Here is a 57,671-nt window from a genome sequence, read left to right as displayed (position 1 = left end):
TCACGCGGAAATGGTCGGCTGGCTCACGCGCAGCGTGCTGCTACTGCTCGCGCGGTTGCATGCGCATCACGATTCGGCCACGCGCACGGGCCGCACCGAACTGGATCTGTTCGCCCGCTTCCGTGCGCTGGTGGAAACGCATTACACCGAAGCGTGGGCTGTCCCGGCCTATGCCGAGCGGCTGCATGTGACGGAGAGCAAGCTCAATCGTCTGTGTCGGCGCATCGCGGGAAAATCGGCGTTCGATCTCGTGCAGGACCGGCTGATGCTCGAAGCGCGGCGCAAGCTCATTTACATTCCCGCGCCGGTGTCCCATGTGGCCTACGAGCTGGGTTTTCAGGACCCGGCCTACTTTTGCCGTGTGTTCAAACGGCATGTGGGCGTCACACCGTCCGCCTTCCGGCGAACGGCGCAACACGCACATCTGGGCGACGACCCCGTGAAGGCCGACGCCCTCGCGTTGGCAAGCGACGTGGACGCGTGACGTCCTGAGGTCCTGACGTCCTGGCTCCCTGACGCGTCAGGACGCCTTCAGGAAACTCAGCAACGCTTCGGTCACCGCGGGCGCACACTCGATGTTCGACAGGTGCGCGCCGGGCACGATAACCTGCTTCGCGCCCGCAATACGCTCGACGATGGCCGTCGACATGGCGGGCGGCGTCGCCAGATCGCCTGATCCCGTAATGACCAGCGTCGGCGCGGTGATTGCGGCGATCTCGTCGAGCTGATTCATATCGCGCACGGCGGCACACGCGGCCGCGTAGCCGGCTGGGGCGAGCGAGCGGAACATTGCCTTCATGCGCTCGACACCGGCACTTTCACGCTCGGCATACGCCGGCGTGAACCAGCGCGACACCACCGCGTCGGTCACGGCGCCCATGCCCTCGGCGAGCACGGTACGAATCCGCGCGTTCCACACATCTTCCGCACCGATGTGCGCCGACGAGCAGACGATGGCGAGACGATTCAGGCGCTGCGGCGCATGAATGCCCAGCCACATCCCGGTCATGCCGCCCATCGAGACGCCTGCGAGGCTCGCACGCTCGACGTCGAGCGCATCGAGCAGCGCGACCACGTCGCGGCCGAGCTGGTCGATGACGTATGGTCCGGGTGTCACGGACGATCCGCCGTGACCACGCGTGTCGTAGCGAATCACACGGAATTCGCGCGAAAGCGCAGGCACTTGCGGCGCCCACATGTCGAGCGTCGTGCCCAGCGAGTTCGACAGCACGAGCGCCGGCGCGCGGTCGTCGCCATCGATGGCCACACGCAGTTGGGCATCGCCCACGTCGATCAGACGTTCTACGGTCATTCGTCTCGTCTCCTCAATCCTGGGCATCGCCAGGCCGGTTCGGTCGGTCCGCCGGCGTGCGTGTCGTCGAGCCGGGATCGGCGGCCTCCATCTCGGCAAACACCTTCTCGGCGTCGTGAATCGCCTGATTGGCGGCCGGCAGACCGGCGTACAACGCGGCGTGCATGAACAGTTCCTTCATCTCGTCACGCGTCACGCCGTTGTTGAACGCCGCTCGCACGTGCATGCGGAATTCGTCGCCGCGATTGAGCGCGATCAGCAGCGACAGCGTGATCATGCTGCGCGTGTGACGGGTAAGCCCCGGGCGGGTCCAGATGTCGCCCCACGCGAAACGTGTGATGAAGTTCTGGAAGTCGTCGTTGAATTCGTTGCGGCGCGTGAGCGTGCGGTCGACGTGTGCGTCGCCGAGCACGCTGCGTCTGACCTGCATGCCGTTGTCGTAGCGTTCCTGATCGTTCATTGGGGTGTCCTGCCAGTTGGGGAGGGCGGCACTGCGGTGTCGGCGAGCGCGAGCACACGGCTCACGAACGTGTCGGCAGCGCCAAGGTAGTGTTGGGGGTCCATCAGACGCGCCAGCGCATCGGCGCCGAGCACTCGGGTGATGTCGGTGTCTTCACGCAGAACGTCGAGCAGATGGCGATGCTGCGCAATGGCATCGCGGCAATGCGCTTCGACACGCCGATGTGCCTCCAGACGGCCCATCGATTCGCCGAGAGCCATCGTCACGGCTTCGGCCATGATGAGGCCGTGCGTCACATCGAGGTTCGCACGCATGCGCGCCGTGTCCACGGTCCAGTCCTCCACCAGCGCGCATGCGGTGGTGAGTGCGCCGCCGCACAGCATGAGCAGCTCGGGCAAGGTCTCCCATTCGGCGTGCCAGGTGCCCAGCCCGCGCTCGTGGTCCTGTTGCATGGCGCCGAACAGGGTCGCGACGAGTTGCGGCGTGCGCGCCGCAGCGGCAAGTATCGCCGCGCAGCCGACCGGATTGCGCTTGTGCGGCATGGTCGACGACCCGCCGCGCCCCGCCCCGGATGCTTCCGCAATTTCGCCCACTTCCGTTTGCGTGAGCAATGCCGTGTCGCGCGCGAACTTGCCGAGCGTACCGGTGAGCGAAGCTGCCCAACTGCCCACGCGCACGACGCGATCGCGCTGGCCGTGCCACGGTGTGCCGGCATCCGAGAGTCCAAGGCGACGCGCAAGCGCCGCCGCCACGGTGGGGCCCTTATCGCCGAGCGATGCGAGCGTGCCCGCCGCACCGCCGAACTGCACGTACAGCACCTGTTCGCGCACGTTGGCGAGATCGGCGCGCGCGCGCAGCAAGGCGTCGAGCGTGCCCGCCAGTTTCAGGCCGAACGTAATCGGCAGCGCGTGTTGAAGCCAGGTCCGGCCGATCATTACGGTGGCGCGATGCTCGCGGACTTGCGCGGCAAGTCGACGAATCAGCGTGTCGAGATCGGCGCCGAGGTCGTCGAGCGCGCCGCGAACTTGCAGGATCAGACCGGTATCGATGGCGTCCTGACTCGTCGCGCCCCAATGGACGAAACGCGCTGCGTCGGCATCGAGCGTCTTCACGCGGGCGGTAAGTTGCTTGACCAGAGGAATGGCGAGATTACCCGCACGGGCGGCGTCGTCGCGCAGGGCGGTCCAGTCGAGTTCGCCAGCGCGTGCGGCAGTGGTAATCGGGGCGACGGCGGCAGCGGGGATCAGACCGGCTTCGGCTTCGGCGGCAGCGAGCGCCACCTCGAAGTCGAGCATGCCCTGGAGCGTGGCGTCGCGAGAAAAACGCGCCGTCACGGCAGCGCCGCGCAGCAAGGAGTCAAGCAGTTCCGTCATCGGAGAATCGATGGTTGGTGCGTTGCAAAAATGCAGATACGGCGACGGGCCACCCGCATTCGCATGCCGGCAGCCCGCAGCCGCGCCAGTTACAGCCTTACATGACCGGTATCAGAGGTCCAGGAATACCGTCTCCTCGTCGCCCTGCATGCGGATGTCGAACCGGTACGTCACACGCCCGCCATCCACCTCACGGCGAGCCACCAGCGTGTGGCGACGCTCGGCGGGCACTTGTTGCAGCACGGGGTCGGCCGCATTGGCCGCTGCCTCGTCTTCGAAATAGATACGCGTAAACAGATGATTGAGCAAGCCCCGCATCGTCAGAATGACGTCGATGCGCGGTGCTTCGCCCGGCACGGCCACCCCCGGCTTGACCGTCTCGATGACGAAGCGGTTTTCGGCGTCGGTGCCGGTGCCGCAGCGAGCGGCGCCGGCAAACCCGGTGCGCTCGATGTCCTCAGCCGTCTCGACATAGCGGCCATTGGCATCGGCCTGCACGATTTCGATGAGGGCATCGTTGATCGGGTTGCCCGCGCCATCGAGCACCTGCCCCACCAGGCGGATGCGCTCGCCTTCGGCGCGATCGGACGCGACCACCGGCGTGAATGCGCTCTTGAAGTCGTAGAGGTACTGCTCCGGCGACAGGCCATAAGCGAAGTACGGGCCGACGGTCTGCGACGGCGTTTGCTTGTAATCTGACATGGCTCAGGACTCCATCGGCGTTTGGTCGGCACCGCGCAGCACGATGTCGAATTCGTAACCCAGTGCGTACTCCGGCTCGGTAATGTCCATCGAGAAGCGCGCGATCAGGCGCTCACGCGCTTGCGCGGGGGTCGCCTGGAAGATCGGATCGTAAGCGAGGAGCGGATCGCCCGGGAAGTACATCTGCGTGACCAGTCGGGTCGCGAAGTAATGACCGAACACCGAGAAGTGCAGATGCTGCGGACGCCACGCATTGTGGTGATTCTTCCACGGGTACGCGCCCGGCTTGATCGTCAGGAATTTGTAGCGACCTTCGGCATCGGTGAGCGCACGGCCCGCCCCAAGGAAGTTGGGATCGAGCGGCGCATCATGCTGATCGACCTTGTGAACGTAACGCCCGCAGGCGTTCGCCTGCCAGAGCTCGACGAGCGTGTTCGGTACCGGACGACCGCCTTCGTCGAGCACGCGGCCCGTCACGATCATGCGCTCGCCAAGCGGCTCGCCGTTGCGAACGGCATTGCGCGTGAGGTCGCCGTCCAGAGCGCCGATGATGCCGTTGCCATACACCGGCGAGCGCAGATCCGCGAGGTTCTGCTTCACTGGCACGAGCAATTGTTTGGGGCCGCGCAGCGCCGTGGACTTGTACCCGCTGTCGATGAGCTTGGGATGCGAATCCCAATCGCGGGGGCGCAGGACGGTTGTCGTCTTCGACATGGTCTCACTCCATTTTGTGTTGACTGATCTGGCAGGCGCGATGGCCGGTCGCCAGCTTGTTTTCGACACTATATCCATAATCAACGGATATATTTATTGACATTTTCTTAGGCTTTTCATAACTTCCCGGCATGGAAAGACACCTACTCGACGGACGCATCAAGCTGCGCCATTTGCAGTGCCTGCTGGCGGTTGCCCAGCACGGCAGCCTGCAGCGCGCCGCGGAAGCGCTGTCCATTACGCAGCCGGCCGTGAGCAAGACCATTGCCGAACTCGAAGGCCTGCTGGGCGTGCGACTGTTCGACCGGGGTCGCAACGGCGCGCGTCCCACAGCGCAGGCCGAACTCTTCCTGCGGCATGCCGGGGCGAGCGTGAGCGCACTGCGCCAGGGTATCGACGTGCTCTCGCGGGCCGTCGGGCAGACCGGCGGCGTCATCGAGATCGCCGTGCTGCCAACACTGGCCGCCGCGATGATGCCCGGCGTACTCGAAGCCTTCCGACGCGAATGGCCCGGCATCGTGGTGCAGGTGCATACCGGCGCGAACCAGCAATTGCTCGCGCAGTTGAAGTCTGGCCAGGTCGCGCTGGCGCTGGGCCGCATGTCCGATCCGCAGGGCATGGCGGGCCTCACGTTCGAGCATCTGTGCGCCACGCCGTTGTGCGTGGTGGTGCGACCCGGGCATCCCCTCGTGCAGCAGCGCAGCGTGTCGATGGCCGACATCGCCAACTTCCATGTGGTGTTGCCGCCGCACGGCACGATCCTGCGCCATACGGCGGACAGCTTTCTTCGTGCACATGGCGTGGGCACGCTCGACGACTATTCCGAACTGCTCTCGATGTCGCTCGCGCGCGCCATGACGCTGCGCGACGACGTCGTGTGGATCGCCTCCGAGATCACCGTGCAGGACGACCTCGCCGACGGGGCGCTGTGTGCGCTGCCGTTCGCCACGCAGGGCACCGAAGAATCGATCGGCATTCTGTGGCGCAACGACACGGTCCCCACACCGCCGGAACAGACGCTCATCAGCGCCATGCGCGAAGCCGCGCGGGTGCGCTACGGCACCCCCGGTCTGCGATGAACGCCATGACCGTGCCGGCCACGATGACAGCCATGACAACGCTGCCGGCATCGCGCGTCAGGCCGCTGCCGCGTCGGCCTTCGCCGGCGCCAGTCCCAACATGCGCACCGCGTTGTCCTTGAGCAGCAGCGGTTTGACTTCGTCGCGAAATCCCGCGGTCTCGAAATCCTTCAGCCAGCGATCCGGCGCGATGAGCGGGAAGTCCGAGCCGAACAGCATCTTCTCTCGCAACAGCGAGTTGGCATACTGAATCAGCTCCGGCGAGAAATACTTCGGCGACCAGCCCGACAGATCGATGTAGACGTTTGGCTTGTGCAACGCAATGGACAACGCCTGCGATTGCCAAGGCCACGATGGGTGCGCAATCACAATGTTCATATCGGGAAAGTCGGTCGCCACATCGTCCAGATGAATCGGCTCCGAGTACTTCAGGCGCAGACCTCCCCCGCCCGGCATGCCCGAGCCGATGCCCGAATGGCCGCTGTGAAACACCGCCGTGAGCTTGTACTCCGCGATGAGTTCGTACATCGGATACGCCATGCGGTCGTTGGCGAAGAAGCCCTGCATCGTGGGATGGAACTTGAAGCCGCGTACCCCGAACTCCTCGACGAGCCGACGTGCCTCGCGCACCCCCATGCGTCCTTTGTGCGGGTCGATGCTCGCGAACGCGATCATGATGTCGGCGTTTTCCTGTGCAAAGCCTGCAATTTCTTCGTTGGGGATGCGCCGACGACCGATGTTCGCTTCGCAATCGACGGTAAACATCACGAAACCGATGTTGCGTTCGCGGTAATGCGCGATGGTCTCGGGAATCGTGGGGCGACGGTTCTGCTTGAGCACCGTGCCGAAGTACTTGTCGGCGGCGTCGTCGAACGCCTTGCCGAACAGATCGGGCGGCTGGCAGCACGATACCTCGGCATGCACGTGGGTATCGATGGCGACGAGTTTGTCGAGATTCATTGTGCCGTCTCCGGATCCTTGATTTGTGCAGCGACGATCGCCATGGCGCGGCGCGTCTCCGGCAACGCGAACTTGAGCCAGAAGCGCGCCGCGCGCTGCTTGTTGCCGCTGTTGCCGCCCCCCGCGTCGGCCACGGCCGCTTGCGCCCAGAGGCCTGCCATGGACAAGCCGTGCACCGCTCGCATCGCTTCGCCCGCGACGCACAGCGCGGCGCGCGGTGACGTGCGTGCGAGCGAGACGAGCGACGGCATCAATGCCATCCAGTCGTCGAGGCACGCGAGTGCGTCGCCAAACCCACTTAGCGTGTCGAGCGCTTTCGCTTCGTTCATGCGCGCCCTGCCCCACGCCAGCCATTGGCCGAGTGCAGCGCCCTCGTCCCTGACGATCTTTCGCATCAAAAGATCGATGGCCTGAATCTCGTTCGTCCCCTCGTAGATCATGGGAATGCGCGCATCGCGCACGAACTGCGAGATCCCCGTCTCTTCCACGTAACCGTAGCCACCGAACACTTGCAAAGCGTCGCTCGCGCCCAGAAACGCCTGCTCCGTGAGCATCGCTTTGACGACGGGGGTGAGCAGCGCCGCCAACGCGTCGGCTTGCGCGCGCGCCTCGGCCGTGTCGGCGTGATGCGCTTCATCGATAGCGAGCGCGGCGCGATACAGCAGCAGGCGTGCGCCTTCGAGCGCGACACGCTGGCCTTCGAGCAAACGCCAGACCGCCGGATGCTGTGCGATCGGCGCGTGTGCATCGGCCCCCGGCACGCGCGACTGCACCCGCTCCTGCGCATGGCGCACGGCCATCTCGCAGGCGCTTTGCGCCAGACCCACGGCGGATGCACCGACATGCAACCGCGCCGAGTTCATCATGGCGAACATCGCTTCCAGACCGCGATGCGGCGCGCCGACGAGATAGCCCGTCGCCCCTTCGAAGGCCATCGAGCACGTTGCGCTGCCGCGAATGCCCATCTTGTGTTCGATGCCGGTGCAATACGCGGCATTGCGTTCGCCATTGGCGAGCCACTTGGGGACGAGGAAAAGCGATAAACCGCCGCTGCCCGCCGGCGCATCGGGCGTGCGCGCGAGCACGAGATGCAGGATGTTCGGGGTGAGGTCCTGATCGCCGCCGGAGATGAAAATCTTCTCGCCAGTCACGCGGGCGACGCCATCTCCCGCGTCGATCCACTCGGCGCGCGTGCGAATCTGGCCCAGATCGCTCCCCGCGCCGGGTTCGGTCAGACACATCGTGGCGAGCGATTCCCCAGTGACCAACGGGCCGAGCCATGCGTCGCGCAGCGCCTGGCTGCCGAAACGGTGGAGGCACTCATACGCGCCGTGAAGAATGCCGGGATACATCGTCCATGCGAGATTCGCACCGGCGCTCAGTTCCTGCACGGCGATCTGCGCCACGACCGGCAAGCCCTGCCCGCCGAGCGACGGATCGCAAGGCAGCGACGGCCAGCCGGAGTCTCTGTACTGACGGTAGGCATCGGCGAACCCTGCGGGGGTTGTGACGTTTCCGTCGTGAAACGTGCAGCCTTCGCGATCGCCCACGGCATTTAACGGCGCAATCACTTCACGCGAGAACTTCGCCGCTTCGTCGATCACCTGCACCAATGTCGCGGTGTCGAAATCCCGATAGGGAGCGAGGCGTGTCAACGCCTCTCCCACCCCGAGCCGATCCAGCACGAACGCGATATCCTCGGCCGCGCTGCGCAGTTCCGAATGTCCCATGTCAGCGCTTCGCCGCAGCGAGAATCACGCGCGCGTCGCCCGCCTTCGCGGCATGCAGCATGTCGACGATGTCGGCGCGATGGTCCTGCACCGCGCGTTGATTGATCGACCCCTTGTCGGTCACTTCGCCACGATCGAGCGAGGGCGGCGTATCGAGCAGCAGCAGACGTGCCACCGTCGTGGCGCTGCCGCTGGCGTTCGCGTTGAGCTTCGCCAGCAGCGAGGCGAATACGTCGCGCACCGGCGCAGAGGCCAGCACGTCGGACAGCGGCGCCTCTCTGGGCAGCCCGCTCAGGCGCCGGCAATCCTCGACACGCGGGAAGATCATCAGTCCGATGTCATCGCGATTGATCCCGGTGATAACGGCGTCCTGAACATACGGCGCCCCCTCCGAAATCACGCGGGCGCGCAACGGCCCCACGCTCACGAACGTTCCCGAGCTCAGCTTGAAGTCCTCGGTGATACGGCCGTCGAACTGGAGCCCCGCTTCGGGGTCGTTCTTGTCGACGAACGTGGCAGCGTCACCCGTGCAGTAATAGCCCTCCTCGTCGAACACCGCCTCCGAAGATTCGTGCCGCCAATATCCGGCCATGACGTTCGGGCCGCGAAAACGCACTTCGAGCTTGCCGCCGACCGGTGCGAGCTTCACCTCGCAACCGGGCGCAGGCAGGCCGATATACCCTGCGCGCATGACCGGCCCCGTCGTGAACATGCAGCTCGGCGCCGTCTCCGTCATGCCCAGGCCGGACATGATGCGAATGCGCTCGCCGCAATGGGTTTCCGTCACACGCTCCAGCCGGTCCCAGGCCGCCTGAGACAGCCCGGCGCCGCCGAAGAAATAGAGGTTCACCTTCGCGAAGAAGCGCTCGCGCAGCACGGCGTCGCTCTCGAGCGCGATGGCGAGGTCTTCCCAGCCCTTCGGCACGTTGAAGTACACCGTGGGCGAAATCTCGCGCAGATTGCGCAGCGTCTCTTCGAACTTCCCGGCAACAGGCTTGCCGTCGTCGATGTAGAGCGTGCCGCCGTTATACAGCGCGATGCCCACATTGTGACTGCCGCCGTACGTGTGATTCCATGGCAGCCAGTCGACCAGCACCGGCGGGGTTTCGCCAAACGTCGGGAAAGTTTGCAGCAGCATCTGCTGGTTGCTGCACAGCATGCGCTGTGTGGTCGGCACCGCTTTGGGAAGACGTGTCGAGCCCGAAGTGAAAAGCACCTTCGCGATCGTGTCTCCGGTCACTTGCGCATGCGTTGCGTCGATATCGCGCGGCACGGCGTCGAGCAGTGCGTCGAATGCCAGCGTGTTGTTATCGCCGTTTTCGGTCACGCGAATCACGTCGGCGTCGAGCACGGCATCCATGGCGCGGGCGTAGGCGTTCGCGTCGCTCGCGTACACGAGGCCCGGGCGCAGCAAGCCGAGCGTGTGGCGCAGTTTGCCGTAGTCCGTCGACACGATGGAATAGGCCGGTGAAATCGGCGCGAACGGCACCCCTGCGTACATCGCGCCGAGTGCGAGCTGGAAGTGTTCGAGATCGTTGCCCGACAGGATCGCAATCGGGCGTTGCGCCGACAGGCCACGGTCGCGCAATGCCTGCCCGATGGCGCGCACGCGCAGCAGCATTTGCCCATAGGTAATGCCGATCCACTCGCCATCCTTGCCGCGACGCGCCACCAGCAAGCGCTCAGGGTGCTTCGCCGCCCCCGAGACGAGGCGGTCCGTCAGTCGCTCCGGATAGTCGCCCAGTGTCTCGCGCGAGCGCAGATACCAGAACTCGCCTTCGCGCAGGATTTCGACACCGGGATTGCCGATGGCGACCTGACGATAGCGATGTCCGGCCATGTTATTGCCTTGGTTCACAAACTGTCTCCTGCTTTGGGCCGTCGCGACGCTCTCTCGGTAGCGCTCGCGCGGCCCCCTCCTCATCCCTTCGGGATGGGATCAGATCGGGTAATGGCGCGGCGTTGTCTGCACGGTAATCCAGCGCAGTTCGGTGAATTCGCCGATGGACGCCTTGCTGCCGAAACGCCCATAGCCGCTGGCCTTCACGCCGCCGAACGGCATCTGCGCTTCGTCGTGCACCGTGGGACCGTTGATGTGGCAAATGCCCGATTCGATGCGTTTGGCCAGTTGCAGCGCACGCGACACATCGCGACTGAAGATCGCCGCCGACAGACCGAACTCGCTGTCGTTTGCGACGCGCACCGCCTCATCGTCGCCGTTCACACGCTGGATCGTGACCACCGGGCCGAACGACTCTTCGCGATACAGTCGCATCGCCGTCGTCACGCCGTCGACGATCGTCGCCTGCATGATGGCGCCCTCGACGCGGCAGCCCAGCGGCAGGCGTGCACCATGCTCGCGAGCGTCCTCGACCAGTGCGGCCACGCGCGACGCTGCCTGCGCGCTCACCATCGCCCCGAGCACGCTGTCGGGCGAGGTCGGCGATCCGGCGTGCAGCTTGGCGGCTTTGGCCGTCAGCTTTTCGACGAAGGCGTCGGCCACACGCGCATCGACGATCACGCGCTCGGTCGACATGCAGATCTGTCCCTGATTGAAGAACGCGCCGAAGGCAACGCCATCGACAGCCGCATCGAGATCCGCGTCGTCGAGTACCAGCACCGGAGCCTTGCCGCCGAGTTCGAGCAGCGCGGGCTTCAGATGTTCGGCCGCGACTCGCGCGATGATGCGCCCGACATGCGTGGAGCCCGTGAAGTTCACGCGACGCACCGCCGGATGCGCGATCAGTCGCGCCACGATATCACCGGCGTCCTGCGGCGCGTTGGTGACGACGTTGACCACGCCGTCGCCCAGACCCGCTTCGTGCAGACACGCCCCGATCAGCGCATGCACGCCGGGACATTGCTCCGACGCCTTGAGCACCACCGTGTTGCCGCACGCAAGCGGCATGGCGAGGGCGCGCGTGGCGAGAATCACCGGCGCGTTCCACGGCGCAATGCCGAGCACCACGCCGACCGGCGCGCGCACGGCCATCGCGAGACTGCCGGGCACATCGCTCGGAATCACGCTGCCGTCGATCTGCGTGGTCATCGCCGCCGCTTCGCGCAGCATGTTCGCCGCGAGCATGACGTTGAAGCCATACCAGTTCGCCATTGCCCCGGTCTCTGCGGCGCCGATGGCGATGAACTCCGCCGCACGCGCATCCATGCGCTCGGCCGCCGCGAGCAAACGCTGACGACGCGCCGTCGGCGAGAGCGCCGCCCAGGCGGGAAACGCGGCCTGCGCGGCGTCGACCGCCGCATCGGCGTCGGCCAGCGTGGCAGCCGGCGCACGCGTCGCCACTTCGCCCGTCACCGGGTCGATGCGCTCGAACGTCGCGCCCCCTTGTGCGCCACGCCACTGGCCGCCGATCAGCATCTGCACTTCATGCATTGCGCTACTCCTCACTCATTCGGTCACGGTACGACGGCGCGTATCAGCGCTTGTAGGCTTGCAGGCCCGGCTTGATCGACTTGTCGTCGAGGAACTGCTTGAGACCCTGCTCGCGGCCATGCTCCGGATCGCGCAGTTGTGCCTGATCGAGCTTGGCATACAGGTAATCTTCGCACTGCTCCCAGGTGAGTTCACGCGAACGCTTGAAGCCATGCTTGGCGGCGCGCAGCACCACCGGGTTCTTTTCGAGCAGCTTGGCGGCCAGCGCCAGCGTCGCCTCGCGAAGCTGCGCGAGCGGCACGCTCTGGTTCACGAGGCCCATGTCGGCCGCTTCACGGCCGGTGAACGTGTCACCCGTCATGATGTAGTGCAGCGCGCGACGGTGACCGACCGTGTCTGCCATGGCCTTGCTCACCAGGTTGCCCGGCGGAATGCCCCAGTTGATTTCCGACAGACCGAAGACGGCGTCGTCGGCCGCAATTGCCAGATCGCAGGCCACCAGCGGCGAGAAGCCACCGCCGAAGCACCAGCCGTTGACCATTGCGATGGTCGGCTTGCTGTACATGCGCAGACGGCGCCACTGCCAGTCGGACGCATCGCGACGCACACGCTCCTGCACGATTTCCGGACCGCCGTCGATCTCACGGAAGTACTCCTTCAGGTCCATACCGGCGGTCCATGCCGCGCCCGCACCGGTGAGCACGACGACCCGCGCGTCGGCATCGAGTTCGAGCGCGTCGAGCACCTGATTCATCTCGGTGTTGAGCGTCGGGCTCATGGCGTTGCGCTTCTCCGGACGATTGAAGGTAATCCAGCCAATGCCACCTTCCACCTTCACGTCGATCGTCTTCCAGCGTCCTTCGTATGCATTCATTTTGCGTCATTCCCAAGTGTTCAGGGCAACCTGCCGACGCGCCGGGAGTGGCGCGCGGCGTTGCCGACAGACACAATTTAATATCAGGTTACCTTACATTGCAAGCGCGACGTTTTCAGGGGAAACCCTGAAGCCGTCGCGCATCTCGCGTCAGAACGTGTGACGCATGCCCAGCATCACGCCTGCCTGGCCTTCGCCTGCGGGCGGCGTGGTGCCGCCACCGCCGCCGCTGACCGAGTAGGCGGCACGGGCGCTGTTGAACAGGTAGGCGGCTTGTGCGTAGACAGCCGTGCGCACGGAGAGCGAATACGTGGCGCGCAGCGTCGTCATGGTGCCGCGCGTGTCGTGGTCGCTGTTGATGATGCGATAGACCTCGCCGTCGATCAGCCATGCCGGCGTGACGTTGTACGCGGCGCCGAGGTAGAACAGGTTCGAGTGCGTGTTGACGGCCGACGTCGATACGCGACGACCCAGCCAGCCGCCGCCGACCTTGAACGCGCCGTACTTGTAGTACGCGCCCAGCGTCGTGCGCGTGTCCTTGTCGCCGCTGCTGGTGAAGGCCGACGTTGCCTGACCGTCGAAGAAGTTGGCCGCCGCGTTGGTACCGCCGCGCTGCTCTTCATACGATGCGGCCACGCCGAAGTTGCTCGCGTCGTATTTGAGCATGACCGACCAGTCGCGGCATTGCACCGACTGGCCCGGCACCTGCCCCGCACAGGTGCCCTGCCCCGGCGAGTTGCCGGTGCCGGCCGAGTCGCGCCCGAACGAGTAGCCCGCGCCGAACGTCAGGCCTTGCCAGCCCACCTGATACGTCACCGAGTTGTCGGTACGCGCATTGGGAATGTAGGCGTCGAACGAGCCCATGCCGTAGATGTCCGGGCCGAGCACGTCGGAGCCGAGCAACGCGTAGTACGTCATCGTGTACTGGCGACCGAACGACAGCGTGCCGTACGGCCCCTTCACGCCCACGAATGCCTGACGGCCGAACAGGCGTCCGCCCTGTCCGAGATCGCCGCCACGAATGTTGAAGCCGCTCTCCAGTTGGAAGATGGCCGCCAGTCCGCCGCCGAGATCTTCCGAACCACGCAGCCCCCAGCGCGAGGGCAGCTCGCCGGTCACGCCGGGCATGCGTACGACGGCGCCGTTCACGCTCGCATGCGAGACGTATTCGATACCGGTGTCGACGATACCGTACAGCGTGACGTTCGATTGCGCGCCGGCAAGGCCAGGTGCGGCCAGTGCGGCGGTCGTCGCGAGCGCGAGCGGCAGGTGGCGAGAAAGACGAAATGCCATGAGTGTCTCCAGTTTATTGATGTCGTTATGTGCTAAGTGACGCGTGTGAAACCAGAAAAAACGCGACGGCGGCAGTGCTATGCCATCCGTCGCGTGCAAGCGAAGCCGACTGTGCCGGTGTCGGGAATGACACCGGCGGTACCGGTGACAGCGCTGATGAAGGCGCCGGTTCAGTCAGCCGCGCGGGGACGACGGATCAGCATGAGCGCGGCGAGTGCCGCCACGATGGTGACGGGGATGCTCGCGCCGATCACCACGGCTGCGCTGCTGCCCACGGCGAGCAGCATGCCGGCGGCCAGCGGTCCGACGACCGAGCCGATACGCCCGACCGCCACCGCCGCACCGACGCCGGTGCCACGCATGGCCGTCGGATAGTAAGCGGCAGCAAGCGCGTAGAGCACCGACTGGCCGCCGATGATGAACATGCCGGCAAAGAAGGCGGCCGCAGCCAGCACGCTGAAGCCCTGTGCGGCAGCCAGCCCGATGAGCGATGCGATCATGCCGAGATACATCCCGCCGATCACGAGCGACATGCGAGCGCGATCCATCAGATAGCCCAGGCACAGAACCCCAACGGCACTGCCGACGTTGAACAGAATTTGCACCCAGCCGATCTCACCGCGCGCCAGGCCTCGCGAGCCCATGAGCGACGGCAGCCAGTTCAGCAGGAAATACAGCACGATCAGCGTGCAGAAGTACGACAGCCAGAGCTGGACCGTGGACATGCCGCGGCCTTCCGAGAACAGCACGGACGTCATCGGCGCCGGCGTGGCGTTCTGGCCTTGCGACGTTGCCGCCGCGAAGGCGCGCGACTCCGGCAGGAACCAGGCGAGCAACGGCAGGAGCACCAACGGTCCGACGCCGCCCACGTAGAAGATGTGACGCCAGTCGGCGTCGCTCACGGCCAGCATGCCGATGGTTGCCGCAATACCGCCCCCCAGCGGAATGCCGCAGTACATGATGCTCACCGCCGTGCCGCGCGAGCGCGGGGCGACCGCTTCGGACGACAGCGCGATCAGGTTCGGCATGGCGCCGCCCAGCCCGATGCCCGTGAGCACGCGCACGATCACCAGCATCCAGAAGTCCGACACGAACGCCGTGGCGATCGACAGCAGACCGAAGATCGCCGCCGAGAGCATGAGCACGCGCTTGCGGCCGATGCTGTCGGCGAGACGCCCGCCGATCATCGCCCCCGGCAACAGGCCGAACGTGCCTGCCGAGAACGCGATACCCATTTGCGCAACGCTCAGCCCGAACTCCTTGGCCATGCCTCGCGCCGCCACGCCGACCGATTGCAGATCGAGGCCTTCGAGCAGTGCCACGGCGAAACACAGCGCCAGCGTGAGCGCGACCGGACTGGCCGCCCCCCGAGCGTTGTCCGCCCCCAACGGCAACGCCTGAACGTTGCCCTCCCGATTCGATTCCATGGTGTCTCCTGTTATCGTCTTTATGAACTTCGGTCGCCACCCTGCGCGCCCGGCAAACGCCGGAAACGACGTGTCAGCGCCCCCACACAACATCAGGAAACCTGATATTCAACACGAACTTGTGTCGGGCGTGACAACGCTGCGAGAGCGTTGTATCGCTTTCGTCTTACCGGGTCACTGGGATTCGGTCACGCGTTTCTCGTGCACCTGCGCGCAGCAGGCGACGGGGCGCGATCCGGATAGCCGCCGACCGGCATCGAAAGATGCCGAGCGCGGTGACGGACTCCATTTAATATCAAGCAACCTGACAATACAAGCGATCGGCAGGTCGGGACAAACCCGGAGTCAGTCGCGCAGATTGCGCACGAACATTTCGAGATGGCGTTGGACGGCGGCGGCGTCCTCGCGCGACACACCGGCACGCATGCGAGTGTCGATGTCCCTGGCGACGGCCTCGCATTGCGCCAGAACGCGCCGACCCTCATCGGTCAGTTGCAGCAGCACGATACGACCATGGTTCGGATCGGGCTCGCGGGTGATCCACTGGCGCGAGGCCATGACGCTCACGACTTCGTTGGCCGACTGAGGCGTGATGAACGAGCGCTGCGCGAGTTGCGCGTTGGAGAGCTTGCCGCGGGCGTCGAGCACCGAGAGCGCCGTGAACTGCGCCAGCGTGAGACCGAGCGGCGCGAGCGCTTCCGACATATGGCGACGCAGCAGACGATCGAGACTGGCGACGACGTACGTCACGCGCAGCTTCGAGCGGCGCGGACGGGTCTCCGCTACGGTGTCCGCAGTGGCGGAAGTCCCCGAAGTCCCCTGCACCGCCTGAACCGTATCGGCTCCGGCTTCCCGTACGACGTCTTCGGACATGGCGGAGGCATTGGCGGAGGCATTGACGGAAGCCGCGGCGGCAGACTTCCTTTTCTGGGGAACGACGCTCATGATGGGTTGGCGAGAATGCAGATTTTCGCGTAATGCGGGAAAGTCAGCAGTGTAACGCCGCCGTCGCACGGTGGCGACGGTCTGCCCTGCATTCACCCTAACGATGAGCCGCGCTCGCCGAGAGTGCGCCGCCCCTCTCGCATCGGGCGCCAGGATCCGGCGCCCGGCGGCGCCGGTTTCAGCTGGCGAGCTTGCGGAACGTCTCGAGCACGGCGTCGCCCTTGAACGGCTTGACGATCCAGCCCTTCACGCCTGCGGCCTTGCCGCGTTCCTTCATGGCGGGGCTGCTCTCCGTGGTGAGCATCACGACGTTGACGGATGCGTTCGCCAGTTCGCCGCGAATCTTCTCGACCATCGTCAGGCCGTCCATGTTCGGCATGTTCACGTCACTGATGACCAGACGCACCCCGGGGCTGGCCTTGATCTTGGCCAGACCGTCCTTGCCATCGACGGCTGTGTCCACGTCCAGGCCGTTCTTGCGCAGAAAGCCCGCGACTTCGTCGCGCACGGTGCTCGAATCATCGACCACGAGAATCTTCGACATGGTGTTGTCCTTGTGTGTAAGTGAGAGTGTGTGGATGAGCCGGGATCTCAGAACAATTCCAGTGCCCCGGTCTCGACGGGCTCGGCCGCGCCCTGTGCCGCCTCGCGAAATGCCTCGGGCGACCAGTTCAGGCTGAAGACGAAATGCTGATGCAGCGTGACGATCCGGCCATTCACCGGATCGGTCAGGCGGTAGACAAAGCACAACTGCGGATTGTCGGTGCCGAACGTGATGTACTTCTGCTTGTGGTTGATTAGCAGCGGCACCTGCACCTGCGTGCGGTCGACGGCGAGCGGATCGCCCATGTAACGGTTCTTGAACGCACCCCACACGAGATTCGTCAACTCGCCCAGCATGCCGTTGAGTTCGCGAAAACCCGCCTGCCCTTCGCAGCGACCGGTGTGTTCGAGCAACTGCATGAACGGCACCTGTTCGGCCTGCATCATCATGTAGCCCCGGCACCAGGCGCTCTCCAGCGGGATCAGGCTGAACACTTCGCCGAAGATGATGCGCTCGCGGACCACGCTGGGCGAATCGCAGGTCACTTCGATGTCACCGAACAGACCGCGGAACACGCCGTCGGTAATGTCGATCATGCCCCGCACGAGGGCGTCCGGATACTCGTGCTCAACGCTGTCTTCGAGGATCAGGAACTGGCTGACCGACTCGCGGGAGGTGCTTCGGTTCATTGTCGTAATTTTCCTAGGACGTGAGTCTTGCAAGTCTTGTAAGTCTTGGAAAGCAATCGGCGCCGGCGAATGTGGCGCGACGCTCAGAACAGTTCGAGTTCGCCGCCGCTATCGTGCGCGTCGCTCACCTCGGCATGGAAGTCCAGCGGTGCATGCGCGCATACGCACAGCGTGGCGGCGAGCCGCACCGAGCCATCGAGCGTGATATCCCACGACGCCAGATGATTCGGCCGGAGTTGCATGAGGTGCGGCACGCAGCGCGCGCTCAGCACGTACGGCGTCGACATGCCGAGGTCGGGAAAATAGCCCAGCAGTTCCTGATTGATCGCGCCGCAACACAGGTTGCTGATTTCGAGGAAGGCTTCGCGAAACGATTTGTCGGGATCGTCTCCCACGAAGTACGCCTTCGTCGCGTCGTCCTCGTCGAAATGCAGCACGAGCAGCATGCGAAAGTCGATGCCCGAGATCGTGAGCACGACCACATGAGCGTGGCGCGCGGCCAGATCGACGCCGCTCTCGGGTAGCACGGCGTCGTCCGGCGTGCCCTGAGTGCCTGGAGTGCCGTAGCGCACGCCAAGCGGCGCGATGTCGCACGGCGCGTCGGCCGCACGGGCGAGCCGCGTGCGGGCGGCCTTATGGAGAATGCGTTCGAAACTGTCGCGTGCGTGAGCGCTGATCACAACGAATCCTGTCGGCTGATTGCGGCCTGCTGGGGCCTAGTGCAGACGCGAATGCAACTGCTGCGCCAGCGCTTCGACGCTGGACAGCGACGCCGCAATCATCTTGCCGCCTGCCTGGATGTCCTGGAACGTGGCGGTCGTGGTCACATCGTTGCGGTGCAGACTGTCGCGATAGCTCTTCGACAATTCCTCCGAACGTGTGGCGAGCGCACGCACTTCGCTCGCCACGATGCCGAAACCGCGACCGGCAGTGCCCGCGCGCGCGGCCTCGATGGAGGCGTTGAGCGACACGATCAGCACGTGACGCACGATCGAGGCCAGCTCGTGGTTCTTCGCGTGCATGTCCTGGTTCTGCGTCATCAACGAAATCATCTGCTCGTGCCACCGCTCGAAGGTCGCAGCCAGACCGCGCAGTCGCGCAGCCTCTCCCGCAATGCGCTGTGCCTCGCCCTGCCACATCGCCTTGGCTTCAAGTACCGAGGCCTCCGATTTGAGCGCGGCCTGCAAGTCCTGTTCCGCCTGCGTCAACCGTGCCTGCAATGCCGCCGTCGCCTCATCGTGGGTCTGCACGAGTGCCTCGTTGCCCGCAACGGCCACGCGTTCGCGCTCCAGCGCCTGCTCAAGCGCTTCGTCATGCGTCTTCGCGAGCGCACGCCAGTGCGCGGTGGCCTGCGCCATGCGCCAGCGATGCGCGACAAACCCGGCGACACCGGCACCGACCACGCCAACGAGCGCGCCGATGAGTAACCATTGAACTGCTTCCATACATCCGTCTCCGAAAGCGGCGCGGCGGCCGCAGACCGCACGGGTCTGCGCCGCCTCACCCATCGTGCTTGCCTGAGGATTCGTGCGTCAGACCGTCCCGGTTTGCGACTGACCGTCGTGGGGCTGGCTCGCCGTATCCGGCGCGTTGTCCCGCGCCACATGCGTCTCACCAGCGCCGATACGCGGCACCACGGCCTCCAGTGCGGGCAGGTCGATGGCATCGGCCGCCACGCTGTTGAGGTCGAAGCCGTCGACGACGAGGTTGTCGGGCAGGCACACTACCGTCTGAAACTGACGGAACTCCGCGCCCTTGCGCTCGTCCGTGAAGCGCAATTCGATGCGACCGTGCTCGCGACGCACGAAGTCCTGCACCGCGTCCATGCCCACACCCCGACCGGAGACTTCGGTGACTTCCGATGCGGTCGAGAAGCCTGGGCGGAAGATGAACTGCGCGATCTGTTCGTCCGTCACGTAGGTCTCAGGCGTAATCCAGCCGCGCTGCACGGCAATGCCGCGAATGCGATGCAGGGCGAGGCCACGACCGTCGTCGGTGAGCGTGACCTGCAGCATGTTGTGATCGAGGCCGACTTCGATGTCGATGGTGCCGGCCACGGGCTTGCCCTTGGCGCGGCGCTCATCCGCACCTTCCAGACCGTGGTCCATCGAGTTGCGCAGCAAGTGCATGAATACGTCGCGCAGAATGCGCACGGCCGGCGCCCGCAGGCGATAGCCGTTGTCGTCGATGCGCACGACCGGCGCCGGTTTGCCGAGTTCGCTCGCGAGCGACGGCAGCGAATCCAGCACGCCGCCCAAGGCTTCGCCAACGCCCTCGGTACCGAGCAGACGCAGCGTCTGGTGCACGGCGTCGCGCATGGCGACCAGTTGGTGCAGATCGTTCGGGTCGGCCGCCTCCAGCATGCGCAGGCTGGCGCGGATGTGCGCGCGGTCGACGACCATCGACTGCTCGTCGGCAGCGCGACCCGGGCCCTTGCGACCGAGGCTGATTTCATTGATTTGCGCGTAGGCGTCCACGGCCTGACGCACGCGTTCGAGTTCACGCATCATGCCGTCCTGATCCCACAGCCGCGCGACATCCGGTTGACGCAACTCGTGATAGCGCTGCTCCGTCTCATGCACCACGTTCGTCAGGTATTGCAGGTTATACGTGCGTGCGTTGCCCTTGATCGTGTGCATGTTGCGGAACAGTTCCGCAATGGCCGCACTGTCGGCCTGCGAATGCTTGCGGATGATGCGCTCGTTCTCGCGAATGAAGTCCGACGAGCTTTCGATGAAGTGATGGAACTTCTCCTGGCTGACCGCGAGAATTTCGCCAATCATCTCGAGACGTTGCTTTTGTTCGTTGGCTTCGGCAGCGAGTTCGCGCAGCTCGGTCACGTCGCGCACGCACAGCATAAGGCGCAGGATGGTGTCGCTCTCGTCCGTGATCGCCGACCACGTCAGGTCGAGCTGTTTGATGCGACCGTCCGGCATGCGCTTGCCGATCTCCCCGACAAGCAAATGTTCGTTGAACGCGAAGTTGATGGCGTCCTGTCCGATGCAGGCGTCGATGGCAGCTTCGACCTGCGACAGTGCGTCCGAGCCGAGATCGCTGTCGCCGAACACCAGTTCCATGACACCGCGCCCCGCAATGTCCTGCGTCTCGAAGATCGCTTCGAGATAGGCGGAGTATTCGCCGTGCACCTTCGAGCCGTCGACCACGGTCAGAATGCCCTGCTGCATGTTCTGCAACATCGCCTGAATGTCGGCCGTCTTCTGCTTGAGTTGCGCCGAGCGCTCCTGAATCTTCTCGATCATGCCGTTGAAGGCCACGATGGAGTGCCCGATTTCGTCCATGCGGCCGACCGGCACGCGACGCGTGAAGTCCTGACTACTGGCAATCTCGCTCATCATCGCCTGCATGCGCGAGAGCGGGCGCGTGATCTGGCGGTACAGCAGCGCGCCAATGGCGGTGAGCAGGACGATCGCAAGACCGGTCACGATGCCGATGGCGGTCGTGGTGGTCGAGAGCGTGTCGTTGAGCGTGGTGATGGCCGAGTCCTTCTGACGGTTCTTCTCGACGCGAAGCGTATTGACCACGCCTTCGAGTTCGTCGCGGTACTGCGCGACCATTGCGAAAAGGAACGCCTGCGCCATCTCGGTCTTGCCGGCCTGCTTGAGTTTGGCGGTGTCGTTGATGGCGTTGAAGTAATTCTCGACGCTCTCGCGGGCCTGCGTCACCAGTCCCTTCTGCGCATCGCTGGCCGCGCCTTCGGCCTGACGTGCGAGCGACTGGTCGATCTCGCCACGCAGCTTTTTGAGCGTGCCGAGCGCCTGTTCGACGACGGTTTCGTCCGGCGCGTACACCAGTGTCATCGTGGCAATCTGCACTGACTTGACTTGCGACACCAGATCGGCGGATGCAAGCGCGCTGGGCACCACGCCCTCCGTCACCTGACGAACCTTCTGCGCGCTGGCGCGTGTCTGATAGACGGCGTAGCCACCGATGATCGAGAGCGCCACGAACGTCAGGATCACCAATAGCGTAATTCGATGACGGATGGTCATTGCGTCATTTCCCCGGGTCGCACCGGCGCCCGGTGCCACGCGTGAGTTGACGCAGTAGATCGGCCGCCGAATTAGTTTGTAGATTCCTCGTGCGCCGTGATTATTGCGGGTGAAGTGTGACGATTCGATGAACCAACGGAAGCTTCACGCTTCCCCGATGGCTGTGCGCCGTGTAGGAATCCAAGATGAGTGAGCGCATACCGACGGCGCTACGAACGGTGGCCGGCGCACGCTTCGGTCCTCCCACCGTCCCATAGGCGGGGAGCCCCAGTCAGTACTAACTTCCGCGCTCGTCGGCCAATGCATCGATACGTTGCAGCGAGGACGCGGCCAATTCGGTGAACTGGCGCCATAGCTCCGGCTTCGCGCGCCCACGCTTGACGATGCGATGAAACCCGAGCGTGACTTCGGGGTGAGTGAGCACCTCCCAACGCACGGCGCGATGGCGGCAGGCGGGCATGGCGAACGTTGGCATGATGGCCGTGCCGATGCCCGCCTCCGCCATGCCGATGAGTGTCTCGAAGCGGCGAAACACGGCGCGCGTGTCGAGCGCGTGCCCGGCGCGATCCATGCCTTCGATACGCGCGAGATGGGTCTCGATCAGTTGCTGGATGGGGTTGTCTGGCGGCAAACCGATCAGGGTGTCGTCGCGCAGCGCATCCCAGGTTGCGCTTCCTTTCGGTGGCTTGCCTGACTTGCGAGGCAGCCGCCTGGGCACCGCGGTGACCTTCATCAGGCGAAACGATTGCAGCAGCGTACGTTCGATACCGTGCGACGCCTTGGTGAAGAAGCCGAAGCCCATGTCGGCTTCGCCCTGCTCGACGAGCGCGTGCACCTGCGCGATTTCCGCTTCGTGCAGTCGGAGATCGACTTCAGGGTGAGCGCTTGCAAACGTGCCGAACCATTCGGGCATGAGATGCGACGACACGAGCGGTGTCGCGGCGATGCGCAGCGTCTTGCGCGAGACCTGCCCGAACGCCGCGATCCGACTCGCCACAGCGTCCAATTGCCCGACGGCTGCACTCGCGACCGGCAGCAGCGCATGGCCCGCTTCGGTCAGCGTGACGCTGCGCGTCGTGCGGTCGAACAATCGGCTGCCGAGCTGCGTTTCCATCTCTCGCATCATGACCGACAGGCCCGCCTGCGTAATGTGCAAACGCTCGGCCGCCCGCGTGAAATTGCCCAGCGTTGCCACAAGCACGAAGGCCTTCAATTGTCGTAGTGAGAGGTTCATTGCCGGTTCGCAAACGTTTCATAAGTGATTCATATCAATTCATATGATAGTCAAAATTCCCTCATGACCGTCGACGCGCTTTAATGGCAGCCATTCCAGAACCCAAAGCGCATCGCCGCTCAGGAGACACCCCATGTCCTCATCGATCGATGTGGCTATCGTCGGCGCCGGTATCGGCGGACTAACGCTGGCCCTTAGCCTGCATGAAGCCGGTATTGCCTGCCGCGTCTACGAAGCCGTCCCTGAAATCCGTCCACTGGGCGTGGGCGTGAACATCCTGCCGCACGCGACGCGCGTGCTCGCTGGCCTCGGTCTGAGCGCCGCGCTGCGCGACGTCGCCGTCACCACGCGCGAGTCGGCGTTCTTCAACCGCTTCGGCCAGTTTGTCTACAGCGAACCGGCCGGGGAATTTGCCGGGTATGCCTGGCCGCAGTTCTCGATCCATCGCGGCGATCTTCAGGGCGTGCTGCTGGCGGCGGTGCGCGAGCGTCTGGGGCAGGACGCCGTCGTCGAAGGTCACCGTTGCACCGGCTTCCTGCAAGACGACGACGCTGTCGCGATTTCGTTCGAATCGCCCGAGGGCGACGCGCTGCCGCCGGTCACCGCGCGTCTGCTCGTCGCGGCGGACGGCATTCACTCGGTCGTGCGCAAGCAGTTCTATCCGGCCGAGGGCGCGCCTCGCTATTCGGGCGTGAACATGTGGCGCGGCAGCGTCGTGTTGCCGCCGTTCCTGAGCGGCGCGTCGATGGTGCGCGCCGGGTGGCTGTCCGTCGGGAAGATGGTGATCTATCCGATTCGCGACAATGTCGACGGCAGTGGCAATCAACTGGTGAACTGGGTGGCGGAGATCGAAGCGCCACAGCCCGCGCGTCGCGACTGGAACGGGATCGGGCGTCTCGAAGACTTCTTCCCGACCTTCGCCGACTGGCATTTCGACTGGCTGGATGTGGCAGGCATGATCGAAGCCACGCAGATGATTCTCGAATATCCGATGGTCGATCAGGACCCGTTGCCACGCTGGAGTTTCGGACGTGTCACACTGCTCGGCGACGCCGCCCATCCGATGGTGCCACGTGGCTCGAACGGCGCCGGTCAGGCGATCCTCGACGCCCCATGTCTTGCCGCGCAGCTGCGCGAACACGGCCTGACGCCCGACGCGCTCACCGCTTACGAACGCATCCGTTGCAAAGCGACCGCCGACGTCGTGCTCATGAATCGAACGGCGCCGCCCGACGCGATCTTGCAGACCGTGCATGAACTCAGCGGGGACAGGCCTTTCGCGCACATCGACGACGTCATCAGCGCCGCCGAGCTCGCGCAGATTTCGAACCGCTACAAGCAGGTCGCGGGGCTGAGCCGGTAGCACGCGTTTGCCTTTGATTTGCCCATTGAAGCAGTCCCACAGAGCCTCGCGCACGAGGCCGACCCAGGAGACAGTGCCATGCCCAACCCGAGCATCGATCTGCGCACACTCATCGATGAGCGGCCCTTCGGCCGCTATCAGATTTTCGTCACGGCGCTTTGCGCGCTGATCGTGTTCCTCGACGGATTCGACACGCAGGCCATCGGCTATGTCGCGCCGGCCATCGTGCATGCCCTGGGCATCGAGCGCGCTGCGCTCAGCCCGGTGTTCTCGGCGAGCCTCGTCGGCCTCACCCTCGGTGCGCTCATCGGCGGGCCGGTCTCCGACCGCTTCGGACGTCGACCGGTGCTGATCGCGGGCATGCTGATCTTCGGAGCGATGTCGCTGGCCACGGCGCTCGCCACGTCCGTCACGTCGTTGCTGGTGCTACGGCTCGCGACCGGCGTCGGACTGGGCTGCGTGATGCCCAATGCCATCGCGCTGACCGGTGAGTTCGCGCCCGAGCGCGTGCGCTCGACCGCCATCATGGTGATGTTCTGCGGCTTCTCGCTCGGTGCCGCACTCGGCGGGCTGGCGGCGGCCGGGCTGATTCGCGATTTCGGCTGGCAGTCCGTGTTCGTCGTCGGCGGCCTGTTGCCGCTGCTCGCAGCGCTGCTCGCGTGGCGCTGCCTGCCGGAGTCGCCCCGGTTCCTGGTCGTTCAGGCGACACACCCGGCGCGGCTGCGCGCGGTTCTGCAAAAACTCGCGCCCGATCTGCCGCACGACGTGAGCATCGACAGCGGCCTCGACGTCCATGCCAAAGGACAGGCGGGCGTCGGTGCGCTGTTCGCCGACAAGCGCGCGCGCATCACCTTGCTGCTGTGGGTGATCTTCTTCATGAGCCTGATGGATCTGTATTTCCTGTCGAGCTGGTTGCCGACAGTGATCCACGACGCCGGGATCGCACTCGACACCGCAGCGCTCATCACGTCGATGCTGCAGATCGGCGGCACGCTCGGCACCCTCACACTCGGACGCGTTTTCGACCGCGTGCCGCCGTTCAGGGCGCTCGGCGTCGTCTATCTCGGTGCTGCCGTCTGTATCGTGCTGGTCGGCATCGCAGGCACATCGGTGACGGTGCTCGCAGCCACGATCTTCGGGGCCGGGTTCTGTGTGGTCGGGGGCCAGATCGGCGCGAACGCCCTCGCGGCGCGCACCTATCCCACGACGATGCGCGGCACGGGTGTGGGCTGGGCGCTGGGGATCGGGCGCATCGGCTCCATCGTCGGACCGATCGTCGGGGGCGTGCTGCTGGCCCTGCACTGGGACCCGCAGCACCTGTTCATGATCGCCGCCGTGCCGGTGTTCGTCGCGAGCGTGGCGGCCTTCGCGATCAGCGTGGGGGCGCGGCGCACCGCGCGTCGCGCCGCCCACGCATCGGGCGAAGCGGTCTGATCAGTACCCGGCAGCGAGGCCGTCGCGACGGCTGTCGCTCGCGGCCACGTAGCCGCGCTCCGGATCGTTGCGATCCAGACGCCAGATGTACTGGCCCGAGCCGAAGTCCATGTACGGATCGTCGATCGACTTCAGCTTGTGACCGAGCGCGACCAGACCTTCCACCGTCTCACGGTTCATCGTCGACTCGATATCGACGGTGAAGTCGCGATTGACCTTCCAGCGCGGCGCATCGCACGCCGCCTGCGGCTGCTGACCGTAGTCGAGCATGCGAACGACCGACTGCAGGTGGCCCTGCGGCTGCATGTCGCCGCCCATCACCCCGAAGCTCATCACGGCCTCGTGCCGACCGTTGACCTTCTGCGTAAGGAATGCCGGAATGATCGTGTGGAACGGGCGCTTGCCGCCCTCGACCACGTTCGCCGACTTCGGATCCATCGAGAAACCGCAGCCGCGGTTTTGCAGCGCGATGCCGTAATCCGGCACCACCACGCCCGAACCGAAGCCCATGTAGTTCGACTGGATGAAGCTGACCATCATGCCCTGTTCGTCGGCCGCCGTCAGGTAGATCGTGCCGCCGGACTTCGGCATGCCGAAGTCGAAGTGCGTCGCCTTGTCGGGATTGATGAGCTTCGCACGCTCGGTGAGGTAGCCGTCGTCGAGCATCTGCGCGGGCGTGACTTCCATCGAACGCGGGTCGGCCACGTACTTGTAGAGATCGGCGAAGGCGAGCTTCATCGCCTCGATCTGCAAGTGCTGCGAATGCACGCGGTCCACTGCGTGGCTGGAGACGTCGAACTTGTCGAGAATGCCCAGCGCGATCAACGCGGCAATGCCCTGGCCGTTCGGCGGAATTTCGTGCACGGTGTAGCCGCGATAGTCCTTTTCGATGGGCGTGACCCAGTCCGCGCGATAGGCACGCAGATCGTCGGCGGTCATCGCCCCGCCGTGCTCGACGTTCCACGCGGCGATACGCTCGGCGATCTCGCCCTCATAGAACGCGCGCGGACCTTCCTTGGCCAGCAGGCGCAGCGTACGGGCATGCCCCGGCATGCGCATCATCTCGCTGGTGGTCGGCGCGCGGCCGTTCGGCATGAAGGTTTGCGCGTAACCCGGCTGGTCCTTCAGCTCAGGCACGGCCGCCGCCCATTTGCGCGCGACGATGTGCGCCACGGCGTGACCGCGCTCGGCGATCTCGATGGCCGGGGCCATCAGATCGGCGAACGGCAACTTGCCGAACTTCGCGTGCAGCGCTTCCCAACCGGCGATCACGCCGGGCACGGTGACCGTGTCGAGTCCGCGCATCGGTTGTTTGGCAATGCCGTGCTGCTCGCCGTACTTCTTGCGGAAGTAGTCGACATTCCACGCGCCCGGCGCGGTACCCGAGGCGTTCAGGCCGTGCACCTGCTTGCCGTCCCACACGAGCGCAAAGCAGTCCCCGCCCAGACCGTTGGATACCGGCTCGACGATGGTCATGCACGCGGCGGCGGCGATCGCGGCGTCGACGGCATTGCCGCCCTGCCACAGAATGCGCAGACCGGCCTGCGCCGCGAGCGGATGCGACGTCGACACGATGTTGCGGGCGAACACCGGCAGGCGCGGCGTCGGGTAAGGGTTTTGCCAGTTGAATTGCGTCATGGGAGTCGCTGTTGTCCTTTATTTATCGTGGTTGGAATAATGCTGCCGACGTGGTGCAAAGCCGTTGGGACCGTCACTGCTCGCGAGGATCCAGTGCGTCTCGCAGGCCGTCACCCAGCAGGTTGAAACCGAGTACCGTCAGAAAAATGGCGATACCGGGAAAAATCGACATCCAGGGCGCCTGCTCGACGAAGTCCTTCGCCGTGTTGAGCATCGAGCCCCACGATGGCAGCGGCGGCAGTTGCCCCAGTCCGAGAAACGACAGGCTCGCTTCGGCGATGATCGCGGTGGCGACCGTGAGACTCGCCTGCACGATGATTGGCGGCAGCACGTTCGGCAGGATGTAGCGCACGATGATGCGCGCATCCGTCAGACCGATGGCGCGCGCGCCTTCCACATAGTCTTCCGCTTTGACGGTAAGCGCCTGCGCGCGTGCGAGCCGCACGAAACGCGGCATGGCCGACACGCCGATGGCAATCATCGCGTTCGTGAGGCTCGCGCCGAGAAATGCCGCCATCGCGATGGCGAGAATCAGGAACGGGATGGAGAGCAGCGCGTCCGCCAGTCGCGACACGACGGCGTCGACCCAGCGACCGAAGTAGCCTGCAAGCAGGCCCAGCGGCACGCCCACGATCACCGCGATGCCGACCGAGACCACCCCGGCGGCCAGCGATGCACGGGCGCCGAAGATCATGCGCGCGAGAATGTCGCGCCCCAGTTCGTCGGTGCCGAACCAGTGCAACGCGCCCGGCGCCTGACGCACCGTCATGAAGCTGGTAGCGATCGGATCGTAGGGGGAAATCCACGGCGCGAGCAGGGCAACGAGCACGGCAAATGCCACGATGATCGCGCCCACGACAGCCGCCTTGTTACGCGCGAATTTGCGTAACCCCCGATAGCGCCGCCGCGGCAGGGACTGCGCGCTTCCCACAGCGGGCGCCACGCTGTGCCCGGGCGCCGGCGCGGCGCCGGAGGGAGTCGCGGAGGGAGTGGATGGGGTCTGAATGGCTGCCATGTTCGAAAGATGTCTCAGGCGCGACGCAGGCGCGGGTTGAGCAGGACGTACAGCACGTCGGCCAGCAGATTGAGCACAATGAAGCTCACGGCGGTGACCAGCACCACGCCCTGCACCACGGCGTAGTCGCGGTTGAACACGGCGTCCACGACCAGCTTGCCGAAGCCGGGAATCGTGAAGACCTGCTCGGTCAGCACCGCGCCGGCGAGCAATTCGCCGAAGAGCAGCGCCAGCACCGTCACGATGGGAATCAGGGCGTTGCGAAACGCATGCTTGAGCACCACCGTGCCGCGCAGCAGGCCTTTGGCGCGTGCCGTGCGGATGTAATCGGTGCGCAGCACGCCGAGCATGGCGCTGCGCGTGTGCCTCATCAGTTGTGCGCCCAGCGCCGCCCCAAGCACGAAGGCGGGCATCACCATGGTCTTGAAGCTCATCCACAAGTCCTCGCCCGGCGGTACGTAGCCGGACGAGGGCAGCAACTGCCAGCGCACCGAGACGAGGAAGATCAGCAGAATGCCGAGCCAGAAGTTCGGGATCGACATGCCCGAGAGCGCCAGCACGTTCGATCCGTAATCGATCGCCCGACCGCGATTGGCCGCCGACAGGATGCCCAGCGGAATACCGATGCCAATGGCGATCACCAGCCCGAACATGGCCAGTTGCAGCGTGACGGGCAGTTTCTGCGCGATGAGCGACGTCACCGGCTCGCCGGTGCGCAGCGAATTGCCGAGGTCGCCGTGCAGCACACTGCCGATCCATAGTGCGTACTGGGTAGGCAGCGGCTTGTCGAGGTGATACTTCTCGCGCAGCGCAGCGATCACCTGCGGGTTCTGGTCTTCACCGGCCATCGCCAGCACAGGATCGCCGGGCAACATCTTCTGAAGCCCGAAGATCATCATCGACACGATGATGAGCGTGGGAATCGCAACCAGCGCACGATGGGCGACGAGACGCAGCATGGCGACGTTCCCCTTAGCCCTTGACGCTCACGCCACGCAGGCGGATGAGGCCGTCCGGATAGGCGACGAAGCCCTGCACCTTCTTCGAGAGCACATACGGCCAGGGCTGCACGTACAGATACAGAATCGGATCGTCCTCGGCGAGAATCTTGTTCGCGGCGTCATACAGCGGCTTGCGCTCGGCGACCGTCGACTTCACACGGGCCTCGCCCAGCAACTTGTCGACTTCCGCATTGCAATACTGGCCGTAGTTCAGATTGCCCTTGCACGAGACGAACTGGTGCAGATTGCCGTCGGGATCCACACGCCCCGACCAGCCGTTGTAGAGCACGTCGAAGTCGCCGCGATGCGCCGCGTCGAGCGCCGCCGCATAGTCCATCGGACGCAGCTTGAGCGTGATGCCCGACTCGGCGAGCATGGCCTGCAGCATCTGCGCCATCTGGTTGGACACGGTGCTGTTGCCGAAGCTCAGCGTCACGTCCACCTTCTCGAAACCGGCCGACTTGAGCAGCGCTTTCGCCTTGGCGACGTCGCGCCTGGTCGTCTTGATCGACGCGTCGTAATACTGGCCCGAGCGCGGCAGCGCCTGATTCGCCGGGGTGAAAATGCCGCCGCCGATCACCTGATTGATGGCGTCGCGATCGATCGACAGGTCGAACGCCTGTCGCACCCGCTTGTCTCGCAGCGCCTTGTTCGCATTGGCGGCCACGTTGAACGTCAGTCCATAGTAGCCCAGCCCGTCCATCGAGACGAACGTGAGATTCGCGTCGCGCTTGACCGACTTCACGTCGGACGGGGACAGGCGTTCGAGCATGTCGAGCGAGCCCGAGCGCACGTTGGCGAGGCGCACCGTCGTATCCGGAATCGGCAGATAGATGACCTTCTGGATCGCGAACTTGTCGGCGTCCCAGAAGCCCGGGAATTTTTCGAGCACCACGCGATCGTTCTGCACACGCTGCATGAACTTGTACGGCCCCGAGCACACCGGATGCGATTGCACGGCGGCGTCGTCCTTGAGCGACTTCGGCGCGAGCATCATGCCCGCGCGATCGGACAGCGTGGCCAGCAGCGCCGAGTCCGGTGTCTTGAGTACGATGTTGACGGTCGAGTCGTCCACGACGTCGACATGATCGATCGACGACAATTCGCTCTTGCGGTTGCTCGCCGGCATGCTGCGCGCGCGGTCGAGATTGGCCTTCACGGCTGCCGCGTTGAACGGCTCGTCGTCGTGAAACTTCACCCCCTTGCGAAGCCGGAACGTCCAGGTCTTGTTGTCCGAACTCACGTTCCAGGCCGTGGCGAGCATCGGCACGAACTTCAGGTCGGTGTCGATATCGACGAGCGAGCTGCACAGCGAGCGCAGCACCATGCGGTCGACCACCTGGGAGCTGCGCGCGGGATCGAGCGAACCGATGTCTTCCTGCAAGCCGATGCGCAGCGTCGATTGCGCCATCGCCGAGGCCGCCCCGGTCGTCAGAGCCGCCGCCAAAACAAGATCGAGCAGAACGTTGCGCATGCGTGGGATCCCTTGTCTGTGTAATGGTGTTGTGAAGGTGTGGTTATGCAGAGGTCGCGCCGGTGTTGCTGATGGTGCCTGCGGTGCTGAGTGTGTCGACGGCAGCGCCGCCGGCCTGCGCCTGACGCGCGCGATACAGCGCGAGTCGCCGGCCGAGCTTCTCGCTTGGCGCGGCCGCGCGCGCAGGACTGGCTCCGGCGTTCTGGATGTCCCGCCAGAAGTGGCATGCGATCTGACGTCCGTCCACCAGCACTTCGGTCACCGGCCGTTGCTCGCGGCACGCGTCGCGCGCGTGCGGGCAGCGCGGATGAAAACGGCATCCCGGCGGCGGCGCGGTCGGGCTGGGCAATTCGCCACCCAGCGGGGCACGCGCGCGTCGAAGGTGCGGGCGGCTCGCCGGAATCGCCTGAAGCAACGCCTGCGTGTACGGATGCAGCGGGTTATCGAAAAGCGCGTCGGCGCTCGCCAACTCCACGATCTCGCCGAGGTACATCACCGCCACGCGGTCGCTCATGTGACGGATGACCGCCAGATCGTGCGCGACCATGATGAGCGTAAGCCCGAAGTCGTGTTTGAGGCGCTCCAGCAGGTTGATGACCTGCGCCTGTACGGAGACGTCGAGCGCGGAGACCGGTTCGTCGCCGATGATCACGCGCGGCTCGCCGGCCAACGCGCGTGCAATGCCGATGCGCTGACGCTGGCCGCCGGAAAACTCGTGCGGGAACCGCTGCGCGTAATCGGGTTGCAGACCCACGGTGCGCAGCAGCTCCGCCACGCGCTCGTCCTTCGCCCGCCCGCGCGCCAGGCCATGCAGCGCGATGGGCTCGCCGATCAGTCCGCCGACGGTCATGCTCGGATTGAGCGAGGCAAACGGGTCCTGAAAAATGATCTGGAGTTCGCGCCGCAGTCGTCGCATCGCGCCGGCGCCCAGCGTCATGATGTCTTCGCCCTGATAGCGCACTTCACCCCGTGTCGCATCGAGCAGACGCAACAGCAGACGCCCCAGCGTCGACTTGCCGCAACCGGACTCTCCCACGATGGCGAACGTCTCGCCCGCCTGCACCGAGAACGACACACCGTTGACGGCATACACCGTCGGTGCGCGCGAGAAACCGACGCGATGGCCGCCGAAGTGCTTCGTGAGCTCGCGCGCTTCGAGAATGGGGGTGGGCGCACTCATGCGATCACCGCTTCGCGAACGGGCGACGTCTGCGCTTCGACCGGCGCGAGCCAGCAGGCAACGCGGTGCGCGCCGGACAACGTTTTCTCGGTGGGTGCCTCGCGGGTGCACCGGGCTTCGGCGAAGGGACATCGCGGCGCAAAGCGGCAGCCGGAGGGCATGCGTTCGGGCGACGGCACGGCGCCGCGAATGGTCGCGAGCGTGCCTTCGCGCTTGCCGATGGATGGAATCGCGCCCATCAGCCCGATGGTGTACGGGTGCTGCGGGTCGTCGAAGATTTCGCTCACCGTGCCGTATTCGACGATCCGTCCGGCGTACATCACGGCAACGTCGTCTGCGACCTCGGCCACTACGCCGAGATCGTGCGTGATGAGCACGACGGCGGTGCCGGTTTCGCGTTGCAGCGTCTGGATAAGGGAGAGCATCTGCGCCTGAATGGTGACGTCGAGCGCCGTGGTCGGTTCATCCGCAATGAGCAACGCGGGACGGTTGGCCAGCGCCATCGCAATCATCACGCGCTGACGCATACCGCCGGACAGCTCGTGCGGATAGTTGTCCAGCCGGGTTTGCGGCGCGGGAATGCGAACGCGCTTGAGCATGTCGAGGGCTTCGGCTCGCGCAGCGCGGCGGTCCAGTCCGCGATGACGTCGAATGCCCTCCTCGATCTGGTGCCCGACGGTGAAGGACGGATTGAGCGATGTCATCGGTTCCTGAAAGATCATCGCGAGCCGGTTGCCGCGCAAGTCGGCAAATTCGCGCTCGTCGAGCGCGAGCAGGTCGCGGCCCTCGAACAGGGCGCGACCGGCCACGACGTTCGCCGGCGGACTGGGCAGCAGCCCCATGAGCGAGAGCGACGTCACGCTCTTGCCGCATCCCGACTCGCCGACGATGCACAGCGTCTTGCCGGGATGCACGGCGAACGACACGCCGTCGATCAGGTTGGGCGCGTCGGGCGCCTTCGAGAATTTCAGCGACAGTCCGGTGACGTCGAGCACCGGCCCAGCGTCTGCGGGCATGGTCATGAGCGCGTTGTGTGGGTCGGCATTGCTGCGTCTATCCGCCTCAGGCCGGGCCATCCGGTCATGAGGAATGTGCATGACACGATTATGTCTCCCGCGCAGAGAAAAGAAATATTAATATTTCTTTTTCACGATTAAGTTATTTTTAACTCTCAGATGCTCACCTTGCGCATGTTGAAGACGTTCCGGCTGGTCGCGCAAACCGGCTCGTTCGCGGCGGCCGCCGAGCGCGCTGCGCTCACGCAGGCAGCCGTGAGCTTGCAGATGCGGGGCCTGGAAGACGCCGTTGGGCAGCGGCTCTTCGATCGCCGGGGACGCCAGATCACGCTCACCCGGCAGGGGCGCGATCTGTTTCCCCGCGTCGAGCAAATCCTGGCGCTCACTGCCGAGCTGACCGCCACGCCCGCCGACACCATGCAGGGGCCCGTGACCATCGGCGCGGTGGTGTCGGTCATCGGCGCGCTCTCGCTGGTCGTGGCCGAATTGAAGACGGCACATCCGGGACTCGACGTGCGACTGACGTCGGCGCGATCGGACGAACTGACCGATCTCGTCGAACAGGGTGAGGTGGATATCGCTGCGGTCGTGGCACGCGCCGACGATGCCCGCGCGGACGGTCTGGTGTGGACGCCGCTCTACACCGAACCGATGATCATGGTCGTGAATCGCGACATTACCGAGTCCGACCCGCAACACATTCTGGACAGCGCCGCCTTCCTGCGTTTCGACCGTCGCGTTCGTACGGGACTGGTCGTGGAGCAGGCGTTGCGGGCAGCGAAGCTGAGCGTGACGGAATATCTCGAACTCAACTCCATCGAAACGATCGTGGCGCTCGTGCGCAAGAACGTCGGCGTCTCCGTGCTCCCGTTGTTGCATCGTGGCGACTGGCAGTCGGACCCTCTGCTTCGCATCGTGCCGATTGCCGAGCCGCCCTTGCTGCGCACTGTGGGCATGATTCATCGCGAGCACGATTCGCGCACGCACGACATCACCGAGGCCATCGTCGGCATGCTCCACGAGGTGTGAGCAAAGCGACAAGTCACAGACGTGACAACGGCGCGAACGTTGTCGCGCCGTTGTTTGTGCACCACGTCATGCAGACGATCAGTCTTTCGTTTCCAGTGCCTTGTTGATGCGCAGCGCCAGCAATGTGCAGACCGCCCCGGACAGCAGATAGCCGCTCACGGCGATCAGCCCGAACTCTGCCGACAACCCCAGGGCGACGAGCGGTGCGAACGCGGCCCCGAACAACCATGCGAAGTCGGTCGTGAGCGCCGCGCCGGTGTAGCGAAAGCGTTGCTCGAAGTTCGACGTCACCGTGCCGGCGGCCTGCCCATATGAAAGTCCGAGCAGGCCGAAGCCGACCAGAATGAAGATGTCCTGCTGGGCCGACCCGCCGCCCATCAGAAATGGTGCGAACAGGGCGAAAACGGCAATGAAGATCGCGAAAAGCCCCAAAGTGGTCCGCCGGCCAATGCGATCGGCAATGCGTCCCGAGAGCACCGTGCAGATGATCGCGACAACCGCCCCGCATAGCTGCACGATCAGCACACTGTTGAGGTCCTGCGTGTTTTGCAGCGAAATCCACGACAGCGGGAACACCGTGACCAGATGGAAGAGCGCATAACTGGCGAGGGCGGCAAAGGCGCCGAGGAAGATGTTGTAGCCCTGCGAGCGCACCATCTCACGCGTGCTGATCGGCTCCAGTTGTCCCTCTTCGAGCATGGCCGTGTACTCATGCGTCACGACCAGACGCAGCCGTGCGAAGAGCGCCACCACGTTCACGGCAAACGCGACGTAGAACGGATAGCGCCAGCCCCATGTCAGAAAGTCGTCCGGCTCAAGACTCCAGTGCAGGAACAGGAACAGGGACGCCGCGATGATGAATCCGATGGGCGCGCCCAACTGCCCCATCATCGAATACCAGCCGCGTCGCTGCGGCGGTGCATTCATCGCGAGCAACGATGGCAGCCCGTCCCACGAACCGCCGAAGCCGATACCCTGCAACAGACGGAAGAACGCGAGCAGCCAGATCGCACGATCGCCCAACACCGCGTGGCCCGGCAAAAAGGCCATGCCGGCCGTGGCTGTGCCGAGCACGAACAGCGCCGCCGTGAGTTTCACACTGCGACCCCAGCGACGCTGCACGTTCATGAACAGCGCCGTGCCGAACGGTCGCGAAATAAACGCGAAGGAGAAGATCGTGAACGAATACAGCAGGCCGTGAAGGCCGTCCGCGAATGGGAAGAAGACGTGGGGAAAGACGAGAACGGCAGCAATGCCGAACACAAAGAAATCGAAATACTCCGAGGCGCGTCCGACCACCACGCCGACCGCGATTTCCTCTGGCGCGATGCGGGACTTACTCCCGTGATCGTGCGCCGTCGGCGCGGCGGGTACGCCCGGGGTGGGCGTTTGATGAGCACTGCTTGACATTATCGGACCCCCTCGCGGATCGGGATGACGATGACACTCGTGCCAGAAAAGCATCGCAGGTATCGCGAGTCACCGCCATAGGGTTTACCCTAAATTGATGCATCAAGATGCGGGGTCCATGATGGGTACGGTCTAAGGCTACGGTTCCATCGATCGCAGCATGACTTCCCCCAAGTTCCGCCGCGGGGTACTTTTACTCCCCGCCTTCGCGCTGCTGTCTGGCTGCAATACCGTCCTGATGTCGCCTTCGGGGGATCTCGCGGTGAGGCAGCGGGACATCATCATCATTTCCACCGTTCTGATGTTGCTGATCATCGTGCCGGTGATCGTGCTGACATTGGTGTTCGCCTGGCGATACCGGGCATCGAACAAGAACGCCGTCTACACCCCCGAGTGGGATCACTCGACGCTGCTCGAACTGCTGATCTGGGCGGCGCCCCTGCTCATCATCATTGCGCTCGGTGCACTCACGTGGGTCAGCACGCACAAGCTCGACCCCTACCGTCCGCTCGAGCGTATCGACGCCAGACGCGACATACCGCCCGACACCCGTCCGCTCACCGTGCAAGTGGTCGCGATGGACTGGAAGTGGCTGTTCTTTTACCCGGATCAGGGCATTGCGACCGTCAATGAACTGGCTGCGCCCGTGGACCGGCCGATTCGCTTCGAGCTGACCTCGACCACGATGATGAATTCGTTCTTCGTGCCTGCGCTGGCCGGTCAGATCTACGCCATGCCGGGCATGGAGACGAAGCTGCACGCGGTCATCAACAAGCCCGGCGTGTATGACGGGTTCTCCGCGAACTACAGTGGCGCGGGCTTCTCGGGCATGCGCTTCAAGTTTCACGGCATGACGGCAGACGAGTTCGACGCCTGGGTCAGGCAGGTGAAGGCGAAAGGCGAAAACCTTTCGCGCGACAAGTACGAGGCGCTCGCCAAACCGAGCGAATGGGTGCCGGTGAAGTATTACGCCGACGTCGCTCCCGACCTCTACGAGGCGATTCTGAACCGTTGCGTGCAGCCGGGCCAGACCTGTCTGAAGGACATGATGGCCCAGCCCAACCACTCACACGCCAACCGGGGCCGCTCGCGCGGCACCGATGCCACCGACGCGCTCCTCTCCGACGCCATGTGTACGGCGCAGAACACCGTGCAGTTCGCGCTGGATGCGCAGCGCGCGCCCGGTTCGGCGCTGGCGCAGTGACGTGTGCGGTGAAGTGCGCGGTGACGTTGTGACGCAATGAGTGGGGCCCGGGTGCATGGCGACACGTCGCGCCCATCTCCCCGACAATGACGCGCCTTGCGCGCGAATGATTCCAGGTTCGAGCTTATGGACATCGTCAAGCTGATCTTCGGTCGCCTCACCCTGGAGGCAATCCCGTACCACGAACCCATCCTCATCGCGACCTTTGCAGGCGTGGCGATCGGCGGCGTCGTCGTACTGGGGGCCATCACCTACTTCAAGCTGTGGGGCTACCTCTGGCGGGAGTGGTTCACGAGTATCGATCACAAGAAAATCGGCATCATGTACGTGATTCTGGGCATCGTCATGCTGCTGCGCGGTTTTGCCGACGCTGCGATGATGCGCATGCAGCAGGCGGTCTCGTTCGGCGACAACATGGGCTATCTGCCGCCGCATCACTACGATCAGATTTTCACGGCGCACGGCGTGATCATGATCTTCTTCGTGGCGATGCCGCTCGTCACCGGTCTCATGAACTTCGTGGTGCCCTTGCAAATCGGCGCGCGCGACGTGGCGTTCCCGTTCCTCAATAACTTCAGCTTCTGGATGACCACGAGCGGTGCGGTGCTCGTCATGATGTCGCTCTTCGTCGGCGAATTCGCCCGCACCGGCTGGCTCGCCTACCCGCCCTTGTCCGGTGTGCTGCAAAGTCCGGACGTCGGGGTCGACTACTACATCTGGGCGTTGCAGATCGCCGGGGTGGGCACCCTGCTCTCGGGGATCAACCTGCTCGTCACCATTGTGAAAATGCGCGCACCGGGCATGACGATGATGCGCATGCCGGTGTTCACATGGACCTCGCTGTGCACCAACGTGCTGATCGTGGCGGCGTTCCCGGTGCTCACCGCCGTGCTGGCGCTGCTCGCGCTCGATCGCTACGGTGGCACGAACTTCTTCACGAACGACCTCGGCGGCAACGCCATGATGTACGTGAACCTGATCTGGATCTGGGGTCACCCCGAGGTCTACATTCTCGTGCTGCCGGTGTTCGGGGTGTTCTCGGAAGTCGTTGCCACGTTCTCGGGCAAGCGACTGTTCGGTTACGCGTCGATGGTGTATGCGACGGTCGTGATCACGGTGCTGTCCTACCTCGTGTGGCTGCACCACTTCTTTACGATGGGCTCGGGCGCCAGCGTGAACTCGTTTTTCGGGATCACGACGATGATCATCTCGATACCGACCGGCGCGAAGATCTTCAACTGGCTCTTCACGATGTACCGGGGACGCATCCACTTCGAAGTGCCGATGCTCTGGACGGTCGGCTTCATGGTGACGTTCGTGATCGGCGGCATGACCGGCGTGCTGCTCGCCGTGCCGCCGGCGGACTTCTCCCTGCACAACGGCCTGTTCCTGATCGCCCACTTCCACAACGTGATCATCGGCGGGGTCGTGTTCGGCGTGTTCGCCGCGATCAGTTACTGGTTTCCGAAGGCGTTCGGCTACAAGCTCGATCCGTTCTGGGGCAAGTGCTCGTTCTGGTTCTGGTTCATCGGTTTTTACGTCGCATTCATGCCGCTCTATCTGCTCGGCCTGATGGGCGTGACGCGCCGCGTGAGCCACTTCGACGATATGTCCCTGCAAATCTGGTTCCAGGTCGCCGCCGTGGGCGCGCTGCTCATCGCGATCGGCATCGGCTGCTTCATCATCCAGCTGGTTGTGAGCTACCTGCGCCGCGACCAGTTGCGCGACGACACGGGCGACCCCTGGGGCGGCCGCACGCTGGAGTGGTCGACGTCGTCGCCGCCGCCGGTCTACAACTTTGCCTTCACGCCGCTCGTTCACGACAACGACGCCTGGTGGCAGATGAAGCAACACGGATTCAAGCGTCCGATGGACGGATTCATCCCGATCCACATGCCGAAGAATACCGGTGCGGGCATCATCCTCGCCGGGCTGGCGACGGTCTGCGGCTTCGGGCTCATCTGGCACATGTGGCTGGTGGTGATCGTGGCCTTCGTCGCGCTGCTGGCCGTGGCCATCGGTCATACGTTCAACTATCACCGCGACTATTACATCCCGGCCGATCAGGTCGAACACACGGAGGCAGCGCGCACGCGCCTGCTCGCCCAGCATGTCTGATACGACCGCAACCTTCCCGGCAGGCGGCGCCCCGCTCGGCGGCGGCGCCCACGCCCCGGCATCAGCGCCGCCGCGCGACGGCGAGTTGAAGTTCATGATGACGAGCGACTACCACCCGCCGGGTGGCACGCTGCTCGGCTTCTGGATCTATCTGATGAGCGACTGTCTCGTCTTCGCCTGTCTGTTTGCGGCGTATGGCGTGCTCGGTCGCAATTACGCCGGCGGTCCCACCGGCGCGGAACTGTTCGAACTGCCGCTCGTGGCAGTGAACACGACATTCCTGCTGCTCTCGTCCATTACGTACGGGTTCGCGATGCTGGAGATGCAACGGCGTCGCCAGCGGGCCGTCACCGGTTGGCTCATCGTGACGGGCATTCTCGGCGCCGCCTTCCTGTCGCTCGAACTGTACGAGTTCGCCACCCTGATTCACGAAGGCGCCGGGCCGTGGCGCAGCGCGTTCCTGTCGTCGTTCTTCACGCTGGTGGGCACGCACGGGCTGCACGTCACGTTCGGCATCATCTGGCTGATCACGTTGCTGGTGCAGATCAACAAGCACGGACTCACGGCGCCGAATCGCCGCCGTCTGATGTGTCTGTCGATGTTCTGGCACTTTCTGGACGTCGTGTGGATCGGCGTCTTCACGTTTGTCTATCTGATGGGGGTGTTGCCATGAGCCAAGACATGAGCCAGGACGCGACCCTGCACGACGCCCACGGGCACGACCACGATGACGATCATGGCAACGAGGGACCGCACAGCACGCTGCGCGGCTATGCGACCGGCTTCATCCTGTCGGTCATTCTCACGGCCATTCCGTTCTGGTTCGTGATGGGCGGGGTGTTCGAGAAGTCGAGCACGACCGCGATCATGATCCTGTTCCTTGCTGCCGTGCAGATCGTGGTGCACATGATCTACTTCCTGCACATGAACGCGAAATCGGAGGGCGGCTGGAACATGCTGTCGCTGATTTTCACGATCGTGCTGGTGGTGATTACGCTCTCGGGCTCGCTCTGGGTGATGTATCACCTGAACCAGAACATGATGCCGGGTATGATGCAGGATACGAAAAACCTCCCTTGAACGGCATACCCCTTGAGCAGCGATCGACTTCACAAATCGGGGGACGCGCAGCGTCCCCCGAGCGCTTCCGGCGCTTCCAGAACTTCCGGCGCCTCCTCCCCCGCGTCCCCCGCTCCCCGCCCGTCCGCGCTTCGGCTCGTCGTGCTCGGCGTCCTCACGCTGTTGCTCGTCAGCGTGTTCGCTTCGCTGGGCACCTGGCAACTGCAACGCCGCGCCTGGAAGCTGGATCTGATCGAGCGCGTGAATTCGCGCGTACACGCACCACCGTCTGCCGCTCCCACCCGCGCGCAGTGGTCGGCGCTCAGCCGCGAAGCCGACGAATATCGGCACGTCTCGCTTACCGGCACGTATCGTTTCGACAAGGACACGCTCGTACAAGCGGTGACCGATCTTGGCGGCGGCTACTGGGTACTCACGCCGCTGCGCACCGCGCACGGCAGTGAAGTGCTCGTGAATCGCGGCTTCGTGCCGCCCGGCTGGAAGGAGTCGGTGCCGCCCGCGCCCGCCGGCGAAGTCACCGTGACCGGGCTGTTGCGCATGCCCGAGCCCGGCGGCGGCTTTCTGCGCAAGAACGCCCCGGCGGAAAACCTCTGGTATTCGCGCGACGTGTTCGCCATTGCAGCGGCGCGTGGGTTGACGCAAGCCGACGTGGCCCCGTATTTCGTCGATGCCGACGCACGGCCTGGGGCGAGCGTCGGTGCAAACACCATCACCAACGATGCCGAAGCCGTGACGGGCAAGACGCAATCGCAGGATCGCGACTATCCGGTGGGCGGGCTCACCGTCGTGCAGTTCCCGAACAACCACATGAGCTATCTTCTCACGTGGTACGCGCTGGCGATCATGTCGGCCGTGGCCGGTTGGTTCGTCATCCGGCTGGAGATGCGCAAGCGCTCGGAGTAAGGTCCATCAGGCGACGTTCATGGTGCGCGTTCATGGCACGTGCTTATGATCTGCACTCACCGGCCGCCGCCGCAATGGCGTCGGCAATTCGCGTCGCGACATCGGGCAGCCGCGCGTCGTCCAGCGCGGCGTAGCCCAGCACCAGCGCGGGTGCCAACGCCTGTGCCCGCGTGAATTCCCGGAGTCCTTCCACGAATACGTCCTGCTCGCGCAATCCCGTGACGAGCGCCGCCTCGTCGAGCTGCGGCGGCAGCCAGAGCAAGAAGTGAAATCCGGCATGCTCGCCGGTAACGCGACAGTGGGCAGGCAGTCGCAGCCGCAGTCGTTCATGCAGCCTGTCCAGCAACAGATTGCGGCGACGCAAATAGACGCTTCGCGATGCGCGCAGATGCCGCGCGAAGTCGCCGGCATCGATGTAGCTCGCCAGCGCCATTTGTTCGATCAGACTGTTCGCGCGACCGGAGGCCGAGCGCTGGGCCGCGATGCGCGCGAGCAACACCGGCGGCGCCAGCAGATAACCGATGCGCAGCGACGGAAACAGCGACTTGTTGAAGCTGCTGCAATGAATCACACGCGCCTGCGTGTCGATAGCCTTGAGTGCGGGCAACGGTGCGCTGCCGTAGCTGAACTCGCTGTCGTAATCGTCCTCGACGACCCAGATATCGCGTGCGGCCGCCCACGCCAACAGTTGCATGCGCCGGTTGATCGACATCGTGGTGCCCAGCGGCGCCTGATGCGCGGGCGTGACATAGGCGATGCCTGCGCGGCCCGCGCCCAGCCGGTCGGCTTCGGCCACGACGAAGCCCTCGTCGTCGACCGGTACGCTCACGCACTGCGACACTGGTGCGCGCACCAGCGTCGACAAGTTCTTGTAGCCGGGGTCTTCGAGATAGAACGTGGTGGACGCATCGGCAAGCACTTCCGTCACGAGATCGATGGCGTGGCGAATGCCCGTGGTCACGACGATGTCGGCCGCCTCGCAGGCAATGCCGCGCGTCATGCGCACGTAGCGGGCAATGCTCTCGCGCAGCGGCAAATAGCCGCGCGGATCGGTATCGGCCAGCATGGCCGGCGTGACGGTGCGCAGCGCACGATTCATGTGCTTGCGCCATATGGGCAGGGAGAACAGCGTGGCGTCCGGCGAGCGACCGGTCTTCAGGGCGAGTGACGCTGCATTCTCCGGCAATGGTTCTGCCGGGGCGAGCGCGTGACGCGTCGATTTCATGCTCGCTGGTGCCCCGGGAAGGTCCGCGACGACTTCCGTGCCTGCGCCCACGCGGCTCGCGACGTACCCTTCCAGCGTGAGCTGTTCGAACGCAAGCGCGACGATGCCGCGCGATACCCCCCAGCGCTCGGCGAGCGTTCGCGTCGAGGGCAAACGGTCGCCACGTCGCAGTTCACCGGCCACGATGCGCTCGCGTACGCAACGGTAGACCCATGCCTGACGCGTTTCCTTTTCGTGTCGTTGCGCGAGCGGCAATTCGAGCGACTGGCTGAGGTGTCGGCGGCGCATGCGCGGCAATTCGAAGGATATGAATGGGCGGGTTTCCGGGCGCCATGCCGCTGAATCAGTGATGAGTCAGCGCTGAATCAGCAATGCGTCACCAATGACCCAGGCAAAGTGGCCCAATGAAAGACGCAATAAATGGCGCTTCGAATTATACAAGTTTGATCCTATCCTGATGGCCATGACGTCGGTGCCGCACGCGGCAACATGACCGTCGCCCCCAAAGCCAAAACAATCAGTGGAGAAATTCGATGGAGTTGATGGATCTGGCCCGGCGTGAGGCCGTCGGTGCGAAGTTCAGTGCCGACGCCATGAAGCGCGCACAGGCGCTCACCTGGGACGCGACCGAGAAAATCGCGGCCATCATCAGGCCCGGCATGCGCGAGTCCGAGGCCATTGCCGCGAGCAAGGCGCTGCTGGGCACGCTCGGCATGGACCGCATCTGGCATCCGGTACTGGTCCGCTTCGGCGAGAACACTTTGCGCACCTTCAGCGAACGGAGCGAAAACGATCCGGTACTGGGCGAAGACGATATCTACTTCATCGATATCGGTGTGGTCTTCGGCGCGCACGAAGGCGACTGCGGTTTCACGCGCACGACGGGCACCGATCCCGAGATGCAGCGTTGCGCCGAGGACGCGAAACGTTTGTTCGACATCGTCCAGGCGCACTGGCGCGACGAAAAAGTGACCGGGCAGGCGCTGTACGACTTCGCAAAGGCGCAAGCGCAGGCGCTGGGCTGGGTGCTTAACCTGGACATCAAGGGGCATCGCGTCAGTGACTTCCCGCATGCGATTTACAAGGGCGGCAAGCTCGGGGATCTGGCCGACACGCCGAGCGGCGGCCTGTGGATTCTCGAGATCCAGATCGCGCACCCCACACGTCGGTTCGGGGCGTTCTACGAGGACCTGCTAGTCTGAAGGCGGTCTGATCGCCATCGATCTCCATCGATCTCCATTGATCGATCTTGACGGGGGACGGATGCCGTCCCCCCACAAATACTCAACACGCAGTTCAATCCCGCTCAACGCGGCAACCGCCGCCTGTTTTTTGAGCGATGCCGTCGTTTCCCCTACGACCGGATCATCGAAAGACAACGTATGCCATGCGGCGCGACGACTTACTACCGCAGGGCAGAATCCGAACTTTTCCCCGCCTTTCGCTCGGAGATCCGCTCGTTTCGACGGCAATTCCACCTCACCATCTGACCCCATATTGCGCAAAAGCGCACAACGCCGACGGCTTGCGCGCGCTTTTTCCAATTGTCCAGCGCCACGTGAATACGTGTCGTGGCCCGCCCCCCGGACTTTTGGTACATCTTTCCCCAATTACCCGTTATGCGTTACCGTTCGTCTGGTCGACGGATTTTTCCCAAAGTACGACACCGGGCAGCGGAGACATCGCCCCGCCATCGTGCCACTCGCTCAGGCACGAGGAAGCGGGCGAGCTGCCTGTCGTACATCCGTCGAATGCATGGCTGCGGCGCAGGGCCGTGCCGTGGAAGTTCCGGCAGTTGAAGTCCCTTTTTATCTCGCTCACGACAAGAACCACAGAAGACGATGAAAAACCCAACCTTCACCAAAGCGCTCCTGGCCTCGGCTCTGAGCTGCGCGTTGTTCAACGCTCACGCGGCATCACAGGCGCCGGTCGGTGCCGAAAACGGCATGGTCGTGACCGCCCAGCATCTCGCGTCGAAAGTCGGCGTCGATGTGCTCAAGGCAGGCGGCAATGCCGTGGACGCAGCCGTTGCCGTGGGTTACGCGCTCGCCGTGGTGTACCCGGCAGCGGGCAACATCGGCGGCGGCGGCTTCATGACGATTCAGCTCGCCGACGGCCGCAAGACTTTCCTCGACTTCCGCGAAAAGGCCCCGCTCGCCGCGACGGCCAACATGTACCTCGACAAGGACGGCAACGTCATCAAGGGCGCATCGACCACCGGCTATCTGGCCGTCGGCGTGCCGGGTAGCGTGTCGGGCATGGAGTACGCGCGCGAGAAGTACGGCACGAAGACACGTCAGCAACTGCTGGCGCCCGCCATCACGCTGGCCGACAAGGGTTTCGTACTCGATCAGGGTGACGTCGACATGCTGTGGACGTCGACCAAGGACTTCGAGAAGGATCACGCCAACTCGGGCGCCATCTTCCTGAACAAGGGCAAGCCGTTCCAGCCGGGCGAGCGCCTCGTGCAGAAGGACCTCGCACGCACGCTCAAGCTGATCAGCGCCAAGGGCGCCGACGGCTTCTACAAGGGTGAAGTCGCCGACAAGCTGGTGGCGTCGGTCAAGGCGGGCGGCGGCATCATCACGCAGGCCGACCTCGATCAGTACAAGACACGCGAGCTGGCGCCGGTCGAGTGCGACTACCGCGGTTATCACGTGGTGTCGGCGCCGCCCCCGAGCTCGGGCGGCGTAGTGATCTGCGAGATCATGAACATTCTCGAGGGCTACCCGATGAACGATCTGGGGTACCACTCGGCGCAGGGCGTTCACTACACCATCGAAGCGATGCGTCATGCGTACGTCGACCGCAACAGCTATCTCGGCGACCCGGACTTCGTGAAGAACCCGATCGCCCAGTTGCTCGACAAGAACTACGCCGCGAAGATTCGCGCTGCGATCCAGCCGCAAAAGGCCGGCATCTCGCAGGAGATCAAGCCGGGTGTGCCGCCGCATGAAGGCAGCAACACCACGCACTACTCCATCATCGACAAGGACGGCAACGCCGTGTCGGTCACCTACACGCTCAACGACTGGTTCGGCGCGAAGGTCATGGCCAACGGCACGGGCGTGCTGCTCAACGACGAAATGGACGACTTCACCTCCAAGGTAGGTGTGCCGAACCTGTACGGTCTGATCCAGGGTGAGGCCAACGCCATCGGCCCGGGCCGTCGTCCGCTCTCGTCCATGAGCCCGACCATCGTCACGAAGGATGGCAAGCCTGTCATGGTCGTGGGTACGCCGGGCGGCAGCCGCATCATCACGGCCACGCTGCTCACGATGCTCAACGTGATCGACTACGGCATGAATCTGCAAGAGGCCGTCGATGCGCCGCGCTTCCACCAGCAATGGATGCCGGAGGCGACCAACATCGAGCCGTTCGCACTCAGCCCGGACACGCAGAAGATTCTGGAGAGCTGGGGCCAGAAGTTCGCAGGTCCGCAACCGGCCAACCATATTGCGGCGATTCTCGTGGGCGCGCCGTCGCTGGGTGGCAAGCCGATCGGCAAGAACCGCTTCTATGGCGCAAACGATCCGCGTCGCAACACGGGTCTGGCGCTCGGGTACTGATGTCGCATGCCTGACGGACGGTCCGCGACGGCTTCAGGGCCGACGTCGGATCGTCAACGACGAAGGCCGCACATGTGCGGCCTTTTTTCATTCCAGCTTACCGGTACGTCCGGATATGTCCGGCTCTGTGCGTGGGCGTCAGCGTCGATGATCCACGCGCCGCGCCAGTCGCTCACCGGCGAACTGCACCAGCGTCACCATCGCGACCAGAATGACGATCACGTTGAACATGACGCTCGTCTCGTACCGCTCGTAGCCGTAGCGCACCGCGAGATCGCCCAGCCCACCCGCGCCCACGGCGCCGGCCATGGCCGATGCGCCGACCATCGCGATCACGGTCACCGTGGCGCCGCCCAGAATGGCGGGCAGCGCTTCGGGCAGCAGCACGTGGCGCACGATGTGCCAGCGGCGGCACCCCATCGCCCGCGCCGCTTCGATCAGGCCTGGGTCGATCTCGCGCAGGCCGACCTGCGTCACTCGCGCGAAGAAGGGAATCAGATGGACGGCGAGCGGTACAACGGCGGCCCATGTCCCCATCGTCGTGCCGACGATCCAGCGGGTCACCGGCAGCAGCGCCACGAGCAGAATGATGAACGGCACCGCGCGAAACAGGTTCACGACGACCGACAACGCGCGGTTGAATCGCGGACGCGGCGCCAGCCCACCGGGCGCCGTAATGACGAGGACAACGGCGAGCAGCAAGCCCACCGCGAAAACGATGGCGCATGCGCTCGTGACCATCAACAAGGTCTCGCCGAGTGCGCGCAGGTATTTATCGAGCATGGAGGTTTCCTCGGCGTCAGACGGCGTGCGCGTGCTGGAGACCGGCACCTTGCGTAAAACGTCCTTGCCACGCATGTTGCAACGGGCGCAGCAAGGCGCGTGTTGCATCGGCCAATGGGTTTGCGAAGACATCCTCGACCGGCCCCAATTCGGCGATACGTCCCTGATCGAGCACCAGCACACGCTCGCAGGCCTGGTGAATCACGCCCATGTCGTGCGTGATGAGCACGACCGTCAGGCCAAATTCGCGCTGGACATCGCCCAGCAGTGTCAGGATGGCGTCCGTCGTCTCGGGATCGAGGGCCGACGTGGCTTCGTCGCACAGAAGAATCTCAGGGCGATGCACCAGCGCGCGCGCAATGCCGACGCGTTGTTTCTGGCCGCCGGACAGCATGGCCGGATAGGCATCGGCCTTGCCCGAGAGCCCCACGAGCGACAGCAGCTCGTTCACGCGCGGCGCGATGTCCTGCCTTGACACGCCGGCGACACGCAGTGGCAGCGCAACATTCTCGAAGACGGTCTTCGCGGACAGCAGGTTGAAGTGCTGGAAGATCATCCCGATGCGTCGACGCAGGCCGACCAGGGCATTCTCGTCGAGCGATGCGACATCGACACCATCCACCTTGATCTGCCCGGCGCTCGGCAACTCCAACGCGTTGATCGTGCGCAGCAGCGTGGATTTTCCCGCGCCGCTGCGCCCGATGATGCCGAAGCTCTCGCCACGCTGCACCGCAAAGGAGATGTCTTGCAGTGCCGCGCTCGACGCCCCCGGATAGACCTTGCCCAGTGCGTCGAACGTGATGTGGGCCACCTCGCGCGCCGCCGCGGTGGGCAAACGGGTCACGGGTGCGGCGGCTGTGTGTCGTGTCGTCATCGCAGGTTCCTCGCAGGTGACAGGTGGCCTCGAACGCAGAATCGGCAGCGGCATCAGAACGCCGGAATCACCGAACCCTGATATTTCGTCTCGATGAACTTGCGCACTTCGTCCGACTGGTAGGCCTTGACCAGCGGCGCGACCCACGCTGCGTTCTTGTCCTTCTCGCGAACCGCAATGATGTTCACGTAAGGATTGTTCTCGCGCTTCTCGACGGCAATGCCGTCACGCGTGGCGATCAGACCCGCCTGATACGCGAAGCTGTTGACGATGGCCGACGCATCGACATCCGGCAGCGAGCGTGCGAGCACCACGGAGGCACTTTCGATGAACTGAAGCTTGCGCGGATTGGCCGTCACATCGGACAGCGTGGCCGTGCCGGTGTACGGATCGAAGCCGTCACGCAACTTGATCAGGCCGTGATCGCGCAGGATGACGAGGGCGCGGGTCTGATTGCTCGGATCGTTCGGCAAGCCGATCTTTGCGCCTTCGGGCAACGATTCGAGCGACTTGTATTTCTTCGAATAGAACGCGATCGGCGAGATCAGCGTGTCACCGACCGAGACGAGCTTGTAGCCACGTTGTTTGATCTGGTCACGAAGGAACGGGATGTGCTGGAACGAATTGGCATCGAGATCGCCATTGTTGAGCGCTTCGTTCGGGCTCGCGGTGCCGCTCACCACGATGGGTTCGACGTTCAGGCCACGCGACTTCGCCACCTTCGTGACCACTTCCCAGATCTCCTCGTCGACGCCGCCGCGCACGCCCACCTTGAGCGGCTTGTCCGCCGCATGGGCGCCCATCGTGCCCAGCGAGCCGATGGCAAATGCGAGCGAGAGACTGCCGAGCATACGAAACAGATGGCGGCGTTGCATGAATGATTCCCCTTCGTGTTGGTATTGGGTGGCGCCGGATCAGGCGAACGCACAGTCTAGGAAGCCGCACCCCGCACCGTCCAATAACCAAATGCGCAAAGCTAATCTGCCGCACCGCGCAGAGCATTCACGCGTTGGGCGTTCTGGACATGTAACTTTTTGTAATACGCATTCGAGAAATTCAGGAACTCCTCGACGTCGCGTCGTCCAACAGGTTTCCCCGTGTAGTGCGTCTGCGTTCTGCGCCTGCATCCTGCGTGGCCGTTATCGCACCGCGCGGGACGGCAGGGATATGCCGACGCGCGCCGTCCTTCGTCCACCTCTGTCCTCCGGAACCGCGTGAAGATGTCCGCCTTGTGGTACCCGCCGCCCAGCCCACTCGACCCAGCCGCCCCACTCGATTCACTTGATTCACCCGATCCGCTCAACACGTCGCGTTGCTCGCCAGGTTCGCTGCTAAGTCCGCTTCACCACGCCTGCCTGTCTCGCCTGTCTCGCCTGCACCGCATGTCGCCTCGTGCGATCGCTCTGGCCCGTCTGGTGATATTCGGCGTCATTCTGCTGATTGCGGGTCTGCCCGTGAGCGACGCGCTCGCGGCCAACGCGCATCCCGCCAGCACGGGCAAGCGCCGCCATGACGCCATCAAGAAGAAAAGGCCGGTCGCGAAACCAGCAAAGGCAGCAAAGGCGCCCCGGCGCAAGGCAATGGCGAGCACGACACGCAAGCGCGCCGCGCCCCCGTCGGCGAACGTGCGATCGGGGCGCAAGGCCACGAAGGCCGCGCCGGCGTCGCCGCGGATCAGTACGGACGCAAAACCACGGCTGCTCGCACGCTGCGGCTTCACGCCGGCATCGCGCAAGCGCCTGTTCTCCAAGGCGGTCTATATCGTCGACGAGAAAACGCACACGCCGCTGTTCGCACGCAACGCGGATCAGGTCAGACCGATCGCGTCGCTCTCCAAACTCATGACGGCGGTCGTGTGGCTCGACAGCGCACCGGCGATGCACGGGCCGCTCACGGTGACGAACGCGGATCGGGACACGTTGAAGTACACCCATTCGCGTCTGCGCGTGGGCTCGACGCTCTCACGCGCCGACATGTTGCACATTTCGCTGATGGCGTCAGAGAATCGCGCCGCTGCCGCAATGAGCCGCGATTATCCGGGCGGACGTCCGGCGTTCATCTCCGCGATGAACGCAAAGGCACGACAGCTGAACATGCCGAAGACCCGCTTCGAAAATGCCACGGGCCTGTCCCCGCGCAACGTCTCGACGGCGCGCGAGCTGGCCCGTCTGGTGCGAGCGTCGAATCAGTATCCGCTCATTCGCCGGTACTCCATCGATCACCAGCAGCGCGTGCGCACGGGCAAGGGGCAATTGCAGTACGTCAACACGAACCGGTTGGTCCGTTACGGCAAGGTGCACGCGAGCGTTCAGAAAACGGGTTTCATCAACGAGTCGGGGCACAACATGGTGATGCGCGTGATGGTTCACAAACAGCGCCCCGTGATCGTGACGATGCTCGGCAGCGATACCCCCGAAGGTTCTCGCCTGGACGGGGTTCGCATTGCGCATTGGCTGTCGTGTTCGCTGCGATAAGCGCACACGAGACAAACTCCGCCGGTGGGCATGGCGGTAACGATCAGGATGCCTGACGAATACGGTCGAACAGCGGCGATGTCTGGCTCGCGGCCGCCAGTTCAGATGCCGCCGCGAGCAACGCCGGACCGAGTTGCGTCATGCGCGCTTCGTCCAGGCGGATCAACGGCCCCGCAATGCTGATCACGCCCAGCGCAGGATAGCCGCGACGCAGAATCGGCGCGGCCATCGCCGTCATGCCGGGCGAGAACACTTCGTTGATCGTGGCGTAGCCGCGTGCGCGCGCGGCCGCCAGAAATGCCAGGACGCCCTGCACCGTCGTGGGGGCATTCGGGCCGTAATCCTTCGGTTGTCCGAAGCCTTGCCGACTCACCAGCGCCAGCGCGCGCTCGTCGCTCATCGTCATCATCCACGCGTGGCCCGTGGCCGAACACGACAGAATCGTGTCCATGCCCATGTCGGGGTCGTACTTCAACCCCTTGCTCGCCCCCTGCGCCTTCGCGACCCACGTGATGCGATCGCCGTCGACGATCGCCAGACGCACCAGTTCGCCGGATGTTTCCGCGAGCCGGTCGAGAATCGTCTGCGCCATGTCCACGATGCCGGACGTACTGAGGAAACTCAGCCCCAGCCCAACGAGCTTCGTCGTCAGCACGTAATCGCCATGCTCGCGTAATTGACGCACGTAGCCGAAGCCCTTGAGGTCGGTGAGCAAGCGATGGCAGGCACTACGGGGAATGTCGAGTTCGTCGGCAATGAACGCCAGCGGCGTGCCGCCGACTTGCTGGGCGAGCAATTCCAGAATGGCAAGTGTGCGCTCCATGACGCCGTTCATGCGTGTCTCCTCTGCGGTTTGCCGCATTCCATTTTCGCGCTTGTTTTCGCATTTAATTTCACATTATGGCATTGAATTCCAGTCTGGAACGGTGTTCCAACAGGCTCATTACCATCCTGTTTGCCAGCCCGGGATAAGCCCGGGCGGTCCTCGCGAGCGCCGGGCTCACGACTGCACGACTGCGGCAGATGCCGATATCCAGTTCGTGAAGCCCCTGCGACGATGAGGCATAACGACAAATCATCGTCAGGAGACAGGCATGACACACGCAACGCCCTCGGTGCCGGACGCATCGATGCAAACGCGAGCGGTGACCGCTGCGACCATCGGCACCGCACTGGAATGGTTCGACTTCACGCTGTATGGCGCATTGGCCGCGACATTGCTGCCAAAGCTCTTCTTCCCGGCAATGGAGCCGACCTCGGCACTCCTCGCCTCGCTCGCCACGTTCGGCGTGGGACTGGCCGCGCGACCGCTCGGCGCGATCATCTGCGGCTCGCTGGGTGACAAGTTCGGCCGCCGTAACCTGATGCTCGCAACGGTCTCGGTAATGGGCGTGGCGTCGGTACTGATGGGGCTGTTGCCAACCTATGCGCAAATCGGCATTTGGGCGCCGATTCTGCTCGTTGCATTGCGAATCGTGCAGGGCTTCGCCCTTGGCGGGGAATCGACCGGCGGCCAGTTGATGGCGATCGAGCATGCCAGCCCGGAGCGTCGCGGCAAATACTCAGGGCTGCTCGGCATCTGCTCGCCGGTCAGCCAGATCCTCGCCAACGCGGCGTTGTTCGGATTATCAGCGTCGATGTCGGCGCAGGCGTTCGAGTCCTGGGGCTGGCGCGTGCCATTCCTGCTGAGCTTCCTGCTCGTGATCGTAGGCGTATACATCCGCCTCAAGGTGCATGAGACGCCTGCCTTTGCCGCGATGCAATCGGCCACCCAGGTCGTGAAGGCGAGCAATCCGCTGCGCGACGCCGTGCGGCTTCATTACAAGCCGCTGATCCGCTGGACGCTCTTCTTCTGTGGACCGGCCGCGCTGTTCTATCTGATCGTGGTGTTCTCGCTGAGCTACATCACGAAGACGCTCGAAGTGCCCAAGCAGACGGCATTCATGTTGCTCATGGGCGCGAACGTTTTCGCGATCTTCGGGGCGTTGCTCGGCGGCATGCTCAGCGACCGCATCGGCCGCAAGAAGGCGCTCGCCATCGGCTCGTGCGCCACGCTGGCGATCTCGCTCGTCTACTTCTCGGTGCTCGACACCCGCAGTTTCGTGCCGATGCTGTTGATCATGGGGCTCTTCCTCGGCTTCACGCAGTATCAGAGCGGCATTCAGCCGGTGGCCTTTGCCGAGGCGTTCCCCACCAACGTGCGTTATTCCGGCTCTGCGCTCGCCTACACCGGCGCCAATCTGCTCACGGGCGGTCCCATGCCGATGGTCGCCGTCTGGCTGCTGTCGATCAGCAATGGCTCGCCGTGGGCCGTCGTCGCGCTGTGCGCAACGCTGAACGTCATCTCGCTCGCCGCCATTCTCATCGGCCCGGAGACGCGCGGCATCGACATGCATCGCACAGACCCGGCGCAGGCGCTGGCGGGCGAGGCGTCCGACGCCCCCGCGCTGAACACGTCGCACGGCGTACGCAACAGTCATTGATCGCTGGCTTTTACTGGAATCGAATTACTCATCATGTCCGACCTTGTCTACGTCCTCAACGGCCCGAACCTCAACATGCTGGGCAAACGCGAGCCGCATCTCTACGGGCATACGACGCTCGCCGAGATCGAGCAAACCGTGCGCTCGCTCGCAACGCGTCTCGAACTGCGGTGCGAATTCCGGCAGACGAACAGCGAAGCCACGATGGTCGACTGGCTTCAGGAGGCGTTCGAGGCCGATGCCGGTGTCGTGCTGAACCCGGCGGGCTTGTCGTTCCGCTCGATCCCCGTGCTCGACGCGGCCAAGCTGTTGCAACGACCGCTGATCGAAGTGCACATCACCAACATTCACAAGCGCGAGGAAATCTATCGGCACTCGTTGATCTCGGGTGTCGCGACCGGGGTGATTTGCGGACTCGGCGTGCAGTGCTATCCGCTGGCGCTGCACGCCATGGCGTCCATGCTGGCTTGATGCCACCTTGATGCGTATTTGACTTGTCCGCGCGGTTCGTGAGTGAGCCGCGCAGTCGTTTGCTGGCACGCCGTTCGTCAGCGCTTACGCGCGTGCCAGCGTCCCCAGATGGCGGTAGCGAGAAGCAGCAGCGCACCGGCGCCGATCACGGCATCGAAGCCGTGATTGAATGCCCTATTGGAGAGCAACGTCAGCGTGTTTGCCATCTCCGGCGCCAGGTGCTCGGCCACGATCTGCGCTTCGTCCAGACTGTCGCGCACGGTGTCCGGCAGCGTGGCGACCTGCGGCACATCCATCGAGCGGCCATAGACGAACGTCAGCAAGCTGCCCATGAAAGTCACGCCCAGCGCACCGCCGAGTTCGTACGACACTTCTTCGACGGAGGCCGCCATGCCCGCACGCTCGGGCGGGGCACTTTGCATGATGGTGCTCGACGCGGCCGTCATCGTCGCCCCCACGCCGAGACCGAGAATCACCAACGCGAGCGCCCACAGCACGAAGTCCGAATCGCGAAAAACGAGATAACCCGCCATGCCGGCCGCAGACATCGTCAGCGCGATCGACAGCAGACGCGTGCTTCCCATGCGCGGCAGCATCCGTCCGGCAATCGGGCCGGCGACGAACGCGGCCAGCGACAAGGGCATACCGGCCAATCCGGCTTCGAGCGGCGAGTAGCCCATCACCAATTGCAGGCGCTGACTGAACACCAGTTGCATGCCGATCAGCGACGCGGCAGCCATGAGGGCGGCAACCACTGCGCCGGCAAACACCGGGTTGCGGAATAGCGAGAAATCGAGCAACGGATGCGCGCTGCGCCGCTGACGCGCCACGAACGCCCACAGGAACACGGCGCCAACGACGACCGCAACGCCGACCGTCATCCAATCGGGCGACACTTTGCCGGCACTCTTGATCGCATACGTCACACCGATCAGGCCGACCATGAAGAGCAACGAGCCCACCCAGTCCCACGGTTGCTTCGATGTCGCACCGCTGTTCGGAATCAGCCACGCGGCGATGGGCAGTGCAATCAGCACGATGGGCACGTTGATCAGGAAGACGGATCCCCACCAGAAATGTTCGAGCAGTGCACCGCCGACAATCGGGCCGAACGCGGCGCCGCCCGAGGCGACCGACGCCCAGATGCCGATCGCGAACGCTTGCTCGTGCGCATCGGTAAACGTCAGGCGGATCAGCGACAGCGTGGCCGGCATCATCATGGCCGCCCCCACGCCGAGGAATCCGCGCGCGGCGATCAGCACGTTGGCGCTTGGCGCGAACGCGGCCGCGAGTGACGCCGCACCGAACACGACGAGCCCCGCGAGAAACAGTTGCTTGTGACCGAGCCGGTCGCCGAGCGTGCCCATGCCGAGCAACAGGCCAGATACGACAAGCGCATAGGCGTTGACGATCCACAGCTTGGCGGACGCCGTCGCTGCCAGATCGTGGGTCAGACGAGGCAGTGCCGTGTACAGCACCGTCATGTCGATCACGATGAGCAGCAGCGCCACGGACACGATCGCCAGTACCAGCCAGCGGCGTGCACCGTGGGCATGCGGGACGGGATGTGTTGAAGTGTGCAGACTGGACATCGGAACGCTCCTTTCCTTTGTGTGCCCGACGCCGTTTCCACGAATGGCTCACGGATGACTTTGGGCACTCACTTTATTTTTAGGGAAAACCCGCATCATCCATCAATAAACCGAACGGGAAAAGTTGGAACCCATCGTCAAAGTAGATGGATGTGGGGCATTTCTTGCGTAAAGCGTCCATGGGACGCGGATGCCGGTGCGCTATCGATTGATAGGGTCAGATTCGAACGGTCGTTCTAGCGCGCGCGTCAAGACTGGCGGTGCACTACGCAGGCGCATACAATCCGTGCCACATTCCCATTGGGCGAAAATCCCCCCATTCGTACATGGCATCTCATCCGACCCGAATTCCCGACGCCGTCTCGTTGCCAGAGCTAACGGTGCGCGGCATGATCCTCGGCGCGCTGATCACCGTGGTGTTCACCGCCTCCAACGTTTATCTCGGGCTTAAAGTCGGCCTGACGTTTTCATCCTCCATCCCTGCTGCCGTCATCTCCATGGCGGTGCTGCGTGCACTGCGTGGCGGCAACATCCTCGAGAACAATATGGTGCAGACGCAGGCGTCTGCGGCCGGCACGCTCTCGTCCATCATCTTCGTCTTGCCCGGCTTGTTGATGATCGGGCATTGGCAAGGTTTCCCGTTTGGTTTGACGCTGGCGATCTGCGCGTCCGGCGGCATTCTCGGCGTGCTGTTCACGATTCCGCTGCGTCGGGCGATGGTGGTCGACAGCGAGTTGCCGTATCCCGAAGGTGTCGCCGCCGCGGAGATTCTGCGGGTCGGTAGCGAGGGCGACGAAGGAACGCCAGGCGCAGGGACGAAAGCGTCGTCCGACAATGCGTCGAGCGGGGTACGCGAAATTGCGTTCGGTGGCGTCGTGTCGGCGTTGTTTGCGTTCGCGACGGCGGGTCTCAAAGTGCTCGGCGAGAGCATCACCGCGTGGGTGCCGGCAGGCACTGCGGTGTTCCGTCTGACGACCGGCTTTTCGATGGCGCTGATCGGCGCCGGTTATCTGATCGGCATTGTGTCTGGGCTGGCTATCCTGCTCGGCGTGGTGCTGACGTGGGGCATTGCCGTACCCGTGCTCACGACGATTACGCCGAATCCCGATGGCGTGGCGATGGCCGCCTTCGCCAATGGGTTGTGGCAGCACAAGGTGCGCTTTATCGGCGCAGGCGTGATTGGTGTGGCGGCGGTGTGGACGCTGATCACCCTGGCCAAGCCGATGGTCGATGGTGTGAAGACGTCGTTTGCCGCGCTCGGCAAGTCTCGCGGTGCCCACGGCAACGGCCAGGGCAGCGGGCTTGGACGCACGGAGCAGGATCTGTCGCCGTATTGGGTGATCGGATTGACGCTGTTGTGCGTGGCTGTCTGGGTCGTCACGTTCGGTGTATTCCTGGCCGACGCGCCGCTGTCGTTCGGCGGCATTGCGACGCTGGTGATTTGCAGTGTGGTGTTCGCTGTCGTTTTCGGCTTCCTGGTCGCTGCCGCTTGTGGCTATATGGCGGGGCTTGTGGGTTCGTCTGCGAGTCCGATTTCCGGCATCGGGATAGTGGCAGTCGTGTTGGTGTCGCTCTTGATTCTCAGTGTCAGTCAGGCGAGCGGGCTGCTCGACACGAGCGAGGGAGGCAAGCTGGCGATCGCGCTGGCACTGTTCACGACCGCTGCCGTCATTGCGATTGCCACGATCTCGAACGATAACCTTCAGGATTTGAAGACCGGTTGGCTGGTGGGTGCGACGCCGTGGCGTCAGCAGGTTGCGCTGCTTGTCGGATGTGTCGTGGGTGCAGCGGTGATTCCGCCGGTGCTGAACTTGCTCTACAACGCGTACGGCTTTACCGACGCGTTACCGCGAGCGGGTATGGATCCGTCGCAGGCATTGTCTGCGCCGCAGGCGATTCTGATGACGGCGATTGCCAAGGGCATCTTCACGCATCAATTGGACTGGTCGATGCTCGGCATCGGCGCGGTGCTGGGTCTCGCGCTGATCGCTATCGACGCCGTGCTTGCGAAGCGTGGTGGTGTCGCGCGTGTGCCCGTCATCGCCGTGGGTATCGGCATCTATCTGCCGCCGACGATTGGGTCCGTGCTGGTGATTGGCGCAGTTTTGGGTTGGATTTCGCAGCGGGTGTTGAAGGCGCGTGCGAAGGCGCGGGGTCAAGAATACGGTCCGTATGCGGAAGCCGCGGAAAGACGTGGCGTGCTGCTGGCGTCGGGTCTGATCGTTGGTGAGAGCCTGGTCGGTGTTGCGATGGCGATGGTCGTCGGTTTCACGGGTTCCGATGCTCCGCTGGCGGTCGTCGGCAGCAGTTTCGCCCCGACGTCGGAATGGCTCGCCCTGCTGGTCTTCGCAGGCATCTGCGTCATGATCGTGCGCCGCGTTCTCGCAACCGCACGATAACGGCCCACGCGGGACCTGGCGATGTCACCATCGCTCAGGTTCCCGATTTCCCGATGCGTTCGCGGGCATCTGCGTCATGATCGAGCGTCACGTTCTCGCAATCGCACTATTACGGCCCGCGCCGGACCTGGCGATGTCACCATCGTCCACGCTCCCGGTTTCCCGATTTCGTGATGCCGATGTTGATGTCGATGGTCCTGTAAGTCGATGGGGGTCTGGAGGCCTAAATCGACTTACAGGTCCGCGCTCCGTCCATCGTGTTCCTCCTCACGAGACGGCTAAACCGCAATCTTCGTCGGCGGATATGCGAGGTGACACTGCGGACGCCATCGCTCCTGCCCCCTTCCGCTGCATTTCACCTCCCTCCGCTTTCCCACTCCCCTTCCCCCTCTCATCTCTCGCGCCTCGCTTCTACCGATAGGCTGACGGACGTTTCTTCCCCATACCGTAGCTGCCATCGTAAGCTGCCGTCCGACGTCGAAAGGTTCTTTCCGAACCAATCCCAATTCGTCGATCAGTGCGCATGTCGAGGGTGCGCGTTCGGCCAGCGAGTGAATTCGTCCATTCCTTGTCGCGAGATACGTATGCGCGCGAGCGCAGTCATCCGATTCGAAAAGCGCACGAAACGTTAATGCAAATGTTCGAAGCGTTCGATTTCGATGCACGTTGCTCAGCGCGCATCGGGAGACACCGGCCTGACGGATATTTTCGTACCACTGGCGTCTAGCGACGTGATCAGTCCGAGTCTGCCGAGCGGGCAGGGCAGCCCGGAATCATAGGAGTACCGCTACGCTGGGAGTGAGCGCGAGACCAAGCTTGGCGCCGGTTGCAGGTGGAAGTGCGAATTACGCAAAGCATGCACGCACAAAATCCCGCCCAAAAGCAAAAACCCCTCGCTACTGGGTAGCAAGGGGTTTTTAAGGGGAACCTGACGATTACCTACTTTCACACGGGTATCCGCACTATCATCGGCGTGGAGTCGTTTCACGGTCCTGTTCGGGATGGGAAGGGGTGGTTCCAACTCGCTATGGTCATCAGGCATAACTTGTATGTTCTGCTGGGTGGTTGCCCCAACAAAACCAATTCGGAAGAAGCGTAGTACAACAACTTGTGGGTTGTGAGTGTATCGGCACAGCGATACTCACACCAGGAAAAACACACTGGTTATAGGATCAAGCCTCACGGGCAATTAGTATCAG

General features: G+C 64.1%; 47 protein-coding genes, 1 rRNA gene and 1 pseudogene (1 of these 49 running past the window's edge). 16 read left to right on the top strand and 33 right to left on the bottom strand.

Going from position 1 to position 57,671, the window contains the following annotated elements; genetic code table 11:
• Nucleotides 1-484, top strand: the end of a protein-coding gene (locus PCA31118_RS15405) for a helix-turn-helix domain-containing protein (RefSeq protein ID WP_174990488.1). Its footprint begins 488 nt before the window's first position; 484 of the gene's 972 nt are visible here — the last part of the coding sequence; its start codon lies beyond the left edge, outside the window; the stop codon is at nt 482-484.
• A gap of 36 nt (nt 485-520) precedes the next feature.
• Here the strand turns inward: PCA31118_RS15405 and pcaD are convergent, their stop codons facing one another.
• The 5 genes from pcaD to pcaH form a co-directional block, all read right to left on the bottom strand.
• Nucleotides 521-1,312: a 3-oxoadipate enol-lactonase gene (gene pcaD, locus PCA31118_RS15400; RefSeq protein ID WP_150626023.1), complete on the bottom strand. Its 792-nt coding sequence runs from the start codon at nt 1,310-1,312 to the stop codon at nt 521-523.
• A 13-nt stretch (nt 1,313-1,325) separates the two neighbouring features.
• Nucleotides 1,326-1,772 carry a 4-carboxymuconolactone decarboxylase gene (gene pcaC, locus PCA31118_RS15395; RefSeq protein WP_150626022.1) on the bottom strand — a complete coding sequence of 149 codons (447 nt, stop codon included), beginning with the start codon at nt 1,770-1,772 and terminating at the stop codon, nt 1,326-1,328.
• Nucleotides 1,769-3,145: a 3-carboxy-cis,cis-muconate cycloisomerase gene (locus tag PCA31118_RS15390; RefSeq protein WP_150626021.1), complete on the bottom strand. Its 1,377-nt coding sequence runs from the start codon at nt 3,143-3,145 to the stop codon at nt 1,769-1,771. The genes pcaC and PCA31118_RS15390 overlap by 4 nt, the downstream gene beginning before the upstream one ends.
• A 111-nt stretch (nt 3,146-3,256) precedes the next feature.
• The gene (pcaG, locus tag PCA31118_RS15385; protein ID WP_150626020.1) at nt 3,257-3,847 is read right to left on the bottom strand and encodes a protocatechuate 3,4-dioxygenase subunit alpha; all 591 of its coding nucleotides are present in this window, start codon (nt 3,845-3,847) and stop codon (nt 3,257-3,259) included.
• A 3-nt stretch (nt 3,848-3,850) separates the two neighbouring features.
• On the bottom strand, nt 3,851-4,561 hold the full coding sequence (gene pcaH, locus PCA31118_RS15380; protein WP_044454473.1) for a protocatechuate 3,4-dioxygenase subunit beta: 711 nt from the start codon (nt 4,559-4,561) through the stop codon (nt 3,851-3,853).
• Between the two features lie 131 nt (nt 4,562-4,692).
• On the opposite strand from pcaH, the gene pcaQ reads away from it, so the two are divergent.
• A complete protein-coding gene (gene pcaQ / locus PCA31118_RS15375; RefSeq protein WP_150626019.1) occupies nt 4,693-5,640 on the top strand; it encodes a pca operon transcription factor PcaQ in 948 nt (315 codons plus the stop codon).
• Between the two features lie 57 nt (nt 5,641-5,697).
• Here the strand turns inward: pcaQ and PCA31118_RS15370 are convergent, their stop codons facing one another.
• The 14 genes from PCA31118_RS15370 to PCA31118_RS15305 form a co-directional block, all read right to left on the bottom strand.
• Nucleotides 5,698-6,600 (bottom strand): amidohydrolase family protein, encoded by a 903-nt coding sequence (locus tag PCA31118_RS15370; protein WP_150626018.1) that lies wholly within the window; start codon nt 6,598-6,600, stop codon nt 5,698-5,700.
• Nucleotides 6,597-8,330: an acyl-CoA dehydrogenase family protein gene (locus PCA31118_RS15365; RefSeq protein ID WP_150626017.1), complete on the bottom strand. Its 1,734-nt coding sequence runs from the start codon at nt 8,328-8,330 to the stop codon at nt 6,597-6,599. Before PCA31118_RS15365 ends, PCA31118_RS15370 begins: the two co-directional genes overlap by 4 nt.
• 1 nt (nt 8,331) lies before the next feature.
• Nucleotides 8,332-10,170, bottom strand: a complete 1,839-nt coding sequence (locus PCA31118_RS15360) for a feruloyl-CoA synthase (protein ID WP_150626176.1) — start codon at nt 10,168-10,170, stop codon at nt 8,332-8,334.
• Between the two features lie 99 nt (nt 10,171-10,269).
• Nucleotides 10,270-11,721 (bottom strand): aldehyde dehydrogenase, encoded by a 1,452-nt coding sequence (locus PCA31118_RS15355; protein ID WP_150626016.1) that lies wholly within the window; start codon nt 11,719-11,721, stop codon nt 10,270-10,272.
• A gap of 43 nt (nt 11,722-11,764) precedes the next feature.
• Nucleotides 11,765-12,595 (bottom strand): p-hydroxycinnamoyl CoA hydratase/lyase, encoded by an 831-nt coding sequence (locus PCA31118_RS15350; RefSeq protein ID WP_044454467.1) that lies wholly within the window; start codon nt 12,593-12,595, stop codon nt 11,765-11,767.
• 150 nt (nt 12,596-12,745) lie between these two features.
• Entirely contained in the window at nt 12,746-13,888 is a 1,143-nt protein-coding gene (locus PCA31118_RS15345) for a porin (RefSeq protein ID WP_150626015.1), read from the bottom strand.
• A gap of 170 nt (nt 13,889-14,058) precedes the next feature.
• Complete coding sequence (gene mhpT / locus PCA31118_RS15340; protein WP_246190249.1) at nt 14,059-15,315, bottom strand: 3-(3-hydroxy-phenyl)propionate transporter MhpT; 1,257 nt, start codon at nt 15,313-15,315, stop codon at nt 14,059-14,061.
• 345 nt (nt 15,316-15,660) lie between these two features.
• A complete protein-coding gene (locus PCA31118_RS15335; protein ID WP_246190248.1) occupies nt 15,661-16,260 on the bottom strand; it encodes a MarR family winged helix-turn-helix transcriptional regulator in 600 nt (199 codons plus the stop codon).
• A 178-nt stretch (nt 16,261-16,438) separates the two neighbouring features.
• Nucleotides 16,439-16,804, bottom strand: coding sequence for a response regulator (locus tag PCA31118_RS15330; protein WP_039400475.1), 366 nt, complete (start codon nt 16,802-16,804; stop codon nt 16,439-16,441).
• A gap of 47 nt (nt 16,805-16,851) precedes the next feature.
• Nucleotides 16,852-17,493 (bottom strand): chemotaxis protein CheX, encoded by a 642-nt coding sequence (locus tag PCA31118_RS15325; RefSeq protein ID WP_052810903.1) that lies wholly within the window; start codon nt 17,491-17,493, stop codon nt 16,852-16,854.
• 83 nt (nt 17,494-17,576) lie between these two features.
• The gene (locus PCA31118_RS15320; RefSeq protein ID WP_150626014.1) at nt 17,577-18,173 is read right to left on the bottom strand and encodes a hypothetical protein; all 597 of its coding nucleotides are present in this window, start codon (nt 18,171-18,173) and stop codon (nt 17,577-17,579) included.
• A 36-nt stretch (nt 18,174-18,209) separates the two neighbouring features.
• Entirely contained in the window at nt 18,210-18,938 is a 729-nt protein-coding gene (locus tag PCA31118_RS15315) for a methyl-accepting chemotaxis protein (RefSeq protein ID WP_150626013.1), read from the bottom strand.
• 87 nt (nt 18,939-19,025) lie between these two features.
• The gene (locus tag PCA31118_RS15310) at nt 19,026-21,503 is read right to left on the bottom strand and encodes an MCP four helix bundle domain-containing protein (RefSeq protein WP_246190247.1); all 2,478 of its coding nucleotides are present in this window, start codon (nt 21,501-21,503) and stop codon (nt 19,026-19,028) included.
• A gap of 277 nt (nt 21,504-21,780) precedes the next feature.
• Nucleotides 21,781-22,737 carry a LysR family transcriptional regulator gene (locus tag PCA31118_RS15305; protein WP_150626012.1) on the bottom strand — a complete coding sequence of 319 codons (957 nt, stop codon included), beginning with the start codon at nt 22,735-22,737 and terminating at the stop codon, nt 21,781-21,783.
• 133 nt (nt 22,738-22,870) lie between these two features.
• Here PCA31118_RS15305 and PCA31118_RS15300 point away from each other — a divergent pair, with 133 nt between their 5' ends.
• Nucleotides 22,871-24,100 carry a flavin-dependent oxidoreductase gene (locus tag PCA31118_RS15300; RefSeq protein ID WP_150626011.1) on the top strand — a complete coding sequence of 410 codons (1,230 nt, stop codon included), beginning with the start codon at nt 22,871-22,873 and terminating at the stop codon, nt 24,098-24,100.
• A 78-nt stretch (nt 24,101-24,178) separates the two neighbouring features.
• Complete coding sequence (locus PCA31118_RS15295) at nt 24,179-25,534, top strand: MFS transporter (RefSeq protein ID WP_150626010.1); 1,356 nt, start codon at nt 24,179-24,181, stop codon at nt 25,532-25,534.
• Here the strand turns inward: PCA31118_RS15295 and PCA31118_RS15290 are convergent, their stop codons facing one another.
• The 6 genes from PCA31118_RS15290 to PCA31118_RS15265 form a co-directional block, all read right to left on the bottom strand.
• Nucleotides 25,535-27,172: a gamma-glutamyltransferase family protein gene (locus PCA31118_RS15290; protein ID WP_150626009.1), complete on the bottom strand. Its 1,638-nt coding sequence runs from the start codon at nt 27,170-27,172 to the stop codon at nt 25,535-25,537.
• A gap of 73 nt (nt 27,173-27,245) precedes the next feature.
• Nucleotides 27,246-28,187, bottom strand: a complete 942-nt coding sequence (locus PCA31118_RS15285; protein WP_246190246.1) for an ABC transporter permease — start codon at nt 28,185-28,187, stop codon at nt 27,246-27,248.
• A 14-nt stretch (nt 28,188-28,201) separates the two neighbouring features.
• A complete protein-coding gene (locus tag PCA31118_RS15280; protein ID WP_150626008.1) occupies nt 28,202-29,146 on the bottom strand; it encodes an ABC transporter permease in 945 nt (314 codons plus the stop codon).
• Between the two features lie 13 nt (nt 29,147-29,159).
• Nucleotides 29,160-30,662, bottom strand: coding sequence for an ABC transporter substrate-binding protein (locus PCA31118_RS15275; RefSeq protein ID WP_174990487.1), 1,503 nt, complete (start codon nt 30,660-30,662; stop codon nt 29,160-29,162).
• A 43-nt stretch (nt 30,663-30,705) separates the two neighbouring features.
• A complete protein-coding gene (locus tag PCA31118_RS15270; protein ID WP_150626007.1) occupies nt 30,706-31,842 on the bottom strand; it encodes an ABC transporter ATP-binding protein in 1,137 nt (378 codons plus the stop codon).
• Nucleotides 31,839-32,858 carry an ABC transporter ATP-binding protein gene (locus PCA31118_RS15265; protein ID WP_343043289.1) on the bottom strand — a complete coding sequence of 340 codons (1,020 nt, stop codon included), beginning with the start codon at nt 32,856-32,858 and terminating at the stop codon, nt 31,839-31,841. Before PCA31118_RS15265 ends, PCA31118_RS15270 begins: the two co-directional genes overlap by 4 nt.
• A gap of 159 nt (nt 32,859-33,017) precedes the next feature.
• On the opposite strand from PCA31118_RS15265, the gene PCA31118_RS15260 reads away from it, so the two are divergent.
• The gene (locus PCA31118_RS15260) at nt 33,018-33,887 is read left to right on the top strand and encodes a LysR substrate-binding domain-containing protein (RefSeq protein ID WP_150626005.1); all 870 of its coding nucleotides are present in this window, start codon (nt 33,018-33,020) and stop codon (nt 33,885-33,887) included.
• A gap of 78 nt (nt 33,888-33,965) precedes the next feature.
• On the opposite strand, the gene PCA31118_RS15255 is transcribed toward PCA31118_RS15260, so the two are convergent.
• Nucleotides 33,966-35,297, bottom strand: coding sequence for an MFS transporter (locus PCA31118_RS15255; protein ID WP_150626004.1), 1,332 nt, complete (start codon nt 35,295-35,297; stop codon nt 33,966-33,968).
• Between the two features lie 160 nt (nt 35,298-35,457).
• Here PCA31118_RS15255 and cyoA point away from each other — a divergent pair, with 160 nt between their 5' ends.
• From cyoA to PCA31118_RS15230, 5 genes are all read left to right on the top strand, one after another.
• Nucleotides 35,458-36,501 (top strand): ubiquinol oxidase subunit II, encoded by a 1,044-nt coding sequence (cyoA, locus tag PCA31118_RS15250; RefSeq protein ID WP_150626003.1) that lies wholly within the window; start codon nt 35,458-35,460, stop codon nt 36,499-36,501.
• 126 nt (nt 36,502-36,627) lie between these two features.
• Nucleotides 36,628-38,619 (top strand): cytochrome o ubiquinol oxidase subunit I, encoded by a 1,992-nt coding sequence (gene cyoB / locus PCA31118_RS15245; RefSeq protein ID WP_150626002.1) that lies wholly within the window; start codon nt 36,628-36,630, stop codon nt 38,617-38,619.
• Entirely contained in the window at nt 38,612-39,292 is a 681-nt protein-coding gene (gene cyoC, locus PCA31118_RS15240; protein WP_174990486.1) for a cytochrome o ubiquinol oxidase subunit III, read from the top strand. Before cyoB ends, cyoC begins: the two co-directional genes overlap by 8 nt.
• 8 nt (nt 39,293-39,300) lie before the next feature.
• Nucleotides 39,301-39,699, top strand: a complete 399-nt coding sequence (cyoD, locus tag PCA31118_RS15235; protein WP_150626170.1) for a cytochrome o ubiquinol oxidase subunit IV — start codon at nt 39,301-39,303, stop codon at nt 39,697-39,699.
• A 141-nt stretch (nt 39,700-39,840) separates the two neighbouring features.
• A complete protein-coding gene (locus PCA31118_RS15230; RefSeq protein ID WP_246190245.1) occupies nt 39,841-40,602 on the top strand; it encodes an SURF1 family protein in 762 nt (253 codons plus the stop codon).
• 43 nt (nt 40,603-40,645) lie between these two features.
• Here PCA31118_RS15230 and pdxR read toward each other — a convergent pair whose 3' ends face one another.
• A complete protein-coding gene (gene pdxR / locus PCA31118_RS15225) occupies nt 40,646-42,115 on the bottom strand; it encodes a MocR-like pyridoxine biosynthesis transcription factor PdxR (RefSeq protein WP_150626001.1) in 1,470 nt (489 codons plus the stop codon).
• Between the two features lie 245 nt (nt 42,116-42,360).
• Between pdxR and PCA31118_RS15220 the strand changes: the two genes are divergently transcribed.
• Nucleotides 42,361-43,029, top strand: a complete 669-nt coding sequence (locus PCA31118_RS15220) for a M24 family metallopeptidase (RefSeq protein WP_150626000.1) — start codon at nt 42,361-42,363, stop codon at nt 43,027-43,029.
• A 639-nt stretch (nt 43,030-43,668) separates the two neighbouring features.
• The gene (gene ggt, locus PCA31118_RS15215; protein WP_150625999.1) at nt 43,669-45,396 is read left to right on the top strand and encodes a gamma-glutamyltransferase; all 1,728 of its coding nucleotides are present in this window, start codon (nt 43,669-43,671) and stop codon (nt 45,394-45,396) included.
• Nucleotides 45,397-45,534: 138 nt separating this feature from the next.
• Here ggt and PCA31118_RS15210 read toward each other — a convergent pair whose 3' ends face one another.
• The 3 genes and pseudogenes from PCA31118_RS15210 to PCA31118_RS15200 form a co-directional block, all read right to left on the bottom strand.
• A complete protein-coding gene (locus PCA31118_RS15210) occupies nt 45,535-46,179 on the bottom strand; it encodes a methionine ABC transporter permease (protein WP_150625998.1) in 645 nt (214 codons plus the stop codon).
• 73 nt (nt 46,180-46,252) lie between these two features.
• Nucleotides 46,253-47,053: pseudogene (locus PCA31118_RS15205) on the bottom strand (methionine ABC transporter ATP-binding protein); the annotation flags it as partial.
• Nucleotides 47,054-47,106: 53 nt separating this feature from the next.
• Nucleotides 47,107-47,928, bottom strand: coding sequence for a MetQ/NlpA family ABC transporter substrate-binding protein (locus PCA31118_RS15200; RefSeq protein ID WP_150625996.1), 822 nt, complete (start codon nt 47,926-47,928; stop codon nt 47,107-47,109).
• Nucleotides 47,929-48,435: 507 nt separating this feature from the next.
• Here PCA31118_RS15200 and PCA31118_RS15195 point away from each other — a divergent pair.
• Nucleotides 48,436-49,527 (top strand): serine hydrolase, encoded by a 1,092-nt coding sequence (locus tag PCA31118_RS15195; RefSeq protein WP_246190244.1) that lies wholly within the window; start codon nt 48,436-48,438, stop codon nt 49,525-49,527.
• Between the two features lie 43 nt (nt 49,528-49,570).
• Here PCA31118_RS15195 and PCA31118_RS15190 read toward each other — a convergent pair whose 3' ends face one another.
• Nucleotides 49,571-50,362, bottom strand: coding sequence for an IclR family transcriptional regulator (locus PCA31118_RS15190; protein WP_150625995.1), 792 nt, complete (start codon nt 50,360-50,362; stop codon nt 49,571-49,573).
• 259 nt (nt 50,363-50,621) lie between these two features.
• Between PCA31118_RS15190 and PCA31118_RS15185 the strand changes: the two genes are divergently transcribed.
• Together PCA31118_RS15185 and PCA31118_RS15180 are read left to right on the top strand one after the other, a co-directional pair.
• The gene (locus PCA31118_RS15185; protein ID WP_246190243.1) at nt 50,622-52,010 is read left to right on the top strand and encodes an MFS transporter; all 1,389 of its coding nucleotides are present in this window, start codon (nt 50,622-50,624) and stop codon (nt 52,008-52,010) included.
• Between the two features lie 33 nt (nt 52,011-52,043).
• On the top strand, nt 52,044-52,481 hold the full coding sequence (locus PCA31118_RS15180) for a type II 3-dehydroquinate dehydratase (RefSeq protein ID WP_150625994.1): 438 nt from the start codon (nt 52,044-52,046) through the stop codon (nt 52,479-52,481).
• 77 nt (nt 52,482-52,558) lie between these two features.
• Here the strand turns inward: PCA31118_RS15180 and PCA31118_RS15175 are convergent, their stop codons facing one another.
• Nucleotides 52,559-54,073, bottom strand: coding sequence for an MFS transporter (locus PCA31118_RS15175; protein WP_150625993.1), 1,515 nt, complete (start codon nt 54,071-54,073; stop codon nt 52,559-52,561).
• Nucleotides 54,074-54,399: 326 nt separating this feature from the next.
• On the opposite strand from PCA31118_RS15175, the gene PCA31118_RS15170 reads away from it, so the two are divergent.
• Nucleotides 54,400-56,472 (top strand): OPT family oligopeptide transporter, encoded by a 2,073-nt coding sequence (locus PCA31118_RS15170; RefSeq protein ID WP_150625992.1) that lies wholly within the window; start codon nt 54,400-54,402, stop codon nt 56,470-56,472.
• 926 nt (nt 56,473-57,398) lie between these two features.
• Here PCA31118_RS15170 and rrf read toward each other — a convergent pair.
• Nucleotides 57,399-57,511, bottom strand: a 5S ribosomal RNA gene (gene rrf / locus PCA31118_RS15165).
• Between the last annotated feature and the right edge of the window lie 160 nt (nt 57,512-57,671).

Source organism: Pandoraea captiosa (assembly GCF_902459775.1).
Taxonomy (GTDB): Bacteria; Pseudomonadota; Gammaproteobacteria; order Burkholderiales; family Burkholderiaceae; genus Pandoraea; species Pandoraea captiosa.
The sequence above is the reverse complement of the archived record's forward strand: the minus strand, read 5'-3'. Positions and strand labels throughout refer to the sequence as shown.

Bases quoted from the DNA above. Each gene is read 5' to 3' on its own strand.
- pcaD (WP_150626023.1), bottom strand. From the start codon at position 1,312: ATGACCGTAGAACGTCTGATCGACGTGGGCGATGCCCAACTGCGTGTG.
- pcaC (WP_150626022.1), bottom strand. From the start codon at position 1,772: ATGAACGATCAGGAACGCTACGACAACGGCATGCAGGTCAGACGCAGC.
- PCA31118_RS15390 (WP_150626021.1), bottom strand. From the start codon at position 3,145: ATGACGGAACTGCTTGACTCCTTGCTGCGCGGCGCTGCCGTGACGGCG.
- pcaG (WP_150626020.1), bottom strand. From the start codon at position 3,847: ATGTCAGATTACAAGCAAACGCCGTCGCAGACCGTCGGCCCGTACTTC.
- pcaH (WP_044454473.1), bottom strand. From the start codon at position 4,561: ATGTCGAAGACGACAACCGTCCTGCGCCCCCGCGATTGGGATTCGCAT.
- pcaQ (WP_150626019.1), top strand. From the start codon at position 4,693: ATGGAAAGACACCTACTCGACGGACGCATCAAGCTGCGCCATTTGCAG.
- PCA31118_RS15370 (WP_150626018.1), bottom strand. From the start codon at position 6,600: ATGAATCTCGACAAACTCGTCGCCATCGATACCCACGTGCATGCCGAG.
- PCA31118_RS15365 (WP_150626017.1), bottom strand. From the start codon at position 8,330: ATGGGACATTCGGAACTGCGCAGCGCGGCCGAGGATATCGCGTTCGTG.
- PCA31118_RS15360 (WP_150626176.1), bottom strand. From the start codon at position 10,170: ATGGCCGGACATCGCTATCGTCAGGTCGCCATCGGCAATCCCGGTGTC.
- PCA31118_RS15355 (WP_150626016.1), bottom strand. From the start codon at position 11,721: ATGCATGAAGTGCAGATGCTGATCGGCGGCCAGTGGCGTGGCGCACAA.
- PCA31118_RS15350 (WP_044454467.1), bottom strand. From the start codon at position 12,595: ATGAATGCATACGAAGGACGCTGGAAGACGATCGACGTGAAGGTGGAA.
- PCA31118_RS15345 (WP_150626015.1), bottom strand. From the start codon at position 13,888: ATGGCATTTCGTCTTTCTCGCCACCTGCCGCTCGCGCTCGCGACGACC.
- mhpT (WP_246190249.1), bottom strand. From the start codon at position 15,315: ATGGAATCGAATCGGGAGGGCAACGTTCAGGCGTTGCCGTTGGGGGCG.
- PCA31118_RS15335 (WP_246190248.1), bottom strand. From the start codon at position 16,260: ATGAGCGTCGTTCCCCAGAAAAGGAAGTCTGCCGCCGCGGCTTCCGTC.
- PCA31118_RS15330 (WP_039400475.1), bottom strand. From the start codon at position 16,804: ATGTCGAAGATTCTCGTGGTCGATGATTCGAGCACCGTGCGCGACGAA.
- PCA31118_RS15325 (WP_052810903.1), bottom strand. From the start codon at position 17,493: ATGAACCGAAGCACCTCCCGCGAGTCGGTCAGCCAGTTCCTGATCCTC.
- PCA31118_RS15315 (WP_150626013.1), bottom strand. From the start codon at position 18,938: ATGGAAGCAGTTCAATGGTTACTCATCGGCGCGCTCGTTGGCGTGGTC.
- PCA31118_RS15310 (WP_246190247.1), bottom strand. From the start codon at position 21,503: ATGACCATCCGTCATCGAATTACGCTATTGGTGATCCTGACGTTCGTG.
- PCA31118_RS15305 (WP_150626012.1), bottom strand. From the start codon at position 22,737: ATGAACCTCTCACTACGACAATTGAAGGCCTTCGTGCTTGTGGCAACG.
- PCA31118_RS15300 (WP_150626011.1), top strand. From the start codon at position 22,871: ATGTCCTCATCGATCGATGTGGCTATCGTCGGCGCCGGTATCGGCGGA.
- PCA31118_RS15295 (WP_150626010.1), top strand. From the start codon at position 24,179: ATGCCCAACCCGAGCATCGATCTGCGCACACTCATCGATGAGCGGCCC.
- PCA31118_RS15290 (WP_150626009.1), bottom strand. From the start codon at position 27,172: ATGACGCAATTCAACTGGCAAAACCCTTACCCGACGCCGCGCCTGCCG.
- PCA31118_RS15285 (WP_246190246.1), bottom strand. From the start codon at position 28,187: ATGGCAGCCATTCAGACCCCATCCACTCCCTCCGCGACTCCCTCCGGC.
- PCA31118_RS15280 (WP_150626008.1), bottom strand. From the start codon at position 29,146: ATGCTGCGTCTCGTCGCCCATCGTGCGCTGGTTGCGATTCCCACGCTC.
- PCA31118_RS15275 (WP_174990487.1), bottom strand. From the start codon at position 30,662: ATGCGCAACGTTCTGCTCGATCTTGTTTTGGCGGCGGCTCTGACGACC.
- PCA31118_RS15270 (WP_150626007.1), bottom strand. From the start codon at position 31,842: ATGAGTGCGCCCACCCCCATTCTCGAAGCGCGCGAGCTCACGAAGCAC.
- PCA31118_RS15265 (WP_343043289.1), bottom strand. From the start codon at position 32,858: ATGCCCGCAGACGCTGGGCCGGTGCTCGACGTCACCGGACTGTCGCTG.
- PCA31118_RS15260 (WP_150626005.1), top strand. From the start codon at position 33,018: ATGCTCACCTTGCGCATGTTGAAGACGTTCCGGCTGGTCGCGCAAACC.
- PCA31118_RS15255 (WP_150626004.1), bottom strand. From the start codon at position 35,297: ATGTCAAGCAGTGCTCATCAAACGCCCACCCCGGGCGTACCCGCCGCG.
- cyoA (WP_150626003.1), top strand. From the start codon at position 35,458: ATGACTTCCCCCAAGTTCCGCCGCGGGGTACTTTTACTCCCCGCCTTC.
- cyoB (WP_150626002.1), top strand. From the start codon at position 36,628: ATGGACATCGTCAAGCTGATCTTCGGTCGCCTCACCCTGGAGGCAATC.
- cyoC (WP_174990486.1), top strand. From the start codon at position 38,612: ATGTCTGATACGACCGCAACCTTCCCGGCAGGCGGCGCCCCGCTCGGC.
- cyoD (WP_150626170.1), top strand. From the start codon at position 39,301: ATGAGCCAGGACGCGACCCTGCACGACGCCCACGGGCACGACCACGAT.
- pdxR (WP_150626001.1), bottom strand. From the start codon at position 42,115: ATGCGCCGCCGACACCTCAGCCAGTCGCTCGAATTGCCGCTCGCGCAA.
- PCA31118_RS15220 (WP_150626000.1), top strand. From the start codon at position 42,361: ATGGAGTTGATGGATCTGGCCCGGCGTGAGGCCGTCGGTGCGAAGTTC.
- ggt (WP_150625999.1), top strand. From the start codon at position 43,669: ATGAAAAACCCAACCTTCACCAAAGCGCTCCTGGCCTCGGCTCTGAGC.
- PCA31118_RS15210 (WP_150625998.1), bottom strand. From the start codon at position 46,179: ATGCTCGATAAATACCTGCGCGCACTCGGCGAGACCTTGTTGATGGTC.
- PCA31118_RS15200 (WP_150625996.1), bottom strand. From the start codon at position 47,928: ATGCAACGCCGCCATCTGTTTCGTATGCTCGGCAGTCTCTCGCTCGCA.
- PCA31118_RS15195 (WP_246190244.1), top strand. From the start codon at position 48,436: ATGTCGCCTCGTGCGATCGCTCTGGCCCGTCTGGTGATATTCGGCGTC.
- PCA31118_RS15190 (WP_150625995.1), bottom strand. From the start codon at position 50,362: ATGAACGGCGTCATGGAGCGCACACTTGCCATTCTGGAATTGCTCGCC.
- PCA31118_RS15185 (WP_246190243.1), top strand. From the start codon at position 50,622: ATGACACACGCAACGCCCTCGGTGCCGGACGCATCGATGCAAACGCGA.
- PCA31118_RS15180 (WP_150625994.1), top strand. From the start codon at position 52,044: ATGTCCGACCTTGTCTACGTCCTCAACGGCCCGAACCTCAACATGCTG.
- PCA31118_RS15175 (WP_150625993.1), bottom strand. From the start codon at position 54,073: ATGTCCAGTCTGCACACTTCAACACATCCCGTCCCGCATGCCCACGGT.
- PCA31118_RS15170 (WP_150625992.1), top strand. From the start codon at position 54,400: ATGGCATCTCATCCGACCCGAATTCCCGACGCCGTCTCGTTGCCAGAG.